This window comes from Curtobacterium sp. MCBA15_016 (genome assembly GCF_001865105.1).
Classification (GTDB): domain Bacteria; phylum Actinomycetota; class Actinomycetes; order Actinomycetales; family Microbacteriaceae; genus Curtobacterium.
This window is the reverse complement of the sequence record NZ_MJGR01000024.1, coordinates 49951-106135: the sequence shown is the minus strand read 5'-3', so window position 1 is coordinate 106135 and position 56185 is coordinate 49951. Positions and strand designations below refer to the sequence as shown.

Below are 56185 nucleotides of genomic sequence, written 5' to 3'. Positions count from 1 at the left end.
GCGTCGGCGTGAACACCCCGACCGCGTACGCCGAGCAGAACGAGGCGCTCCTCGCCGCGCGGGAGAAGACCGGGCGCGACGTCGGCTCGTACGTGCTGTTCATGGTCATCGCCGACGAGACCGACGAGGCCGCGCAGGAGAAGTGGCAGCGCTACAGCGACGGCGTGGACGTCGAGGCCATCGCCTGGATGACCGGGCAGGCGCTCACCGACACGAACGGTGAGGACGGCAACACGGCGAAGCGGATCTCGCTGCCGGAGGGTGCCGTGAACATGAACATGGGCACGCTCGTCGGCTCCTACGAGCACGTCGCGGCGATGCTCGACGAGGCCGCCGACGTCGCGGGCACGAAGGGCATCATGCTCGTGTTCGACGACTTCCTGCAGGGCATGGACGACTTCGGCACCCGCATCCAGCCGCTCATGCGCACCCGCGAGGGCGTCGTGTCGTCGGCGCCCGCCGTCACCCCGAGCGCGGTCACCGCATGACGGCCGGCAGCACGGCGCCGACCCTCGAGGTCGCGGTCGTCCAGGCCGGGCAGATCCCCGCCGACGGCGACGCCGCGCTCGACGGCCTCATCGCGCTGTTCGAGCAGGCCGCCGAGGGCGCCGACCTCGTCGTCTTCCCCGAGCTCACCACGACGCCGTACTTCTGCGGCGTCCGGAACGACAGCCGCAAGGCCTGGGCGCAGCCCGTGCCCGGTCCGGCGACGGCCCGGTTCGCCGAGGCCGCGCGCCGACTCGGCACGGCGGTCGTCTTCGGCCTCTACGAGGACGCCGGCGACGCGCAGTACAACAGCGCGGTGCTCATCGACGCCGACGGCACCCTCGTCCACGGCACCGACGTGCACGGCGACCGCGTGCCGGCGTACCGGAAGACGTCGATCCCGACGAACGCGATCTCCGACGTCGACGAGAAGCACTACTTCGCGCCGGGGTCGGGGCCGGTCGTGTTCGACGCGCTCGGCACCCGCTTCGGCATGCTCATCTGCTACGACCGGAGCTTCCCCGAGTACTGGCTCGCATCGCGTGCGGCCGGCGCCGAGGTGATGCTCGTGCTCGTCTCCTCGATGGGGTTCCGCGAGACGCTCTTCACGCAGGAGCTGCAGGTCCGCGCCCTCGAGACGCAGACCTGGGTCGTCGCCCCGAACCGCGGCGGCGAGGAGACCGTGGACGGCAAGACCGTGAGCTACTTCGGCCGCTCGTCGGTCGTGTCGCCCCGCGGCGAGCTCGTGGTCTCCGCCCCGGCGCACGAGGCCGGCCCGATCGTCCGGGCGACGCTCGACGTCGCCGAGGTGGCCGCGGCACGCGACGACTTCCCACTCGGCCGGGACCGGCAGCCCGGGGTGTTCCGGTACCTCGCGGACGCCCACGCCGCGGCGGTGCCGGCGTGACGGACGTGTTCGCGGTCGTGCGCGGGACGATCGCGCCCCAGCTGGAGCAGGCGCTGCACGACAGCCGTGCGAACCCCCTCCCGGCCGCCCCGTCGTCCCTGCCGGCGGAGCCGAGCCACAGCCACGCACTGTTCGCCCGGCTCCTCGCGGCGGCGGTCGACGCGGCACCGACGCCGGCAGCACCGGTCGCCCCCGGTCCGGCGTCCACGGTGTCCACGGCTGCGACGGCGTCCGACCCCGCAGCGGCGAGCGTCACCGAGCTCCTCGCGGCCTACCGCGACGGTTCCACCACCCCCACCGCCGTCGTCGGAGCCCTCGCCCCGCACTGGACGAGCGACGACGTGTGGTCCGACGCCGTCCTCCGCCTGGTCGACGGTGCCGAGCAGGCAGCGGCCGAGTCGACCCGGCGCTGGGCCGCGGGCGAGGCCCGTGCGCTCGAGGGCGTGCCGTTCGCAGTGAAGGACATCATCGACGTCGCCAGCACGGTCGTCACGAGCGGCTCGCTGCAGACCGGCGACCGCGTGGCCCCCGCCGACGCCACCGTGGTCGCCCGGCTCCGTGCGGCCGGGGCGATCCCGGTGTTCACGGCCGCGACGACCGAGTTCGCCTGCGGCGGCCCGCACAACGCCCGGTACGGCGCCGTGCGGAACCCGTGGGACCCCGAGCGCTGGACGGGCGGGTCGTCGACCGGCTCCGGTTCCGCCCTCGCCGCACGCATCGTCCCGCTCGCGCTCGGGTCGGACACCGGCGGATCGATCCGGGTGCCGTCGGCGCTGTGCGGGACGACCGGCATCAAGCCGACGTACGGCCTCGTCCCGCGCACGGGCGTCGCGAGCCTGTCGTGGACGCTCGACCACGTCGGACCGATGGCCCGCACCGCCGAGGACCTCGCGCTCGTGCTCGCCGTGATCGCCGGTGGCGACGGGCAGGACCCCACGACGCACACCGCGGTCCCGCTCGTCGAGGCGGCACCGGGACGGATCGCGGGGATGCGCATCGGCGTGCCCCGGGTCTGGTTCACCGAGCGGGTGGACCGTGCGGTGCTCGACGCGCACGCGGCCGCGGTCGACCGGTTCGCGGCACTCGGGGCCGAGATCGTGCCGATCGAGTTCGACGACCTCGAGGCGATCGACGCCGAGTGCTGGACCGTCTTCTACGGCGAACTGGCGGCCAACCAGGAGGCCAACGCCGCCACCGCCGACCTGTTCGACGCCGGCACCCGGGCGCGGTTCGACGTCGCGTTCACGCCGACTGCCGCGGACTACCTCCGGTCCCTCCGACGCCGTCCGCTCGTGCAGGCCGCGATGGTCGCACGGATGGACGAGGCCGGGGTCGACGTCGTCCTCACGCCGGGGATCGGTGCCACGGCGCCCCGACTCGACGACCTCACCATGACGGTCGACGGCGTGCCGTACAACCTGCACGACGTGATCCCCCGGAACACCCGGGTCTTCGACTACGTCGGCTTCCCGGCGCTCATGATGCCCGCCGGGACCGCGCCGGACGGTCTGCCGGTCGGCGTGCAGCTCGTCGCACGCCCGTGGGACGACCGACTCGTCCTGTCCGCCGCCGCCGCGTTCCAGGAGGTCACCGACCACCACCACCGGGTGCCGCCGGCATCCGCCACGAGAGGGTCGACCGATCAGTAACCGCACCACGGACGAGGACGGCGCCCGCCGACGCGCGTGGCAGGTGCTCTGCGCGTCGAGCCTGAGCGTCGTCCTCGTCTTCATCTCCTCGAGCGCCCTGCTCGTCGCGCTCCCCGACGTCAGCCGTGACCTCGACGCCTCCGCCCTGCAGTCCAGCTGGGTCCTGCTCAGCTACATGCTCACCACGACGACGCTCATCCTCGTCTTCGGGCGGATCGCGGACCTCGTCGGGCGTCGCCGTCTGTACATCGCCGGCATCCTCGTCTTCCTCCTCGCCTCACTCGCGTGCGGTGCAGCACCGGACGCCGCCGTCCTGCTCGCCGCCCGACTCGTGCAGGGCGTGGGTGCGGCGGCCATCGTCACGAACACCACGGCGCTCCTCACCGACGTGTTCCCGGAGTCGATCCTGTCGCTCGGCCTCGGGCTGAACGCCACCGTCGCCGCCGTCGGACAGGTCATCGGTCCGGTCGTCGGCGGCCTCGTCGCGGAGTCGTTCGGCTGGCGGTGGATCTTCCTCGCCGGGGTCCCGATCTCGCTCGCGGGGCTCGTCTGGTCGCTGCGACTCATCCCCCGCACCGCCCGGCCACGCTCCGGCGAACGCCTCGACGTCCCGGGCTCGGTGCTCTCCGTGGCCGCGGTCGGGCTGCTGGTCGGTGCCGTGTCGGTCGGCGGTTCCGCGGGCTGGGCCGCTGTCCCGGTCGTCGCGATGGCCTCCGGCGCGGTGCTGCTCGGAGCGGTGTTCGTGTGGACCCAGCGCCGGGTCCCGCACCCGCTCGTCGACCCGGCGATCTTCCGCGACCGGGCGACCATCACGCTCTTCTCGGCCGCCGGCCTCTGCGCGCTGTCGAGCTACGCCCTCGTGCTCCTGGCGTCCCTGTCGTTCCAGGCCGTCTCGGGCAAGGACGCCGTCGAGGCCGCGCTCTGGGTGCTCCCCACCCCGATCGGCACGACCGTGGCCGCGGCGAGCGCCGGGGTCCTCGCCCGCCGGGTGCCCGCGCGCACGCTCTCCACCATCGGCATGCTGCTCATCGCGGTCGGGGCAGCGGTCCTCGCGGGGTCGCTCGCCGACGACGGTGCCTACGCCGTGACGGCCGTCGGACTCGGTGCCGTCGGGGTCGGCACCGGGGTGTTCATGACGCCGAGCACCTCGGCCCTGATGACCCGCGTCCCGGAGCACCGCCGGGGCATCGCGAACGCCATCCGGTCGGCGCTGCAGAACGCGGGCTTCCTGTTCTCCACGGCGCTCGGTCTGGCGATCGCCACGAGTGGGCTCTCCGCCGCGCAGCAGGCCGCGGCGTACGACGGCAGCCTGCTCGGCCTGCCGGCGACCGACGTCCAGGCCTTCGTCGACGGCGTGCGCACCGCCGCGCTCACGTTCGCCGGGTGCGCGGTCGTCGGCGCGCTCATCGTCGCGTTCGGCCCGTTCGGTCCCCCGGACCGCCAGGCCCCGCTCCGACCGGACACGTCCGGCCCGGTGCCCGAGCCGGGGACGAGCGCATGACCGCCACGACGGGCACGGACCGCACGCACGGGCCGACCGCCGGCCGACGTGCCGGGGTCGCGCCGCGCCTCCAGGCCCCCACCAACCAGCCCCACGACGGAAGCAGGACCGCATGACCGACGACCACGACGACTACGTCTCGGCCGGCTACACCGGTGCGCTCGAACCGGGCCGACGGGCGGCGCTCGTCGTCGTCGACCCGGTGAACGCCTACGTCGACCCGGCGTGCGGGCTGTACGCCGGCGTCGAGGAACCCGTCGAGCGCATGCGCGAGCTCACGGCCGCGGCCCGGGCGGCCGGTGTGCACGTCGCCGTCACGACCATGGCGCTGTCGGCCGACGGCTCCAACGCGGGGGTGTTCTTCCGGAAGGTGCCGGCCCTCGCGGCGTACCTCCCCGGCACGTCCACCGGCGCGTTCATCGAGGGGCTCGCGCCGGTCGACGGGGACACCCTCGTGCCGAAGCAGTACCCGAGCGCGTTCTTCGGGACCTCGCTGGCCGCCGACCTCGTCGCACGAGGGGTCGACACGCTCTTCATCGCCGGACTCTCGACGAGCGGGTGCATCCGGGCCACCGCGACGGACGCCATGCAGCACGGCTTCGTGCCGATCGTCGTGCGCGAGGCCGTCGGCGACCGACTGCCGAGCGTGCACGAGGCGAACCTGTTCGACATCCAGGCGAAGATCGGCGAGGTGTGGGGCATCGACCGGGTGCTCGCGCTCTGGAGCGCCGCGTGAGCACCGAGGCCCCGGTCCGCGGACGGCCCCGGAACGCCGCGGTCGACGAGGCCGTGTACACGGCGTGCATCGCGATCCTCGCCGAGGGCGACCCCCGGGCGTTCACCATCCGGGCGGTCGCCGACGCCGCCGGGGTGGGGGCGGCGACGATCTACCGGCGCTGGTCCAGCCGCGACGTGCTCCTCACCGAGACCGTCATCCGCCTGATGGAGGAGTCGATCCCGACGATCCTCGACGCCCCGATCGACGAGGGCGTCCTCGGGCTCACCCGCGGCTGGGTGCACGCGCTCGTCGCGACCCCGGTCGGCCGGGCGCTGCCGCTCATCGTGGAGCTCGCCTCGCACGAGCCCCGGGTGGCCGAGGCGGTCGCCGCGTGGCACCTCGACCGACGGGTCCGGGTGAACGCGATGCTCCAGCGGGCGATGGACGCCGGCGACCTGCGGCCCGACGTCGACCTCGGGATCGCCGTCGACCTGCTCGGCGGTCCGACCTTCTACCGCCGGGTGTTCGTGTCCATCGACATCCAGGCACCCGACTACCCGGTGCGCCTCGCCCGGGAGTTCCTCCGGTGGGCCGGGTGGACCGGCGACACCACGACCGTGGGGGTGGTCTCGTGACCGACGTCGCACCGGACGACCGACTGGACGGCACGGCGGGACGTCGTCCGGTCCCGCCGTGGACGGACATGGCCATCGGCGACGTCACGCCCGGGCACTGGATCGGCTTCAACCGACGCTCGGACGCCGCCCGGCAGGTGTCCGACCTCATCCGCGCGGACATCGTCGCCGGTCGGTTCACCGGACCGCTGCCGTACGAGTGGGAGCTCCTCGACCTGTACGGCACGACGCGGAACGTCCTGCGCGCGGCGCTGACGCTCCTCAAGGAACAGCGCCTGCTCACCCGGGCACCGCGGTCGGGCACGTTCGGCGTGCGTCCGGTGGCCTCGGTGAGCCTCGCCCGGACCACCGAGGAGGTCACGATCTACGGCGAGAACACCGGCGGCAGCGTGTTCGACTCCCCGCGGCTGAGCATCGTGCACCTGTGCGTCCAGCTCGTGCCCGCGCCCGAGACCGTCCGCCGGAACCTGGAGATGGACGGCAGCGCCGCGTACTTCGTCGAGAGCCTCATCTCGTTCGACGGGGAGCCGAGCCGGGTGCGGACGAGCTGGGTGCCGCAGCAGCGGTTCCCGGACCTCGTGTCGGAGCCGCTCACCGAGTACGTGCCGGACGTGCTCGTGCGGCGGGTCGGGCAGCGGCCGGTCGCTCGTCGACTGCTGCTCAGCACGGTGAACGCCGATCAGTGGAGCGCGGACCTGCTCGACATCGATCCGGGTCAGGCGATCTTCCACATCGAGCGGCTGATGTGCCTGGCCGACGGGACCCCGGTGGAGTACGGGTTCTCGCGGTACCGGGGCGACCGGGCGGTGATCGACTCCCGCATCGTGTGAGCCCCGACGCCGTCAGAGGAGCCCGAACACCGCCTGCGCGCCGAGGCTCGTCCCCGCCACGAGCACCCACAGCGCGATCCCGAGCAGCATCGGCCGGAACCCCGCCCGCCGGAGTGCGCCGAAGTCCGTCGAGACCCCGATCGCGGCGAGCGCCACCGTGATGAGGAACGTCGCGGCGGTGGAGAACCCCGGGGCCGCTGCGGCCGGCAGGACCCCGAGGGTGCGGAGGAGCACGACCATGAGGAACCCGATCAGGAACCACGGGACCAACCGGAACACGCGGACGCCCCCGGCGCGACCGGACCCGTCGTCGGTGGTGGGCTGCGCGCGGGACGTGCGCCGTGCCTCCAGACCGGCCAGCCCCACGACGATCGGGATGATCATGAGCGTCCGGACCAGCTTCACGACCACCGCCGTGTCGGTCGCCTGGCGACCGTAGACGGTTGCCGTGGCGACCACCGACGAGGTGTCGTTCACCGCGGTGCCGGCGAAGACGCCGAACGCGTGCTGCGAGAGCCCCAGTGCGTGGCCGACCAGGGGGAAGACGAAGACGGCGGCGATGTTGCACAGGAAGATCGTCGACATCGCGTAGGCGACGTCGGCGCTGACCGCGCCGATCACGGGCGTGACGGCCGCGATCGCCGAGGCACCGCAGATCCCCGTCCCGACGCCGATGAGGGTGCGGAGGGCACTCGAGACCCGGAGCAGCCGACCGATCCCCCACGCTGCGACGAGGCACACGACGAGGGTCGTCAGCATCACGGGCAGCGTCTCGCCGCCGATGCGGAGCACCTCGGCGATCGAGAGCTGGGCGCCGAGCAGGACGACGGCGAACTGCAGGACCCGGCTCGAGGCGAACTTCACGCCGGGCTGCAGCAGGCCGAGATCGCCGCCCGAGCCCGCACCGGTGCCCTCGCGGTGTCGTCGTCGGCGGACGAGCCACCCGACCAGGGCGCCGAGCACGACCGCGGGGACCGGGCCACCGACGACCGGGACCTCGCGGCCGACGACGGTGGCGGCGAGCCCGATCACGAGGGCGAGCGCGACACCCGGCCAGGCGGTGCGGAGGAACGGCATGGCGTCCAGCATGGCAGGACACCCGGCGGCCGGCAGCCGGTGTCGCGCCTCAGCCGGCCGGCGGCACCTGCCCCGTCATCACCACGCGCCCGGCAGCGTCGTCCCACCGGAACGTCGCGTCCGTCCGACCGCTCGCGTCCGCCGTCGACTCGTCCGGCTTCGCGTAGCGGTAGGCCACCGCGATCGTCGACGGGTCGGTCCGGCTGATGTCCGGGACGAAGCCGTACTGCTCCTTCGTGGCCGTGCCGAGGTACCGGCCGTCGTGGAAGAGCAGGATCGCGACGGGCGAGCTGCCGGTCGCGAGGTCCAGGCTCACCGTGACCCAGGACAGCGGGGCGCACGCCTCGTACCCGGACGTGTCGGCCCGTGCGGCGTCCCACTTCGCGTCCTCGAGCCCGGCCGGCAGCGGCAGGTCGGCGATCGGCTGGGCGGCGGCATCGGCACCGCTCGACGGGCCGCACGTCGGCGTGGGGGTCGGAGTCGACGTCGGGGTCGGGCTCTCGGCGACCGCAGTCGGCGTGGCGGTCACGGTGCGGGTGGCGGTAGCGGTGGGGCTGGCGGTCGTCCCGCCGCTGCACCCGGTCAGGGCAACGGCCAGGACGGCGGCGAACAGGATCCCCCCGGTGGTGTTCACGGTGCGCATCCGGACAGGTTCCTCCTCGCCCTGCACAGAGTTCTCGGCGTATTCTTGGTTTCGGAAGCAACGACGATTCCGGCCATGCCTCGTCGTGTCGCGTTCCCCGACCTCGACGGGCCCCGACCCGACCAAGAGCCCTCGTGTCTGAACACCTCATCGAGTACGTCGCCCGTGACCGAACGGGCATCACCGCCGTCGTGACGACCACCAGCGTCATCGACGTCGACACCGTGATCAAGCACATCCACGCCGGTCACGCCGGGTACTACGTCGCGGCCGACTCGTGGAAGCGCACGCCGGTGCGGAGCCTGTCGTTCCTCGGCGGCGCGTACCTGTTCGCGAACTGGGACGGCTCGAAGCGGAACATGCTGCACGATCTCGCGCTCCGCGCTCCGACCCGCTCCATCGAGACGAAGCCGGTGGCGCGGCGTCCGCGGTTCTCGCGGGTGCTCGACGCGATCCTCGGCCGGCGGCGGTCCCACCGGCACTGACCGCACCGACTGACGGACGGGAGGCACGGTGCGGGCCCGCCCCGCGCCTCCCGTCCGCCGCCGGTGCGGGAGATCAGTCGTCGTCGCGGCGACGCGACCGCGTCCGCCGGAACCGCTTGCCGGTCTCCTCGTCGACCGCGATGCTGCCCGTCGGCAGGTTCGAGAAGTCGGGCGCGATGACGGTCGGCTCCGGGACGCCACCCGGGCCGTCGAGGACGAGGATGTTGCTCGTACTCGTGAGCGTCCGCCCCCGGAAGAAGTCCGGGGACCGCACCCACCAGACGACCATCAGCACGACACCGATGAGGATCGCGCCGACACCCACCACGGCGACCGCTCCGATGCCGAGGATCGTGACGTCCTTCCCGTCGTCGCCCTGCAGCCAGTCGGGCTGGGCGAACTGCACGAGTCCGTAGACGAACGTCACCGCGAGCGTCAGGCCGCCGAGCAACGGGACGAGCCCCCGCATGACGAAGTTCCGCACGGTGCTGAAGAGCGTCCGTCGGTAGACCCAGACGCACGCGAAGCCGGTCAGCCCGTAGTAGAAAGCGATCATCAGGCCGACGGAACCGATCAGGGCGGTGAGCAGGTTCGTCGAGATGACGGTGAACAGCACGTAGAAGCCGATCGACGCGATGCCCATCCCGATGGTCGACCAGGTCGGCGTGAGGAAGCGCCGGTGGATCCGGGCGAAGTGCGACGGCAGGGCCTTGTAGACCGCCATCGAGAGCGATGTCCGTGCGGTCGGCATGATCGTGGTCTGCGTCGAGGCGGACGCCGAGGTGAGGATCGAGAACGACAGCAGGGCCATCGCCGCGTGCCCGAGGAACGAGTTGCCGAAGAGCGCCGGGCCGATCGCCGAGAACACGTCGTCCGCGTTGCCCTGCGCCCCGAGGCCGATGCCCTTCGTCCCGACGCCGGCGAACGCGATCGCCGCGATCGACACGAGGGCGTAGATGACGAGGAGCAGGACCGTGCTGATGACGGCTGCGCGACCGGGGGTCTTCTCGGGGTCCTTCGTCTCCTCGTTGAGCGAGACGGCGGTGTCCCAGCCCCAGTAGATGAAGATCGCCGTCAGCATGGCGGGGGCGATGACCGAGCCGAAGTCCATGCCGCTCGGCCACAGCCACGACAGCGACGGTGTGATCGAGCCCTCGACGCCGTTGCCGGTGCCGACCCGCACGAGCGCGACGGCAGCGAACATCACGAGCACGAGCACCTCGATGCCGAGCAGGACGTACTGCAGCCGGGCCGACACCTCGACGCCGACGTAGCAGATGAAGGTCATCACGGCGATCCAGGCCACACCGGCGACGGTTGACCAGAGCGTGCTGTTCCCGAGGGCGCTGATCGCCGGGTCGTTCGTGAGGACGCCGACGAAGGAGTACCCGTACGAGCCGGCGATCTGGGCGAGGTTCGCCATCACGATGACGTCCGCGGCGATGATCCCCCACCCGCCGAGCCACCCCGTCACGGAACCGAATGCCCGGGTCGCCCAGGTGAACGTCGTGCCGCAGTCGGGGTCCTCGCGGTTGAGCTCCTGGTAGGCCACCGCGATCATCCACATCGGGATGAACGCGAGCAGCATGATCGCCGGGGCCTTCACCCCGGCGAGGAGCGCTCCCCCACTGGCCACGACCAACCCGAGGCTCGCGGCCAGGCTGTAGGCGGGCGCGGTGGACGAGATGCCCATGACGACGCTGCCGACCAGGCCGATGGCCCCCGGTCGCAGTCCCTTCTCCGTGCCGACGGTCTCGGTCGACACCGTCACGACCCGTTCGTCTCGCATGACCACCACGCTCTCTCGATGGCGAGCGACGGAAACCGTCGCCGTCGCTCCACGACTCTGTGGATACGAGCACTGAAACTAGACCCCAGCAACGATTTCCGCACCTGGCTGTGTCAATCTTGATCCAGTCCCGAGAGGAGCACCAGCATGGAGGACGCCGACGTCGTCGTGATCGGTGCGGGCGTGGCGGGGCTCGTAGCCGCACGGGTGCTCGCCGGGGCCGGGCGCCGGGTCGTCGTGCTCGAGGCCCGGGACCGGATCGGCGGTCGGGTCCACACCGACCGGACCGACGGGCACGTGACGGACCTCGGCGCCTCGTGGATCCACGGCGTCGAGGACAACCCCGTGGCCGACGCCGTCGCCGCGTTCGGCATCCGCACGGTCGAGTTCACCGTCGGCGGGTACCAGGTCGACAGCCGGCCGATCGCGTACCACGGGCCCGACGGTCGTCGGCTCGACGCCGGTGCAGCCGCCCGGTTCGCCGACGACGTGCGAACGGTCGACCGCGCCCTGGCCGACGAGGTCGAGCGATCGGCGCCGCTCGACAGCTACCGCGACGTGGTCGCCCGGGCCGTCGCGGCGCAGGGCTGGGACGCCGAGCGGGCGGAACGGGTCAGCGAGCACCTCGAGCACCGGAGCGAGGAGCAGTACGGGGTCCCGAGCGACGAGCTCGCCGCGCACGGGCTCGACGACGACACGATCGCGGGCGACGAGGTGGTGTTCCCGGACGGCTACGACGCCCTGCCCGCACACCTCGCCGTGGGGCTCGACGTCCGGCTCGGGCATGCCGTCGAGCGCATCGACCACGGGGACGGCGGGGTGGTGGTCACGAGCAGCCGCGGCCCGTTCCACGCCGAGGCCGTCGTCGTCACGGTGCCCGTCGGGGTGCTGCAGGCCGGTGACCTCGTGATCGAGCCACCGCTGCCCGCACGGCACCGGCAGGCACTCGGACGGCTGCGGATGAACGCCTTCGAGAAGGTCGTCCTGCGGTTCCCGGAGCGGTTCTGGGACGCCGACGTCTACGCGGTCCGACAGCTCGGTCCGGCCGGACGGCGGTGGCACTCCTGGTACGACCTGACGCGGCTCGACGGGGTACCGACGCTGCTCACCTTCGCGGCCGGTCCGGCAGCGCAGGCGATCCGGGGCTGGAGCGAGGAGCGGGTCGCGGACTCGGTGCTCGAGCAGCTCCGGCGACTGTACGGCGACGCCGTGGGGACGCCGACGTCGGTGCTCGTGACGGCGTGGCAGGACGACCCGTTCGCCCGGGGCTCGTACGCGCACATGCTCCCGGGGTCGACGACGAGCGACCACGACGACCTCGCGGTGCCGATCGCGGGACGCGTGCACCTGGCGGGCGAGGCGACGTGGACCGACGACCCGGCGACGGTGGCCGGCGCGCTGTACTCGGGGCACCGTGCGGCGGTCGCGGTGCTCGGCCACGACGTTCCGATCGACCGGGTCTGGACGGGTACACCCGCCGGGTGACCTGTGCGAGGATCGTCGAGCACGCCGGCACGAGGGGTCCGGCACGAGGGGGAGAGCATGCTCGCGAGCGATGTGGCGAACGCGAAGTTCGCACCGACGAAGTGGCGCGAAGGGTACGACCAGCGCGAGGTCGACGACTTCCTCGACCGCGTGGTGGTCGCGCTGCGGCAGCACACCACCCGCCGCTGACCGGCCCCGTCAGACGCTGACCGGCCCGGTCAGGCGCTGACCGCGCCCGCGGCCTCCCCGATCCGCAGCCCGGTCGCCACGAGCCGCGCGACCGCCGGCGTCTCCCGCCCGACCGGCCACCCGAGCACCGTCGTCGCGAGGGGCGCGTCGAGCACCGGCACCGCGACGTGCTCGGGCCACTGCCAGGCCCGGCTCGAGCGCGGGATCACGAGCAGCGTCCGACCGAGCGCCACGAGCTGCGCCAGCTGCGACTGCGAGTGCACCTCCGGCCCCGGTCCCGGCGGGTAGGTCCAGTCGGCGAGGGGCCACCGCGCCATCGGCAGGTCGGGGACCGACGACACCTCGGCGATCGTGAGGGACCGGCGGTCGGCGAGCGGGTGGGACGCGGGGACGATCGCGACCTGCGGCTCGGAGTACAGGTCGACCGACTCGATCCCGGCGAAGTCGTCGAACGGCCGGTGCATGACCGCGACGTCCGCCGTGCCGTCGAGGAGGAGTCCCGCCTGCTCACCGATCTCGCAGAGCACCACGTCGACCGGCACGTCCTCGGGGGCCGCGTCGAGCAGTGCCTGCAGGAACTCGTGCGACGACCCGGCCTTCGTCGCGAGGACGAGCCGCTGCTCCGGTGCCCCCGCGTGTCGGGTCCGCCGGACGGCCGCGCGCACGGCGTCGAGGGCGGCCGGGGCTTCGCGGAGGAGCACCGACCCCGCGTCGGTCAGGGTCACGCCGCGACGGTCGCGGTCGAAGAGCCGGACGCCGATCCGCTCCTCGAGCTGCCGGATCGCCCGCGACAACGGCGGCTGCGCCATCCCGAGCCGGAGCGCCGCGCGGCCGAAGTGCAGTTCCTCGGCGACGGCGACGAAGTACCGGAGCTCGCGCGTCTCGACATCGTCCACGACCGGCAGCCTACGCCGACCGATACCCGGCGAGTATCACCACCCACCCGATCGGTGTTGGACGCGGGAACCACCCCGGACCGACGATCGAGCACATGGAGAACGACAAGACGACCGCGCTGGTGACCGGCGCGAACAAGGGCATCGGGTACGCGATCGCCGAGCAGCTGGGTGCGACGGGGATGCGCGTGCTCGTCGGCGCACGGAGCGACACCGGTCGCGAGGAAGCAGTGGAACGACTGCGGGCGAGCGGGGTCGACGCCCACGGGGTCCGGCTCGACGTGACGAGCGACGAGAGCGTGGCGGACGCCGCAGCAGAGGTCGAGGAGCGCTTCGGCCGACTCGACGTCCTCGTGAACAACGCCGGGATCTCGGGACCGTTCGACCCGGTGACGTGGACGCAGGACCCGACGACGCTCGACCTCGACGTCGTCCGGCAGGTCGTCGACGTCAACGTCTACGGCGTCGTCCGCGTGACGAACGCGATGCTGCCGCTGCTGCGCCGCTCCCCCGCACCGCGCATCGTGAACGCGTCGAGCAGCATGGGCTCCCTCGGCCGCCAGCCGGGTCCGGTCATGGCTGCGTACGCTCCGTCGAAGACGTTCCTCAACGGGATCACGACCCAGTACGCGAGGGCGTTCGCGGACACCCCGGTCATCGTCAACGCTGCATGCCCGGGGCTCGTCGCGACGGACTTCAACGGCTTCAGCGGCGACCGCACGGCCGCGCAGGGCGCGGCGACCGCGGTGCGGCTCGCGACGCTGCCGGACGACGGCCCGCGCGGTGGCTTCTTCGAGGACGCGGGCGTCGTTCCCTGGTGACCACGGACACGACGGGAGGCCCTGCTCACGTTCCGCACGAGGCGGACGTGAGCAGGGCCTCCTGTCTGGTGCCCCGGTTGTCAGACCGCAGCCGGCGCCGTCTCCAGCGTGGCAGCGAACGGGTCGAAGTCCTCCGGCAGGGACGCGATCGCCCCGACGGTGGACTCGACCTCGACGAACGACCGCCGCTCGATGGACTCCTCCACCGAGACCATCGCGTCGAGCACGTGGTACCCGACGGCACCGGTCGCGATGTGCGAACCGCCGCCGCGGATGGCCCGCGCCATGTCGAGCACGCCGACGCCCCGGCCGACCGTCGGCTCCTCGTCGAGGAGCGTCTCCCACTCCTGTTCGAACGGCCACGAGGCGCCGACGGGGATCGGTCGGGCGATCCGGATCGGGTGGCCGCCGCCGAAGGTGTTCGGGTCGGGCAGGACGATCGTGCCCTCGGTGCCGTTGACCTCGAAGACGCCGTGCCGGAAGAGCGGGGTGTCGAACGACAGCAGCGACTGCGCGTTGCCGCCCTGCTCGAACGACGACAGGACGGACACGTGGGTGGGCACCTCGACGGGGAACGACTGGCCCGCGTTCGGCCCGACGACGAGTTCCCGGGTCTCGCGGGACCGCGACCCGGTCGCGACGACGGAGTCGATCGGCCCGAGCAGGTGCACGAGCGCCGTGAAGTAGTACGGGCCGATGTCGAACAGCGGGCCGGCGCCCTTGGCGTAGAGGAACGACGCGTTCGGGTGGAACACGTCCGGCCCCTGCCACTGCATGCTCGTGACCGCGGTGAGCGGCGTGCCGATCGCGCCGGCCTCGATCGCCCGCTTGGCGGTCTGCCACCCCGGGCCGAGCACGGTGTCGGGCGCGATGCCGAGCTTGAGCCCGAGCTCGTCGGCGAGGGCGACCAGGCCGGCCGCGGACTCGCGGTCGACCCCGATCGGCTTCTCGCTCCACACGTGCTTGCCCGCGCGGAGGGCGTCCGTGGACACCGCCACGTGCGTGGCCGGCAGCGTCAGGTTGATGACGATCTCGACGTCGGGGTCGGCGAGGACCGACGCGCCGTCACCGGAGGCCGCGACGCCCCACTTCGCCGCGGACGCCGCCGCCCGCTCCGTGTCGATGTCGCCGATCCGGACGACCTCGACGTCGGGGAAGGTCGTGAGGTTCGCCAGGTACTGCTCGCTGATCATGCCGGCGCCGATGAAGCCGATGCCGACCTTGCCCGTGCGGGTCATGCGGACACCGCCGATCCGCTCGGCGCGAGCTGCGCGGCGAGCCACTCGTACGACTGGGCGACCCCGTCGAAGACGTCCCCCGCGAAGCCGTCGAACTCGATCACGGCGTACTCGAGAGCCGTCGCGGCACGCAGCGCATCGGCGAGCCGGACGTCGCCCTGGCCGGCCGGGGTCTGGTCGGTGGGGATCGTCGCGGTGGAGATGTCGTCGCGCATCGGGCCGTCCTTGACGTGCACGGCGACGATGCGGTCACCGAGCTCCTCGATGAACGGCACGAGGTCGATGCCCGCGGCGGAGGCCCAGTACAGGTCGAGCTCGAGCACCACGCCCGGGTCGAGCAGCGAGGCGAGCACCTGCAGTGCGGGCTGGCCGTCGATCTGCGGTCGGAGCTCGTGGTCGTGGTTGTGGTAGCCGACACGGAGGCCGTGCTCGGCCGCCTCGGCAGCGGCGGCGTTGAGTCGGGCCGCGACCCGCTCGACGCCCTCGCGGGTGGTCCAGTGGTCGGGGCCGACGAACGGGTCGATGACGATCTCGAGGCCGAGCTCCTTCGCTGCGGCGAACGTGTCGGCGTGGGACGGAGCGGTCATCACGGTGCCGTCGGGCAGCGGGATGGTCTCCTCGACGAGGAAGGCGTGGCCGGTCTTCGCGGTGATGCCGTGGGCGTCGAACGCTTCCTTGAGCTGCGCTGCTCGGTCGACGAACGCGAACGCCTCGACGGTGTCGAAGCCGATGTCGGCGAGGCGGCGGACGCCGCCGTCGAGGTCGGGCTCCAGCGCGGCGTTCACCGTGTAGAGCTGCAGGGAGATGGCGGGTGCCATGGCTGGTCCTTTCAGGGAGGCTTGCGGTGTGTGCGGTGACCGCCTGGAGGCGCGACTCGCCTTCGTGAGTCGGGTCGCGCCTCCAGGACCGTGCGCTGGTGCGCCGTCTACCGGACCGACTTGATGGGGAAGATCACGAGTGCGCCGAGGATCACCGCGACACCCGCGCCCCAGAGCATGAGCGTGTAGTTCTGACCGCCCCCGACGCCGAGGAGGAAGAGGCCGACGGCCGGGGCGAGCGACTGCGGCAGCGCGTTCGCGATGTTGATCACGCCGAGGTCCTTGCCGGGGCGCTCCGGGTCGGGCAGCACGTCGACGATGAGGGCGGTGTCGATGGCGGAGTAGATGCCGAAGGCGAAGCCCATCACGATCTCGGCGAAGTAGAACCCGCCGACCGTGTCCACGTGCGCCAGGATCACCAGGCCGACGGCGGTGAGGGCCGTGGAGCTCCACACGAAGACCTTGCGGCGGCCGACGCGGTCGGACACCCACCCGGAGAGCGCGGCGCTGACCAGCAGGGCGACGGTGTAGAGGAGCACACCGAACGCGACGATGCCGACGGCCTCCTTCTGCGGGAGGCCGATGCGGTCCTCCATGTACAGCAGGCGGTAGGTCGTGAACATGAACGTGCCGAAGGTGATGAGGAAGCGCCCCCACCAGGCGAGCCCGAAGTCGCGGTGCTTGATCGGGTTGGTCCAGAACGACGAGATGAGGTTGACCCAGCTGAACGGCTTGATCGGCGTCGTCGGCAGCTCGTCGCGGGCCACGAACGAGTAGACGAGGATCGCGATGATCGCGATGATGCCCGGGACGATGAAGAGCATCGGCAGGTTGCCGACCAGGTAGACGGCCAGGTACAGACCGGCGAGGATCGCGGTGTTCTGCGCGAGCGCGATGACGCTCGAGGCCTTGCCGCGCTGGAACTCCGGCACGTTGTCGGCGAAGCTCGCGGTCAGGGTGGCGAGGACCGCGTTGGCGGTGACCTGCGCGAGGACCCACGCCAGGGTGAGCTGCAGGACGTTCGGCGAGAACGCGAGCCAGGCGAGCGCACCGACGAAGACGATGACGCCGCCGACCATCCACGGCCGACGACGACCCCAGCGGGTACGGGTGCGGTCCGAGATCGCGCCGAAGAGCGGGTTCGCGAGCAGGGCACCGATCGCGCCGAACGGCAGGACCGAACCGACGATCGTCTCGGGGTTCGACGGGTTGAGCTCGGTCGCCTTGATCGACATGCTCACGAAGACCGGCGTGAGCAGGGCGACGAAGAGGCCGAACTGGGCGAAGCTGAGGCCCCAGAGGTAGCCGCGGCCGACCCGCATCGTGCTGACGGACTGCGTGATGCCCTCGACCGAGAACGCTCGGGACGCTGCGGCGTCCGTGGCGGTGGCGCCGGCGGCTGCGGTGACCGCGGGGGATGCGGTTCCGGCGATGCCGCGTGTGGGTTCTTCCTTCGACGTCGGTGTCGACATGACTCCTCCTCGAGTCATAGGGGGCTTCGGGGCCCGCTGAATCCCTAGTGCTACTAGGTGATCGGGACAGTAGCACCCAAAACCTCCGACCGGAAGTTTTTGTTTCGGTACTTTGCGGGAGCGCTTCGGCGACTCATGGCTGCCGGTAGGTTGGTCCGAGTGACCTCCAACGATGGAACCGGCAGCCGCGGGCCCTACGCCAAGGGCGTGCAGCGCCGGCAGGAGATCCTCGACCAGACGCTCGAGGTCGTCGCCTCCCGCGGCATCGACGGGACCTCGCTCCGGGCCATCGGCGAGGCGATCGGCATCTCGCACGCCGCACTCCGGCACTACTTCTCGTCGCGCGAGGCCCTGCTCGTCGAGGTGCTGCGGGAGCGTGACGACGCGTCGAACCGGGCGTTGGGCGACACCGGCGGCGTGTTCCCCCGGCTCGAGTTCGTCGCCCACCGGAACGTCAGCGAGCCGGCCTTGGTGACGCTCTACACGACGCTGCTCGGCGCCTCGGTGGAGGCGGGGAACGAGACCGCGCGGTCGTACTTCGCGGCGCGGTTCGCCACGGCGCGCGCTGATCTGGCGCAGCAGCTGCGCGACGAGCTCGTCGCCACCGGTCGGCACAGCGACGCCGACCTCGACCAGGTCGCGTCGCTCATCATCGCGGCGTTCGACGGGTTGCAGGTGCAGTGGTTGCTCGACCGCGACGTGGACATCGCGGGGACGCTGCGGTTGTTGGAGCGGGTGCTCTAGCCTCCGAGTTCACCGTCCGTGCGCCCGGGCCTCGGGCCGTCAGTCGAGGCGAACCTCGGCGACACCGCTCCCCCGGCACTGCAGGGGTGCGCCGAAGCCGTAGTCCGTCCAGGCCAGTTCGACCCCGCGCTCGTCGAGCCGCGCACCGTCGACGCCGAAGAGCGCCACACGGCCGCGTTCGTCCTGCGTCTGCTCGATCGGGACCGTCCAGGTCGCGCCCTCGACCTCGGACGTCGCCGACTCCTGCTCGGGCGTGCAGTCGGTCCCGATGCACACCGCGACCGACTCGACGGCGTCCGCGAGGTGCCCGGGCACGACGACGTTCACCGCGTTGCCCTGCCCGTAGTCGGCGCAGGCGGAGCCGGGCGACGAGCACCCGGCGAGCGCCAGGGCCAGCCCGACCCCGATCGTGGCGGTGACGAGCGTCCTCACTCCGTGCCGTCGTCCTCCTCGGGGTTGAAGTGCGAGTCGTCGCCGGCGTGTCCGGCGGCGAGGCCGTCGGGCTCGTTGGGGATCGTGCCGTCCTCGCCGAGGCCGTCCGGCTTCGGGGTGCCCTCGGGGTCGTTCTTCGGTGCGGTTCCGTCAGTGTCGCTCATGGTCTGCTCCCGTGCAGTGTCGGTGCGGGACCGCCGTGGTCCCGGTGGTGCTGACTCGGAACGTACGTGCCGTGCCTCGGAGATCCCCCGGGGGCGCACCTTCCGGATGTTCCGCCTCGGAGCGCAGCACCTAGGCTGACGACGTGAACCCGGCGCGTCAGCAGCTCTCCGCGCTCGTCGGTCCCGGTGCCGCCGCGCTCGTCACGGGCATGCCGGTGGCCAGTGCCTCCCGCAACGCGGCCGTCCTCATCCTGTTCGGCGAACTCGACGACGTCCCGAGCGACCGCCCGGCCGCCGGCACCGACGTCTCGCGGGACCTCGACGTCCTGCTCCTCGCACGGGCCACCACGCTCCGCGCCCACCCCGGCGAGATCGCGTTCCCCGGCGGCCGGGTCGACCCCGGTGACACGGACGCGACCGCAGCGGCACTCCGGGAAGCCCGCGAGGAGACCGGCATCGACACCGCGGGCGTGGACGTCCTCGGCACGATCGCCCCGGTGCCGCTCGCGTTCTCGCGGCACCTCGTCACGCCGGTGCTCGGGTGGTGGCGCGAGTCCTCGCCCGTCCGGGTCGTCGACGAGGCCGAGTCCGCCGCGGTGTTCCGGGCGCCGGTGGCCGACCTGCTCGACCCCGCCCACCGCGGCGTGACGGTGATCCGCCGCGGCGGCCAGGAGTGGCGCGGCCCGGCGTTCACGATCGACTCCGGCCCCGAGCAGCACGTCCTCTGGGGCTTCACCGCGATGCTCCTCGACGCCCTGTTCGACCGCCTCGGCTGGGCCGAGCCGTGGGACGACCGCCACGAGATCCCCCTGCCGGGCTCGCGCCCCTGAACGTCGCCGTCCCGTACTGTTCGACTGTGCGTACCGGTCCAGCTGATTGGTTCCTCTCCCGCGACGAGCGAGGCAACCTGGCCACCGGCGTGCACGCGGGACGCCCCGACGACGACACGGACCGGAACCGGCCCGACGCCGAGGGGGACACCGGCGCCGACGCGGCACCGTGGTCTGAGGGCAACCACGTCCGGCCGCTCGTGCACGGCGCCGCCTACTTCGACCGCATCCACGCGGAACTGACCGCCCTCCGCCCCGGTGACCGCGTCTGGTTCACCGACTGGCGCGGCGACGCCGACGAGCGGTTGCTGCCGGACGGCCCGACGATCGGGGATCTGCTGGCCGACCGCGCACGAGCGGGCGTCGAGGTGCGCGGGCTCATCTGGCGGTCCCACGGCGAGCGCGTCTCGGCCTCGATCAGCGCCCGGTCGAACGAGCTGCTCGGCCGGAAGATCAACGACGCCGGCGGCCAGGTGCTGCTCGACCAGCGCGTCCGGGTGTTCGGCTCGCACCACCAGAAGTTCTTCGTCATCCAGCACCGCGACGACCCCTCGCGCGACGTCGCGTTCGTCGGCGGCATCGACCTCTGCCACAGCCGTCGCGACGACGCCGCGCACGAGGGCGACCCGCAGCCCGTCTCGATCGACGCCCGCTACGGGGAGCGCCCGGCCTGGCACGACGCGTCGATGGAGCTCCGCGGGCCGGTCGTCGCGGACGTGCTCGCCGTGTTCGCCGAGCGCTGGGACGACCCGCTCCCCCTCGACCGCAGCCTGCCGTACCGGATGCTGCTGCAACGCCTCGTCCACATGCCGCGCCGCCCCGAGCCCCTGCCCGAACGCACGGCGCCACCACCAGCGGCCGGGCACCACGCCGTGCAGCTCCTCCGCACGTACGGGGTGAAGCGCCCGCCGTTCCCGTTCGCGCCCCTGGGTGAGCGCAGCATCGCCCGCGCGTACGGCAAGGCCTTCGCCCGAGCGCGATCGCTGCTCTACATCGAGGACCAGTACCTCTGGTCGCGCGAGGTCGCGACCGGCATCGCCGAGGCCCTCGAACGCAACCGGGAGCTCCGTGTCGTCGTCCTCGTGCCGCGGTACCCGAACTCGGACGGGCCGCTGGGCGGTCCCCCGAGCCGGTTCGGCCAGATCGAGGCGCTCCGGACGCTCCGCCGCACCGCACCCGACCGTGTCGGCGCCTTCGACCTCGAGCACGAGGACGGCCGCCCGATCTACATCCACGCCAAGGTCTGCATCGTCGACGACGAGTGGTTCACGATCGGCTCGGACAACTTCAACCGCCGCTCGTGGACGTCCGACAGCGAACTCACGTGCGCCGTCGTGGACACCTCGGACGACGACCGGTCCCTCGCCCGTGACCTCCGCCACGAGCTCTGGGCGGAGCACCTCGCGACGACACCCGACGACGAGCGGTTCACCGGGTCCGGCGCGGATCTGCTCGCCCTCTGGCGCTCCACGGCACGTGCGCTCGACCACTGGCACGAGGACGGGCAGCCCGGCCCGCGACCCCCTGGGCGCATCCGTCAGCACGAGCCGGAACCGGTCTCGGCGCTGCAGCGTCTGTGGGCGCGTCCCGCCGCGCGCCTCGCCGTGGACCCCGACGGCCGGCCGCGCCGGTTGCGCGGCTCGACCCGCTTCTGACGGGAGGCGCGGTGCGGGCCCGACCCGCGCCTCCCGTCCGCCGTCCACTCGCGTCCACCGCCCCCACCTACGCTGGGTGCATGGGGGCACGCGAGGACTGGTGGGACGATCCCGGCGACGACCTGGTGCTGCACCCACCGCGAGCCGAGCAGGCGCCGCCACCGCGCGACCCCGGCTCGGTCGACCTCGTCGCCACCGTCCTGCTCCTCGGCGCGGCCGTCCTGGTGAGCCCGGCGGCGTGGTTCGGCGTCCTCATCGGCCAGCTCGCGTTCGCCGGGTGCGCGCAACCGTCGCCGGGGTGCAGCAGCGCTGACGACCCCGGCGCGGCCGTACGCAACTGGCACCTCGTCCTCACGCTCGTCGTCCTCGTCGCGGGGGTCGTCGGTTCGATCGCGCGCCGTGCCCGACGCCGGACGGGGTGGCCCGTCGCACTCGCGACACTGGTCGGCGTGCTCGTGGTCTTCGCCGGAGCCCTCGTCGCGATCCAGGTCGCCAGCGGGGGCAACTTGTTCTAGCGACCCCGGCGTCGACGCGCCGCCCAGCCGTCCGGTGGCCCGCTGCGGCGCGACCGCTCAGGCGAGGATCGCGTCGAGCGGGTACGCCGCGAGTGTCCGGATGCGCTCGGGTGAGGCCCCCGCGTCCCGGAGCACGATCTCCCAACTCGTCTGCACGCTCTGGTCGACCGGCGTGCCGGAAAGTCGGAAGAGGTTCGCCGCGTGCGCGCCGAGCGCGCCGGTCAGCAGCCGACGTGCCAGCACGCCCGCGTCGACCGTCGCCGGGACGTCGCCGTCCTCGATCGCGGCCCGCACGTTCCGCCGCACGAAGTCCAGGGCGTGCTCGACCCGGCTCGGCCGCTGCTCGCCGCTCTGTTCGATCATGAGCCGCAGGGCTCCGCTCGCGATCGGACTCGTACGGTCCAGGTGCAGGCCTGCGCGCATCGCGATGAGCAGTGCGTCGAGACCGGGGCGCATCGTGCGCTCGACCCGGCCGAGCAGGGCCTCGAGCCGATCGAGGTGCTGTTCGACCACCGCGTTCGCGAGGGCCTGCTTCGAGGGGAACGCCTCGTACCCGATCGAGGACTTGGGCTTCCCCATCGACGCCGCGATCGACGAGAAGGACGTCCCTGCGTAGCCGTTCCGGGCGAACTCCTGCGCCGCGGCCTCGATGATCCGCTGCCGGGTCCGAGCTCGCTGTTCCTGGCGCTGGTTCACCCGACGATCCTAGGTGGGCGCCGGGCCACCCGCCCGTCGATCACTCCACGGGCACACCCCGTTCCGTGCGGTGGTCGCGCCCGAACCCGCAGTCGCAGAGCACGCGGATGGGTTCGCCCTCGCGGAGCGTGAGGAACGTCTCGAGGTGGAGCTGCACCGGGGCGTCGAGGCTCGGGATCTGGTCAGTGAGGGACATGCGGGGTTCCTTCCAGTGGAGTCGGAGCGGTCGTCGAGCGGCGGCGCCGGAGCGCGAGGGCCGTCACCGTCGCCGAGGCGAGGACGAGCAGGACGAGCAGGACGGGGACGAGCCCCACGGACGGATGGGAGCCGGACGTCGGGTCGACGCGCGTGGCGGCACTCGGCGAGGCGCTCGGCAGGGCGATGCTCGCCGCGGTCCGTTCGGTGGTGACGCCGTCGGTGACGGCGATCCGTGCGAGCCAGGTGCCGGGCGACACCGCGGCCGGGACCGTGAAGGTCAACGCGGCCCGCTGACCCGGCGCGAGGGTCCGCGGCCGGTCCCCGGTGATCGACGGGAGCACGGCCCCTGCTGGTCCGTCCGCGAGCACGAGCGTGCCGGTGAGGTCGACCGCGCGCTCGCCGGTGTTGCGGACGTCCGCGAGCACGGTCCGCTCGTCCCCACTCGGTCCGACGCGCGGCTCCGACACCCGGAACGCCGTGCGGAGGGCGGCCGGCCCGCTGACGGCCACGTACGCCCGCACCCCGACCCGGCTGACCATCCGGAGGCCGGTCCCGTCCGGCCGCTCGGAGGCGGTGGCGGCCCAGACGACCGCGTACCGCTCTCCGCCGGTCGCGTCCGGAGGGACGGCGACGCGGACCCGGACCAGGGCGGACGACCTCGCCGGAACGTCGACGGGCGCCGGGTCCAGCCCGATCCACTCGGTGAGCTCGCTCCGCGGTGCGGTGTCGATCCGGAACGCTCCGTCCGTGATCCCGGCCGCGGTCGTGGTCATCCACACCGCCCGCTCCGTGTCCGAAGCGTTGGTCACACGGATCATCCGCTCGACCGTCTGCCCGGGCCGCAGCGCGTCCCGGATGTACCGACTGGTGGGTGACCGGTCCGTGGCCTCGGCCCCGGGGAGCAGTTGCACGCCGATCCCCGGTTCCGGGCTCGATCCCGTCCCCGCTGCGGCGACCCCGGCCGGGGTCACGAGGACGGACCACACGATGCTCGCCGCGACGACGAGGAGGAGGCTGTGCGCAGCTCGTCGAGTCACGCCACCGAGTGTGTGATCGTCGCCGTGTAGTCATCGGCGGCCAGGGCGTCCGCGGGCACGGCGAGACCGACCGTCGCGTCCCAGGTCGCGGTGTTGTTCCCCGAGACGGCAGCCGCGGTCTGCACCGCCGCGGCCGTCGTGCTGCCGGTGACCGTCGACGGCGTCAGGGTGGCCGTCCCCGTCACGACGGCCTGTCCGGGAGCGTAGGTCAGCGCGGACGCCGGCAGCTGGCGGTCCACGCTGGCCGACGAGAAGTCGGTCACCGTCACGGATGCGACCCACCCGTCGGTCCCGGCGCGATCGTCGGTCACGACGACGCCCTCGAGGGTCGCGGAACCCGTCGTCCCCGGTGCCGCCGACCCGAGGGTGAGCGCGGTGGGCGCCGAGATCGACAGTGCTCCGGCTTCGACCGCGGCGACCGCCGTGGTCTGGCTGTCGGCGGCGGCAGGGGTCGCGACGCTGATCATGGCCGCGATGGCGAGGCCAGCGACGGCGGTGCTGGCGAGGGCGGTACGTGTCCGGTACATGGGGCTCCTTCGATCGGCGCGCAGGTGATCTGCACTCAGTAGACGATCGTATTTTGAGCAACACGTGACGTCTACCCCTCGGATGCGGGTGTCGTGGCCGGCACCGGGACCATCGATCACCGATGTCAACCGCTGGACTGACGAACCACCCGCCGCGCCCTCCTATCGTTGGACCGCCGCGCAGCGCATCCCTGCGCCGCGGCGGACGAGGGGAGAACGACGTGCTCGAGAACCTGGGCGGCGCACACGTGCTGGTCCTGCTGGTCGTGCTGGCGCTGGACGTACTGGCGCTGGTGCAGGTGTGGCGGGACCGACGTCGGAGCGACCTCGTGAAGATCGTCTGGACCGTCGTGATCGTCGCGGTGCCGGTCATCGGCGTGGTCGGGTGGGCCGTGAACTGGCTCCTCGGGCGTGCGGCCGACCGGTTGAACCGGACGAGCGGCCCGAGCGCCTGACGCGCAGCGTGGTCGAGACGACAGGACCCGGCGGTGTGTCCGGGTGCTGAGCGAGCGACATGCCGAACTGATCGCCGAACTCGAAGCGGCGGCGTCGGACGAGTGGGGTCCGCGGGCACTCCTCGCCTGCCTGCGGAAGCTCCGCGACGGCGGCCCGACCGAAGCGGAGTCCGTGGTCGTCCACGATGCCTGGGCGACCGAGGACGGCTTCCGCGTGGTCTACGACGCTCCGTGGGGCGGCCCGCGCGTCGGCATCGTCCGCGAGCGCTCGACGACGATCGACTGGCTGGACGCCTACACGACCGGCGAGGAAGCCACACCCGAGGAGTTCGGCTGGGAAGTCGCCGATTTCAACATCGGCGAGCCGCTCGGCCGGTGGCTCGACCACCTCGACGTGGACGCCGACGGCCTCGGTTGGTGGGGCCACGTCCCGATGCGCCGCGCGGGGCGGCGGCGCTGACCCAGCCGGGTCCGGTCGTCGGCCCGGCAGCCGTGGACGCGACCACGGCTCGACCAGGAGGCGCGGTGCGGCGCCGCCCCGCGCCTCCCGACCCACGGTCGCTGCGGTTCAGAGCCGCTTCGCGTACCACCGGTCCGAGTAGGGGTCGTCGGTGAAGGCGGGTACGCGCTCGAACCCGAGCCGCTCGTAGAGCGCACAGGCCTCGGCGAGTTCGGCACGGGTGTCCAGCCGGAGCACGCCGATCCCGCGGCGACGGCACGCCGCCTCGAGCTCGCGCACGAGTCGGGCCGCCGTGCCCCGCCCACGTGCCTCGGGCAGGGTGAAGACCTTCGTGAGTTCGGCGACACCGAGACCGACACCGGCACCGAACCGCGCTCCGGCGCACGCGATCGCCCGCCCCTGCTCGACGGCGACGAGGAACACCCCGGACGCACCCTGCAGGTCGTCGTACGGCTCGTCGCGCAGCGCCTGGTCGACCTCGGCCTCGGTCGCCGGGCGTCCGTACCAGCGCGACGCGACCTCGGCGAGGTACGTCCGCACGATCCCGTCGGCCACCGGGTCACCGGGGTGGACGACCTCGACGTCGACGCTCGACCCGTCGCTGATCCGTTCGTCCACGGTCCTCCCTGAAGCTCACTGCGACCGTACCGGTGGAGCGATGTCGAGCGCAGTCCAGCCCCGCAACGGAGGAACCTTGCGCGGTGCGATCAGTTCGGAGCGCGGGGCCGCCGGACGCGCACGTTTCCGCCGCAGATGGGCAACTTTGCGCCCCCCGATCTTCCCTAGGCTCGATGCACGCACCCGCAGCCAGCCCAACGACGGGAGGTACGACATGTCGCAGTTCGTCCAGGAGTTCTCGAAGGACGCCATCGTCGGAGAACCCGAGGTCGTCGAGGATCGCCTGTCCGTGCGCGAGGTCGCCGCCCACCCGGCGTGGCTCCGGCTGCAGGACGCCGTCACCGCGCTGCAGACCGTCCAGGCGCAGGACGGCTCCGTGCCCGAGCCGGGCGCCCACCGTGCCGCGACCGAGCACGTCGCGACGATCGTCCCGGCCATCGCCGAGCTCGCACCGCACTTCCCGCACGACGCGGCCTTCCTCGAGGCCGTGCAGCACGACTTCACCCGGTGGCGCGACGAGGGGTTCGACGTCCCCGACTTCCTCGACTCCCTGAACGCGTTCCAGCCGCAGCAGCACCGCGTCGACGGGCTCGGCCACCTCGTCGTGTTCCCGATGGTGACGCAGAACGGCAGCTCCTCGCGGTTCGTCGAGGCCGTCCTGGTCGAGGTCATCTGGCCCGAGTTCATCGCCGAGCTCGAGGCCGGGGACTACGGCAACGCGCTCTTCGTCGCGCTGCGGTTCGTCGACTTCACCCCCGGGTACGACACGAACTCCGCCGTGCTCTTCCCCGAGACCGTCGCGATGCGCGAGCTGCCGACGTTCACGTGGGGCGCGATCTTCCAGGACCGCGAGGCCGCCCGCTACCGCCGGGTCGTCCGCGCAGCCGCCGAGATCACCAAGCTCGACCTCCCTGACGACGCACGCGCGATGCTCGACGACCAGGAGCTCACCGAGCAGGTCTTCGTGATGTGGGACATCATCCACGACCGCTCGCACATGCGCGGAGACCTGCCGTTCGACCCGTTCATGATCAAGCAGCGGATGCCGTTCTTCCTCTACTCGCTCGAGGAGCTGCGCTGCGACCTCACCGCGTTCCGTGAGTCCGTGCGTCTGGAACGCACCCTCTCGGCGCTGCCGGATGCGAGCCTCCAGGACGCGCAGCGGGCCATCCGTGACCACGCGCGCCTCGTGCAGTACGCCGTCGTGTTCGACCGCATCTTCCGCTTCGCGATCACCGGCAGCCGCGTCCGCAACTACGACGGCCTCGGCGGCCAGCTGCTCTTCGCGTGGATGCACCAGCACGACGTCCTGCACTGGACGGACACGCAGCTCACCATCGACTGGGAGGCCGTCCCGGACGTCATCATCGCCCTCAGCGACGAGATCAACGAGCTGTACCGGCGCTCGATCGACCGGCCGAAGGCGGCGCACTGGCTCGCCGCGTACGAGATGCTCACCCGGACGCTCACGCCGCACCCGGCCTCGGCCTGGGCGCGCGGACTCCCGACCGAGACGCTCGCCGGACCGCCGAAGGGCTACACCGACGCGGTCATGGACGACGAGTTCCCGCTGTCGATGTTCTACGAGGCGCTCAACAAGAAGATGGCGCCGGTCATCGCGTCGACGGCCGGGATCACCGGGACGACGGAGGTCGCCGCGTGAGCGATCGGTCGCTCGCCGGTCGCGTGGTGCTGGTCGCGGGCGCGACCAGCACCAGCGGCGAGGCCGTCGCTCGGTCGCTGGTCACCGCCGGTGCGACGGTGGTCGCGGTCGGCACGAGGGCGGCAGGCCTGGAGGCGCTCAGCACCGCCGTCCCGGGCGTCACCACCCACACGTGCGACCTCTCGTCGCGTGCGGACGTCGCCGCGCTGGCTTCGCGGATCCACGCGGACCTCGGGCCGATCGACGGACTCGTCCACCTGGTCGGTGGCTGGCGTGGCGGTGGCAGCATCGCCGGCCAGTCGGACGACGACTGGGACTTCTTCGACCGGGCCTTCCGGACGCTCCGGAACACGACGCGGGAGTTCTTCGCCGACCTCGTCGCCTCGCCCGCCGGACGCCTGGCCTTCGTCTCCTCCACCACCGTCGACTCGCCCACCGCCGGCGCCGCGAACTACGCCGCCGCGAAGGCCGCCTCGGACGCCTGGGTCCGCGCCGTCGCCCAGGGCTTCGGCACGGACGCGCCGGACACCGCTGCCGCTGTCGTGTTCGTCGTGCGCGCACTCGCCGGCCTCGAGGCGCGACTCGGCGACGAGGTCGTGCGGCTCTGGTCGGCCGACCCCGCGGCCGTGAACGGCACCCGCGTCCCGCTCTCGGCGGGCGACGCCCCGAACCTAGGATGAACGCGTGACCCTTCGACTCCACGACCTGGACCTGCGGGGCTTCGCCTCGGACAACTACGCCGGCATCCACCCCGAGATCCTCGCGGCGATCACCGCGGCCAACGACGGCCACCAGATCGCCTACGGCGAAGACGTGTACACCGCACGCCTCAACGAGGTCGTCGGGGAGCACTTCGGGTCGCAGGCGCAGGCGTTCCCGGTGTTCAACGGCACCGGCGCGAACGTCGTCGGACTGCAGTCGATGCTCCCCCGCTGGGGCGCCGTCGTGTGCACCTCGACCGCGCACATCCACACCGACGAGGCCGGTGCCCCCGAGCGCGTCGGCGGGATCAAGCTCCTGCCCGTCGAGACGCCGGACGGCAAGCTCACCCCCGAGCTCATCGACAAGGAGGCCTGGGGCTGGGGCGACGAGCACCGCGCCCAGCCGCTCGTCGTCTCGATCACCCAGACCACCGAGCTCGGCACCGCCTACTCGGTGGACGAGGTCCGCGCGATCGCCGACCACATCCACCCGCTCGGCATGACGCTGCACATGGACGGCGCCCGCATCTCGAACGCGGCCGCGAGCCTCGGGCTCCCCCTGCGCGACTTCACCACCGACGCCGGCGTCGACGTGCTGAGCTTCGGTGGGACGAAGAACGGGATGCTCTACGGCGAGGCGATCGTCGTCCTGAACCCCGATGCATCGGAGGGCCTGCACTACCTCCGCAAGCTCAACATGCAGCTCTCGTCGAAGATGCGCTTCGTCTCGGCACAGCTCATCGCGCTGCTCAGCGACGACCTCTACCTCCGGTCGGCCGGGCACGCCAACGCCATGGCGCAGCGACTCCGCGGCGCTCTCGAGGCGGGGATCGCCGACGGCAGCATCCGCGGCGTCGGATTCAGCCAGGAGACCCAGGCGAACGGGGTCTTCGCGACGCTGCCGGCCGGCGTGGCCGATCGGCTGCGCGAGCACTTCCGGTTCTACGACTGGGACGCCAGCCGGAACGAGGTGCGGTGGATGTGCTCGTTCGACACCTCGGAGCAGGACATCGACGCGTTCGTGGCGGCGCTGACGCGGGAGCTCGCCGCAGTGTGAGCCACTGACATTTGCGCATTTCACCGGCTACCGGCAGAGTGGAGCCACCGGCAAGGGGTGCCGGACCGGAGGGAACGCACATGCAGTCATCCACCTCGTCACCGTCGAAGATCGCCGTCGCCGTCGTGCTCGCGGCCGGACTCTGCACACCGCTGTTGTCAGCGCCGCCGGCGTCCGCGACGCAGGATCCGATCGCGGTCGACACGGCGACGGTCGCCATGGAACTCGAATTCCAGGCCGCCGACATCGCCGGTGGTCTCGAGCTGATCGAACGAGTGCCCGGGCGCGTCCTGCTCGAAGGGCAGGCGGCGTACGACGCGTGGATCGCCGCGAACCAGCACGTCCTGGCAGCGGCGCGCGCGAGTGTCCTCGAATGCTCCGGCGCGATCGCGCTCCTGATCGCGTCCACCGCGTTCCCCGTCGCCAAGATCCTGAAGATCAAGCGCCTGATCAACTCGCTCGGTGGCGTCACGAAGGCCGTCCGCGTCATGTGGGGTGCGTCCTTCAGCTGGGAGAAGATCCGCGCGCTCGGCGGGGCTGCCGCAGCGCTCGGGGCCGAGCTGCTCGGCGTCGCCGCCGTCAAGCGGGGGTGCTTCCGATGAGACGCTGGGGCCCGGCACTGATCGTCTGCGGCGGGCTCGCTGCCACCGCTGGCGCCTGGTACGCGCTCGATCTCGTCTACGCCTGCGTGGCGGCCTTGGGGACGCTCACCTACGCCGCGTTCGCGTCGCCGGTGATCGGCTCGACAGCAGTGCCGCCTGGGAGCACACCGGACCCGACGGAGGTCCGGCGTTGGCGGGAGCAACACCCCGGTTCGACGGTGAGCGAGGCCATCGCGGCAGTGTCTGCGCGGTGATCGCGGTCTGGACCGCGGCCGACGCACCACAGCGACGGACGGGAGGCGCGGGGCGGGGCCGCACCGCGCCTCCCGTCCGTCAGCCGATCACGTGACGGTCCGCACCAACTCGACCAGGCGCAGCGACGGGGCGTCCCGCCCCTGCCCCAGCAGTCGGAAGTCGCGGGAGCGACCGCTCGCCCGGAACCCGCGACGTTCGTAGAAGCGACCGGCCGGCACCGCCTGCTCGTACACCTCGAGACGGAGCCGCTCCCCGTGCCCCGCTGCCCACCCGACCACGTGGTCGAGCAGCGCATCCGCGACGCCGTTCGCCCGGCCACGGGACGACGGCGTGACGTACACGCCGGTGAGCACGGGGTCGTTGCCGTACGCGTCACCGACCTGGCCGCTCATCATCCCGATCCAGCGACCCGTCCGGTCGACCGCCACCACGCTCGTCGTCTCGGTCCCCTCGCCACGCCTCGCGCGGAGCCGCCAGTCGTCCTCGGTCATCGCGAGCGTGTACTCGAGCGTTGCGCCGTAGGAGATCGGGTCGTCCGTGGCGTTCTCGATGCGGAGGGCGCGCACCTGCTCCCAGTCGCGCTCGGTCGTGGTTCGGATCGTGAAGTCCCCCGGCATGTCCGCAGCGTACCGGCGGCGGGGTGCTCAGCCCGTGAGACCGAACAGCCGGCGGGCGTTCCCCGACGCGAAGGCTTCGCGGGCCTGCTGATCGGGCAGTGCCGTGAGGAAGGCGGCGATCTCCTCGCGGGTGGGCTGCTGGAACGGGTGGTCGGTCGAGAACAGGAGCCGGTCCGGCGTCGTGATGCTCAGGGCGTGCCGCAGCATCGCCGGGTCGAGCACGCCGGAGGCCGTGATCCAGACGTTCTCGCGCAGGTACTCCGTGATCGACCGTTCGAGGCCGGCCGCACGTGCGAGTCCGTCGGCGCGGTCGTGCCAGAACAGCAGGAGCTCGCCCCAGTGCCCGAGCACGAGCTGCAGCGACGGGTGGCGATCCAGCACGCCGCGCGCCATGAGCCGGAGCGCCGCCGTTCCCGCTTCGAGGTGCCAACCCCACGAGAAGGTCGCCAGCGCGAGGTCGGGCAGGCCGCCGAGCCCGGTGTAGGAGGCGTCCCGGACGGCCCGCGGCGGGATCTGCGGGTGGATGAACACCGGCTGCCGGAGCTGCTCCGCGACGGTCCAGAGCTCCTCGAAGCGCGGGTCGTCGATCAGGACGTCCCCGGTCCGGCCGTGCAGCATGACGCCGACGAGGCCGAGTGCCGCGGCGCGCTCCAGTTCGACGGCGGCGGCGTGCGGGTCGGCGAGCGGCAGGGTCGCGAAGGCCCGGAAGCGGTCCGGGTGTGCGGCGACCGCGGCAGCGACCTCGTCGTTCGCGTCGCGGCTCAGCGCGACCGCCTCGGCGGCGTCGAGCCCCTGCGTGCCCGGAGGGGCGAGGGACAGGACTTGCATGTCGACGCCCTGTGCGTCCATCGCGGCGAGGCGCTCGCTCCCGACGTCGCCGAGGCGCCGCGCGGCATCGCCGTGGTCGTTGAGGACGAGGCTGTCGTCGCGCCGGTCAGCCGGCAACGCGCGCTGCGCACGGTCGATCCCCTCGTGCACCCAGTGCTCCTCGATCCCGATCAGCAGATCCGCCACGACGTCACCCTTTCGCTCATCAACTGTTGAGTGAACCGTAGCACCTCCGCTCACCGTCTGTAGAGTGAACTCGTGCCCGAGTCACTCTCCCGCAAGGACCGCCGAGCCGCCACCGCTGCCCGGATCCTCGAGGCCGCGCAGACCGAGTTCGGTGTGCACGGCACCCGTGCGACGATCCGCGGCATCGCGCAGCGCGCCGGAGTCGACCCCTCGCTCGTGCTGCAGCACTACGGGTCGAAGGACAACCTGTTCACGCTCGCCGTCCAGCCCGTCGCCTCCGTGAGCGCGGACGACGTCGACGACCACTTGCGGACGGTCCTCGACGCGCGGCTCCTCGAACTCCCCCCGGCCACCCGCGCGCTGATCCGCTCGATGTTCACGTCCGAGCAGGCAGCGCAGCTCATGCGCAGCTACCTGCAGGAACGGGTCGAGGCACTCGCGCACGCCAGCGGTACCGAGGACGCCGAACTCCGGGCGACCGTCGTCGTGTCGAGCATCCTCGGGCTGACGATCGCCCGGCACTTCATCGGGCTGCCGGGCCTCGACCCTGGAGCGGCCGGCTCCCGCACGCCCGATCAGGTCGCGGACGTCGTCGAACCCTGGCTCGCGGCACTGCTCGGCGGCACCGAGGACGACTGAGCAACCGATCAGTCAGCTCCAGGCGCCGCCCTCCGCACTGAGGTGCTGTTCACCGAGCGGCGTGATCGGGACCACGGCGAGACTGGTGAGACCGACGCGCAGGAGCTCCGCACGCGACACTCCCACCCGCCCGATGGCACCCATCCCCTCGATGACCGCGCAGAAGTAGGTGGCGAGCGCCTCGGCGTCCGCATCCGCCTCGATCTCACCGGCCACCTGGGCGTCGACGATGCAGGCCGCGTAGTCGGCACGGATCGCGTCGAAGGCCTTCGTGACGGTCGCGGCGACCTCCGGATCGCGAGCGGCGAGCTCCACCGACGCGCGCACGAGCAGCGACGGTGCTGCCTGCGCGGCGCCGTGTTCGACCGCCGCCGAGACGAGTTGCGTGCGGATGCGGGCGATGGGGTGCTCGGCGCCCTGCAGCACGGTCTTCACCGCGTCGACAGCACCGTCGGTGTCGCTGAGGAAGGCCCGCATGAAGAGTTCCTTCTTGCCGCCGAACGCGTTGTAGAGGCTCTGCCGCCCGAGCCCCGTGGCCTCGAGCAGGTCGTCGAGCGACGTGCCCTCGAACCCGGTCTCGGCGAACGTGCGCCGCGCCCGCTCGATCACGTCCGCCTCGTCGAACTTGCGTGGTCGTGGCACCGGGGCTCCTCCGGGTCTCGTTGTTGACTGATCCGTCCATTATGACGTACCGTTCTGGATCAATCAGTCAACAACTCACATCGGAGGGCTTCGTGACCGGAGCACTGCAGGACAAGACAGCACTCGTCTCGGGCGGGACGTCGGGGATCGGACTCGCGGTCGTGCGCCGTTTCGTCGCCGAGGGCGCCCACGTCGTCGTCACGGGGAGGCGCCAGGAAGCACTCGACGCGATCCAGGCGGAACTCGGCGACGCCGTCACCACGGTCCGCGCCGACGCCACGCGTCCGGACGGCATCGCGGCGGTCTTCCACGCGGTCGCCGAGCGGGGGACCGGGCTCGACGTCGTGCACGCGAACGCCGGAGTCGGCGAGTTCGGGGCCCTCGAGTCCGCGACGGCCGACGACTTCGAGACGACCTTCGGCACGAACGTCCGGGGAACGCTCCTCACCGTGCAGGGTGCGCTGCCGTTCCTGCACGACGGGTCGACGATCGTCGTCACGGGATCGACGTCGGCCGCGGGCACCGAACCGATGCTCGGGCTGTACGGGGCCTCGAAGGCAGCGGTCGCGGCGCTGACCCGCACGTGGGCCAGGGAACTCGCTCCCCGCGGCGTCCGGATCAACACCGTCGTTCCGGGTCCGACCGAGACACCGGGGTTCGTGGGACTCGCCCCCGGCGACTCGGACGCGTGGCTGGACCAGGTCGCCAGCGGACTCCCCTTCGGACGGCTCCTGCGCCCTGAGGAGGTCGCCGCCACCGTCCTCTTCCTCGCGTCCGACCAGAGCGCCGGCATGACGGGCAGCGAACTGCTCGTCGACGGCGGCAGCACGATCGTCTGACCACCGCCGCCCGCCGACGACACCAGTAGGCTGCCGCCGTGACCCTGGTGCAGCTGCGCGTCTTCGTCGCCGTCGCCCACCTCGGCTCGTTCACGGCGGCCGCGGCGGCCCTGCTCCGCTCGCAGTCGTCGGTCTCCGAGTTCGTCCGCCGGCTCGAGGGCGCGTACGACACCGCGCTGTTCGTCCGGGGCCGGCGGCGCCTGACCCTGACGGACGCCGGCGCGGTCCTGCTGCCGATGGCGGAGCGGATCATCGCCGAGGCCGACTCGGCGGACCGGGCGCTCCGCGCGGTGACGTCACTGGTCGGCGGGACGGCGTCGTTCGGACTGCTCCGCAACGCGAAGTACTACGCGCTCGACGAGCTCCTCACCCGGTTCCACGCCGCCCACCCGGCCGTGCGGCTCCGGGTCATCGGGCTGAACTCGGTCGAGGTCGCGAACGAGGTGGCCTCGGGCGGTCTCGAAGCAGGGCTCGTCGTCCTGCCGATCGACACCGACGGGCTCCGGGTGACGCCGCTCCGCCGTGACGAGGTCGTCTTCGTCAGCCGGGACCCGTCGGTCGCCGAGCAGCCGATGACGATCGAGGCCATGGCTGCTCGTCGCCTCGTCCTGTACGACGCGCACTACGGCTGGCGCGACCCCACCAGACGGCAGTTCGCCGAACGTGCCCGCCTCGCCGGGGTGTCCCTCGAGCCGCACGTCGAGGTCGAGCAGGTCGAGACCGCGCTCGCCCTCGTCGCGTCGGGAGTGGGCGACACGTTCATCGCCCGGGCGGTCGCCGAGGTGTCCGCCGCGGGTCTCGGGCTGCACTGGACGCCGTTCGCCGAGCCGGTCCACGACACCGTCGCGCTCGTCGAACGGGACGGGTCGATCCTGTCGGCGGCCACCGCGGAGCTCGCCCGTCTGGCCCGCGAGCTCCTCACCGAGGGGTGACCGGCGTCGTCACCGGCCGGTGAGCGGTCCGTAGAGGTCCGGCCGTCGGTCACCGAACAGGTCCGCGCGCGGTGTGAGGGTCTTGTCCCGGGTGGCGACGAGGTCGAGGTCGACAATCACCGTGCCGGGGCCCGGTCCCGTCGCGGCGCGCACCCATCCGTCGGCATCGACGATCGAGGTCCCCTCGTTCCAGTCGACCCCGCGCTCGGTGCCACACCGGTCGGCGCACACGATCGCCATCCGGTTCACCCGCGCGGCGGCCATGGCGATCTGCACCTCGGGGGCACGCTCCCCCGCGGGGCGCTCGACGTACGGCCAGTTCGTCGGCACCGCGAGCACGTCCGCACCGTCGAGCGCCGCGAGCCTGGTCCACTCCGGGAACTCCATGTCGAAGCAGATGGCCACGCCGATGCGCCCGTGCCGGGTGTCCACGACGAGCGGCGGCTGGGACCCCGGCGTGAAGCACTCCTTCTCGCCGTCCCACAGGTGGACCTTCCGGTAGACGCCGATCACCCCGGACGGGTCGACGACCGCGGCGGAGTTGTACACGACACCGTCGTCGCCGAGTTCGGCGAAGCCGCCCACGACGACGCCACCGGCGCCGCCGGAGAGCCGGGAGGCAGTGGTCGCCCAGTCCGTCACGGTCGCGTCCGACGCGGGGACGGCTGCAGAGCGGGCCTCCGCGGCATCGCGGAACACGTAGCCGCTCGTCGCGAGTTCCGGCAGGACCACGACGTCCACGTCGTCCGGGACGGCGGCGAGCGCCGCCCCGACCGTCGCGGCGTTCGCCGCGAGGTCACCGACGACGGGCGCGAGCTGCACCGCGGCGACGCGGGTCACGCGACCACGTCCTCGTCGTCACGGGACGCGGGTCGCTGCGGCGGTGCGGTTCCGTTGTCGACTGCGGGAGGTGCCTCCCGGCCGTCATCGGTCGACGCTGCCAGGGCGACCCGAACCCGTTCGACCAGCCCCGTCCGGAACGTGATCGCGAGCCCGACGAGGAGCCACGCCGCGACGATGTACGGGAACCAGCTGTACGGCGCCTCGAGCCCGACGGCGTTCTTGTAGATCGTGTAGAGCACCAGGGCGAGCGCCAGGACCGGCACGACGATCTGCCACCTCGGGGTGTCGGTCCGGCGCGAGAAGAAGAGGAACCGGACGGCCCCGACGGTGGCGAGGACGTAGGCGACGAGCAGTGCGATGGTCCCGACGGTGAGTGCCCAGTACGTCGCGTCGAGCACCGCTGCGCCGGAGAGCCGTTCCCCGACCACGACGAGCAGGACGACGACCGCGACGACGCTCAGGGCGTTGACCGGCGATCCCTGCGGCGACAGCTTCGCGACCGGCCGGGCGATGCCGGTGTCGCGGGACAGGGCGAAGAGGACGCGCGACGCTCCGGACAGGGTGCCGAGGAAGATGGCGAACAGGCTGACCACGGCGGCGAGGGTGAGCAGGTCCGCGAGCCAGCTGCCGACGTACGTGCGGGCCAGGTCGCCGTAGGGGGCCGCCGAGCCGGCGAACTGCTTCACCCCGGCTGCCGAGGTGCCGTAGCCGAGCGACTGCGCGACGATCGACAGCAGGTAGAACGCTCCGACGACGACGATCGCGATCTTCAGGGCCTTCGGGATGTCCCGCTTCGGGTTGCTCGTCTCCTCGCCCAGGGTCGCCGCGCCCTCGAAGCCGGCGAACGCGAGGAACCCGAACACCGCGGCGCCCGCGATCAGACCGACGTCGGTGCCGCTCGGCAGGGCGAGGAAGTCCCAGCTGAGGTGCCGACCGGCGGGCGCCGCACCGACCCCGAGCCGGACGAGCACGACGACGTTGAGGACGGTGACGAGCACGGCACCGATCAGCTCGGCGTAGAGCAACGACCGCGTGATGACGTGGACCGGGCGGCGTCCGAGCAGCACGACGACGGCGAGCGCCACGATCGTCACCCAGATCCAGTCCGGCGCGACGTCCAGCCCGACGTCGTTCAGCAGCTGCGTGACGAACAGGCTGATCTCGATGCCGGACCCGGCGCCGATCGTCACGTAGCCGAAGAACAGCGCCCAGCCGGCGACGAACCCTGCTCGCGCGCCGAGTGTGAGGCCCACCGTGGCGTAGACGGAGCCCGTGTGCGCGATGTGCCGCGACAGCTTCACGAACCCGTACGCGACGAGGGACACCGCGACGAGCGCGAACACGAAGGCCCAGGTGGCGCCGCGGCCGAGGATGCCCGCGGCACCCGCCCCGAGGAGCGCCATGACCCCGACGGGTCCGATGAGACCGACGGAGAACGCCGCGGCGTCGGCGACCTTGAGCTCCCGTTTCAGGCCGGGGCCGGCGGCGCCGGGGCTCGAGGGGACTGGGCTGGAGTGGTGCTCGGTGGTCATCGCTGGCTCCGATGCGGTCGGTGTTCGGGTCGGGTGGGGTGGGAGGTACGGGGGTGGTGCAGGGGTCAGTCGTTGCTCGCTGCGACGGGTGCGTACGTGCCGAGACGCATGGTGGCGGTGGCGCGGTGCGCGCTCATGCCCTCGCTCGCCGAGATGACGTCGACGGCGTGCGCGACCGACGGGGTGGCCTCGCGGGCGATGCGCTGGTAGGTGAGCGGCTTGAGGTAGCGCGACACCGAGAGTCCCGCGCTGTGCTTCGCTCCCCCGGCGGTCGGCAGGGTGTGGTTCGTGCCGGCCATGCCCTTGTCCGAGTAGGCGACGGTGCTCCAGTGCCCGAGGAACAGCGAGCCGTAGTTGGTGAGGTGGTCGTGGTACCACTCGTCGTCGGTGGTCTGGACCTCGAGGTGTTCCGGAGCCAGCTCGTCCATCACGAGCACGGCGTCCTCGCGCGTCGGGACGAGCACGACCGAACCGTGGTCGCGCCAGGCGGGCCCGCAGATCGCGTTCGTGGACAGCGTGGGGAGCTGCCGCTCGACGGCGGCCACGACCTCGTGCGCGAGCCGCTCGGACGTCGTGACGAGGGTCGCCGGGGAGTTCGGCCCGTGTTCGGCCTGCCCGAGCAGGTCCGCGGCGACGATCTCCGCGTCCGCCGAGTCGTCCGCGATGACCGCCACCTCGCTGGGACCGGCGAGCAGGTCGATCGCGACCGTCCCGAAGAGCTGGCGCTTCGCCTCGGCCACGTACGCGTTGCCTGCGCCGACGAGCATGTCGACCGGGTCGAGGTCCGTGTCGAGCAGACCGAACGCCATCGCCGCGAGCGCCTGCACCCCACCGAGGACGAACAGCCGGTCGACTCCGGACAGGTGCGCCGCGTACGTGACCGCGTCGTTCGCGCCACCGTCCGGCTGCGGAGGCGTGCACGCGACGACCGACGGGACACCAGCGACCTTGGCCACCCCGACCGTCATGAACGCGCTCGCGGTCAGCGGGAAGCGCCCGGCGGGCAGGTACGCGCCGACGCTGCCGACCGGGACGTAGCGCTGGCCGACGACGAGGCCGTCGGCGAGCTCCGCCTCGAAGTCCGTGAGGTGCTCCCGCTGCATCGCCGCGAACTGCTTGGTCCGCGCCGAGCCGAGCTCGATCGCCTCACGCAGGTCCGGCGCGAGGCGATCACCGCTCGCCGCGATCTCGGCAGCGGACAGCTCGAGGGGTGCGTCCTGCCGGTCGAGTTCCCGGGCGTACCGGGCGATCGCGTCCATGCCACCGCGTTCGATCTCCGAGAGCATGCGGCTCACCGTCTCGATGACCGCGGGGTCGCGCTGCGCGGGCGGGGTGTCGAGGCCGGGTGCCTTGACGAAGCGGAAGCGGTCGGCGTTGCGGGTGGTGAAGCGGGAGGAGAGCTGCATGGGTCCACCCTGGCCACGGGTGGGGCGGGGAGGTAGCCCGAATGGCAGCCGAGGTCCATCGGGAAACACGATGGGGCACGCGACGCGGTCGCGCCTCGTGCTGTCGGTCCCTGCTGATCCGCGTCCGACGGTCACGAGACCGACCTCTTCCCCTTCGCGGACCGGCTGGCACCCGACGACGCGAAGATCGCGCTCCACGTCACCCTCCCGGTGCACCACGGGATCACCGCCCTCGACGAGGACGCCATCCGGCGCTGGTCGGGCGGCCCGGCACCAGGCCCGGTCCCCCGCGATCTGGGGTAAGCACCCCGACCCTCTCGGCGTGACCCGATTCCGAATCCCCGGGACGCATCCACCCGAGGATCGGAGCCCACCGTGCTCATGCGCGCCCCCACCGCAGCACCACCGCACCCCGCGGACTTCGCATCGATCGTGCGACGGCACACGCCGCTCGTGCACGCCACCGCCATGCGCGTCCTGCACTCCCACGCGGACGCCGACGACGTCGTGCAGGAGACGTTCCTCGCGGCGTGGACGCACCTGGGGGCGATCGTCGACGCAGCGGCGATCGGCGGCTGGCTCGTGACCACCGCTCGGCGCCGGAGCTACGACCGGTTCAGCGGGGCCGCGGCGCGGGTCACCGGACGGCTCGACGAGTCGACGCCCGCAGCGGACGACCACGCCCCGACCGGTGTCACCGAGCGTGCGTCCCTCGCGCAGGCTGCGACGGCGGTGCTCACGACCATGCCCGCGACGCAGCGCCGGTGCTGGGAGCTGCGCCACGTCGAGCAGCTGTCCTACCGGGAGGTCGCCGCTGCGCTCGGCCTGCCGGTCTCGACGGTGCGCGGGATGCTGGTCCGGGCGCGGGCGACGCTCTCGCGTGAGCTGGCGGCGTGGCGGTGACCTGACGGCGGACGGGAGGCGCGGTGCCAGCTGGCACCGCGCCTCCCGTCCCGCAGTGGTCGCCTACCGGACGGCCAGCACCCGCACGTCCCACGCCCCGAGCGACAGCTCGGACCCGGCGGCGAGCGCCGTGCCGTCGACGACGTCCTCCGCCGCGACCGGCACCTGGAAGGTGCTCGGCGTCCACGACCAGTTGTGGACCACGTGCACGGTCTCCCCGCGTCCGTTGACCGAACTCTGCACCGACTGCGTGTCGGCCTGGGGACGCCAGCCGGGTGCTCCGTCCGCCCGCGGAGCCGCCCAGTCGACGAGCGCCGCGGCGAGCGCCGGGTCCGGGACGGTCCCGACGTAGGTCACCCGTCCGGCACCGTGCGCACGGGTGGTGACCGCGGCGAACCGGCCGTGGTGCGGGTGGTCGTACCCGACGAGCACGTCGGCGTCGTCGACGAGCAGGCCGTCCGCCCACCGGGTCGCCGTGGCCCCGACCGGCACGGAGAACCCGTGGTCCGTCGCGGCGGCCCCGGCGGACACCGGGATGCGGCGACCGAGGTTGCTGAACTCGTCGTAGTGGACGCCCGCCGCGACGTCGAGGAAGGCAGGCTTGCGCTCGAGCCGGGCACGCGCCTCCTCGTCCTCGTAGCCGGTGCGGATGCCGACCACGAGGTGGCCGCCGGCCTCGGCGTAGGCGGCGAGCCACTGCAGCTGCGCGTCGGTGGCGATGGTGAACGCCGCGGCGACGAGGACCGGGCGCTCGGCGGCGAAGGACCCCGGGTCGCGGTCGAACACCTGCGACGGGTGCACCGTGTTCGCCTGGAGCCCGGCGTCGAACACGCCGCGGGCGAAGGCGTCGTAGACCGTCTGCCACGATCGGCGGTCGGGCTCCATGCCGTCGCCGAGCGCCGGGTGTTCGTTCAACGCCCACTTCGACTCGTTCGAGAAGAGCAGCGCGACGTCGGCGTGCGGCCGGAGTCCGGCGACCCGGTCCCCGGCGCGCGCGAACTCGGCACCGATCCGGGCGATCTCCTCGTACGTCCGCCCAGGCTGCTGGGAGTGCGGGAGCACCCCGCCCCAGTACGTCTCCACCCCGTAGTGCAGCGTGTGCCAGTGCCAGTACTCGATCATCGAGGCGCCACGGGACACGAGCGCCCACGCGGCCTGGCGCCACTGCCCCTCGTACGCCGGCTCGTTCATCCACGAGAAGCCGATGGCCTGCGCGTTCGTCTCGGTGACGAGGAACGGCGCCTGCTTCGACCCGTACATCCGGTCGCCCGACGCGACGATCGACCAGGCGCCGGACGACGTCCAGAACTGGGCCGGCTCGTCGGTGCTCGGGAGCTCGAGCGCGTCCTGCATCCGGTAGTAGGGGTTGCCGGCCGTGACGTCGAGGGAACGGGTGAGCACCTCGTCCTCGACGGTGGGCCGCTCGTAGGCGATGCACGTCGTGACGAACTGGTCCGCACGGGAGTACTCCCGCACGACCGATGCCTGCCAGGCGATGAAGTCCGTCGTGATCGAGGCCTGGAACCGACGCCACGCGAGGTCGTACTGCGGCTGCGCGTTGCCGTCCGGGGTCCACAGGTCCGCCCAGGTCGAGAGCCGGTGCGACCAGTAGGTCAGCCCCCACTCCTCGTTGAGCCGCTCGACGCTCCCGTAGGTGTGCCGCAGGTGGTCGACGAACCGCTGGAACACCTCGGGGTTCGCGATGAGCTCGTTGCCCGGCTCGTTGTCGACCTGGTAGCCGATCACGGCCGGATGGTCGGCGTACCGGGCGACGATCTTCCGGATGACCCGCTCGGCGTGGAACAAGAACGCCGGGTGGGCGTAGTCGATCTCCTGGCGAGCCCCCCAGCCCATCGCCTCGCCGCCGGTCCGTCGCCGGACGTTGATCTCCGGCACGATGCGGGCGAGCCACATCGGCACCGCGTAGGTCGGCGTGCCGAGGACCACCCGGATGCCGTGCTCGTGCGCGGCATCCAGCACCGGGGCGAGCCACTCGAGGTCGAACCGGCCGTTCTCCGGCTCCCAGGTGCTCCAGACGGACTCGCCGACGCGGATGACCGAGAACCCGGCCTCCTGCATGAGGCGCATGTCCTCGTCGAGCCGCGGTGTGGGCTGGTACTCGTGGTAGTAAGCGGCGCCGAAGAGGACGCGGTCGTGCTGCATGGTGCGGGGTACTCCGTTCGAGGGTGCTTGGTCGCGAGTCATGTCTCAGCCCTTCACGGCGCCGGCCGTCAGGCCGTCGAGCAGCTGCTTGCGGAGGAGCAGGAACACGAGGATGGTCGGCACGCTCGCGAGCACGGCGCCGGCGAGCACGAGGTCGTACGAGCGGTTCTCCGAGGCGAAGATCGCGTTGAGGCCGAGCGGCAGGGTGTACTGGTTCGAGTCGGACAACAGGACCAGCGGCCACTGGAACGAGTTGTAGCTCTGCAGGAAGCTCCACACGGCGAGTGCGCCGAGGGACGGCCGGAGCAACGGGAGCACGACACGACGGAACGTGCCGAACTCCGAGTTGCCGTCGATGCGGGCGGCCTCGATGATCTCGTCCGGGATCGCCTGGACGATGAACTGCTGCATCATGAAGATGCCGAACGCCGGGGCCACCCACGGCACGACGAGCGAGAACCACGGGTTCGTGAGCCCCGACTTCACCACCAGGATGAAGAGCGGCACGAGGATCACCGCGAACGGCACGGACAGCGACGAGAACATCACCGCGAACAGCACCCGCTTGCCCCGGAACCGGAACTTCGCGAACCCGTAGCCCGCCATCGCGCAGACGAAGACGGACACGACGGTGGCGATGAGCGCGGTCCCGACACTGATGCCGAACCACGCCCAGAACGGCTGGGTCGACAGCAGGTTGGAGTAGTTCTCGCCGGTCGCCGGGTTCGGGATCAGCGACGGCGGTGTCGCGAAGATGTCGCCGCGTCGCTTGAACGAGCCGGACAGGGCCCAGAGCAGCGGGAAGACGAACACGAGCAGCAGGGCGATGAGGGTCGCGTAGAGCAGCCCACGGCGGGCGACCCACCCGCGCGTGCGGGGCGGGCCGGAGCGGGGAGCCCGACCTCCGGCGGTGGTGACGGCCCGGGTGGTCGGGCGGTCGGTGGTGGCGGTCATGCGTCCCTCCCGATGGCGAGTGCGCGGTTGAGGATCTGGCTGACGCCGAAGACGATGACGAACAGCACGACCCCGGCCGCGGCCGCGTACCCGAACTGCTGTCGCTCGAACGCGGCGCGGTAGATGAACATGGCGACGGACAGGGTCGCTTCGCCCGGGCCGCCCTTCGTCAGCAGGTACGGCTCGTCGAAGAGCTGCGCGGCGCTGATGAACGACGTGACGACGACGAAGCTCGTGACCGGTCGGATCTCCGGCAGGGTCACGTTCGTGAACTTCCGGAACGTGCCGGCACCGTCGAGCGACGCGGCCTCGTACTGCTCCGGCGACACGTTCTGGAGCGCCGCGAGGAAGAAGATCGTCAGGTACCCGACCGTGCGCCAGAGGAGCACGAACCCGATCGCGACCTTCGCGAGCGTCGGGTCCCCGAGCCAGTCGGTGTTCGGCAGCCCGAACAGCGCCTTGAGCGAGGCGTTGAGCAGCCCGTAGTTCGTGTCGAACACCAGGCTGTAGATGAGCGCGATGACGATCGGCGACAGCACCATCGGGATGAAGAACGTTACGCGGAACAGGTCACGGGCGCGCAGCCCCTTGGCGTTCAGCGCCTGCGCGACGAGCAGGGAGACCGGCACGATGACGAACACGGCGATGAGCGTGTAGATCAGCGAGTTCACCAGGGCGGTGCCGAAGCTGGTGTCGCGGAACAGGTTCGCGTAGTTCGACAGCCCGATCCAGTTCGGGGTGCCGAGACCGACCCACTCCGTGAGCGACAGGTACACGGCGGCGAGCACCGGCACGATCATGAACAGGCCGTACAGCACGTAGAACGGCGCGATGAACAGGTACGGCGCGCTGCCGCCGTTCGTGTTGAGCCGTCGTCGTCGGGCCGGCGGATCGGCCGTGGTGGCGGACACCGGGATGCCGGTGGCGGTGGATGTGGACAACGTCGTCCTCCTCAGGCGCGGGTCTGGCCGCGGAAGTCGGCCGCAGCGGCGTCGAGCGCCTGCTTCGGGGAGATCTGGCCCTTGTAGGCCTTGATGATGTAGCCGCTCAGGACGGTCTGCAGGATCGCTGCGTCGGCGCTCTGGTGCTGCGACGGGACGTCGTCGACGACGGACTTGTAGACGCCGAACAGCTGCTGCCCGCCGAAGTACGGGTCGCTCATCGCGGCGAGGCGCGGGTCGTCGTAGACCGAGCGCAGGGTCGGCAGGTACCCGAGGTCCTGGTACCGCTTCACCTGCTGGTCCGGGTCGAGGTACGCCGCGAGCACGAGGTCGATCCCCGCCTTCGTGAGGGGCTTGTCGCGGAGCACCGCGAACCCGGTCCCGCCGCCGACGCTCGTCGTGCTGCCGCCACCGGCGAACCGGGGCAGGTTCCGGACGCGCCACTTCCCCTTCTGCTCGGGGACGTTCGGTTTGATGCCGTAGCTGGCGTACCAGGAGGGCATGTCGACCGCCAGGATCGTGCCGCCCTTCAGCCCGGACTGCAGGCTCGGCCCGTACATGTCCGCGACCGTGGCGATCGCTCCGGACTGCACGCCGTCGACGAGGAACTGCAGGGTGCGCTCGGCCTCCGGGGTCTGGATGGCGATGCCGCCGTCCTCGTCGTACAGGTCGCCGCCGCGCTGGAGCAGCAGGATCTGGTAGCTCTGCAGCGTGCCGCCCGGGTCGGTGACCGCGACCGCGTGCAGCGAGACGCCCTTGCTCTTGTTGAGCTTCGCCCCGAGGTCCATGTACTCCTCCCACGTCGTCAGGTCGTCGGGGATGCCGAGGGCCTCGAACCGGTCGGCACGGTGGTAGTACACGCAGAGCGGGGTGTCCGAGTCGAGCGCGTAGAGGTGTCCGTCCTTCGAGAACGGCGTCAGTCGTGCGGCGATCAGGTCGTCCTGCTGCGCGGCCACCGACGGCGACAGGTCGCTCAGCAGCTCCTTCGCGATGTCGCCGCGGAGCATCCGGCAGAACGCTCCGATCTCGAGTCCCGCGACGTCCGGTGTGCCCGTGCCCGCGACCGCCTGGGCGATGAGCTTCGTCGGGATGTCGGCCGCCGCGATCGTGGTGATGTCGAGCGCGAACCGGAAGTCGGACTTCCGGTCGGCGACCGGCAGCGCCTGGGTGAAGAACTTCTCGTAGCCGGGGTCGTGCGTCCAGAACGCCAGGTCGGCGCGTCCGGAGCGGACGGCTGCGGTCGACTGCGGTGAGCAAGCGGCCAGCAGGCCGCTGAGCGCGAAGGCTCCGCCAGCAGCGGCGCCCCATCGGAGCAGGTCGCGTCGGCTGGGTCCCGGGCTCGCGTTCCGGTCGGGAGGCGCGGCTGCGGCGGTCGTGCCGGGTCGCGGTGGTACTGGGGTCACGTGTCGTCTCCTGACGTCGTCGTCGAGGTGGGTGCGGGTGTGGAGGCGAGCGCGCGTGAGCGCTCACTCACGGGACGGCGGCAAGCCGCGCCTCCCGTCCGGTGTTCAGTCGGCGGGGCGGAGGTGACGCCGCTCCGGTGACGGCGGCGCGCTGGTGGCGCGCGTGATGAGCTGGCCGGGGAGCATCCGGTGCCGCTCGGCCGGCGGGTGGCCGTCGAGCGTCCGGAACAGGCGGTGCATCGCGAGACGGGTGGCCTCGTCGAAGTCCTGGCGGATGGTGGTGAGGGGCACCGGCAGGAACGCCGCGATCGGCATGTCGTCGAAGCCGACGATGCTGATGTCGCGCGGGACGGACAGACCCGCCTGCTGGATCGCGGACATCGCGCCGATCGCCATCTGGTCGTTCGCCACGAACACCGCGGTCACGTCGGGTCGGGTGAGGAGCGCGCGCATCGCGTCGTGGCCGCTCTGCGGCGACCAGTCCCCCTCGACCGGTTCGTGCTCGGCGACGCCCGCATCCTGCAGGGCCGCGCGCCAACCGGTCTCCCGGCGCTGGCTCGAGGTCCAGTTCCCGGGGCCGGCGATGTGCCACACGGTCTCGTGACCGAGGGCCAGCAGGTGGTCGGTCGCAGCGAAGGCGGCACCGGTCTCGTCGAGGCCGACCGCGAGGGTGTTCTCACGGTCGGCGACGTCGGGCGGCCCGAGCGTCAGGACGGTCACGCCCGAGGGCATGCGGAGCTGGTCCATCTGGTTGTCGACCGGCTCGGAGAAGACGATCGCCTCGACGTCCTGGCCGATGAGGGAGTCCACCGCGGGTTGGAGCTCCTCGGCGGTCGCGGTCACCGTTCGGACCACGGCGAGGCTGTAGCCGTTCGTGCGGCAGGCCTGCTCGACGCCGGTGAGCATCGCCGTCGGGCCGTACAGGTTCGTGCCGATGGTGATGAGGCCGACGCGGCGGGAGCGCTGGGACTTCAGGGAGCGGGCGGCGGCGTTCGGGCGGAAACCGAGCTCGGCGATCGCGGCCTCGACCTTGGCGCGCACGGCCTCGGTGACGTGGGGCTCGTCGTTCACCACGCGGGAGACGGTCTTCTGGGAGACACCGGCGAGGGCGGCGACGTCGGTCATCGAGGCGGGGCGCAGGCGGCGGACGGGGGCGGTGTCGCTCATGTGCCAGCTCCTTCGCTGCAGCCTCGGGCCCGAGGGGGATCGGGTGTGGGAGACAGGTAACCACGGGGTTGTCTACGTAGTCAAGGGTCATCTTCCTCGTACCGCTCGCACCCGTGAGGTTGTACCGTTCGCTGATGTGCAGCATTCTGGGCTTCGTCGCCGTGCCCGTGGCGATGATTCGGGGAGGATGAACATGAGCACTGACGAGCGGTGATCACTGACTGCGCACCGGGGAACCGGCGACTCTGCGCAACCGATCGACGGTAGCGAGCGATGAGCGGGTCGCGAACGAGACCATCCGTCGCCCTCGCCGTCGGCGCCTGCTGCGCGGCGTTGCTCGCGATCGACAACCTGCTGGGCTTCACCGGGCACCACGTCCTCGGTGCGATCGCCGTGCCCGTCCTGGCCGCGACGTCGGTGGCAGCAGGGTCGATGGCTGCCGCTGGTGGAGCGTTCACCCGCGATGCCGTGCGCATCTTCGTCGCCGCTGGCGTCGTCGGCTTCGTGGCGACGCTGTCCCCGGCGACCAGCAGTCAGCTGTGGTTCCCCATCGCGCTCGTCCTGCAGGCACTCGTCCCGCTCGCCTTCGTCGCAGCTGGGGCCCTCTCCGCGCGGCGGCCCGTGGAACCCCGTGCCGTCCGCGTGCTCGGGATGCTGCTCCTGGTGCCGGCCACCGCGTGGATCGTCACCGCGTTCGCGTCGGTTGCGCTCGTGGTGTTCCTGATCGCGCAGACCTGCACGCTGCTCGTCGCGGCAGCCACGGAACTGCGTCCGGTCCTCCGCCGGGCGTGGGGACTCGCGCGCGGGCTCTGGTCGAGCGCTGATGTCCGTTGAGGCGTTCGTGCATCAGACGCTTCGACCGCGGATCGCGTGGTCGGGGAACTCACGCGCTCCGCGGAGTGGCGCGGGGCATCACTGCTGAGTCTCATGGGTGACAGCCGTCGCCGCTGACGCCCGCTCCCCCGACTCGCTCGCTGACGACGGGTGCGTCAGCGCATCACGGATGATCCGGCGCGGGTCGTACCGACGCGGGTCGAGCTCGGACCAGTCGATCTCGACGCCGATCTCCTCCTCGACCTGGGCCTTCGTGGATTCCGCCCAGTGACGGAGCTGTCGGACGAACCCGGCCAGCTGCTGCGCGAGACCGACGAGGCGGTGCGGTCCGACGAAGACCGCGGCGACGATCCCGATGACGATCAGCTTATCGGCGTCCACGGTGCGCTCCGCTCAGCCCGAGGCGGTGTCGTCACTCGGCGGGCGTCGTCGGGGTCGACGTCGCGGCGGGAGCAGAGTCGCCGGTCGGGGTGCCGTGCGGCTCAGTGTCGCGGACCTCGCGGCGGAAGATCGTGAGCGACTGCCCGAGACCCTTCGCCAGGGCGGGGAGCTTGGTGGCGCCGAAGAGCAGGATGACGATGCCGAGGATGACGAGCAGGTGGATGCCGGTGAGGTTGCCGAGCACGGTGTTCTCCTTCGAGGGTTCGGGTCGTGGACGAGGGTCGGTGGGTCCGCACGGTCGACGCGGTCACCGGACGGCCTTCGGGCCGGAGGCCAGACGGACGTCGTCGATGGTCGGCAGGTCGGCCCCGCGCCGTCCGACCGTGATCGCCGCGGCGATGGAGCACGTCCGACCCAGCTCCTCCAGCGCGGTGCCGTCGAGGTGCCCCAGCGACGAGCCACTGCCCGTCGACGACGAGTCCGCCGGCCACGGCCGCGAGCAGGTCAACTGCCAGAGGAGCGCCGCGGTGTAGGTGTCCCCCGCGCCCACCGTGTCGATGACGGCCGCGCGCTCCCCCGGCACCGTCACCCGCTCCGAGGCCGTGGACAGGATGGATCCCGACGCCCCGGCGGTGACGACGGCGAGCTCCGCCCCGAGCGCGATGATCGCGTCGAGCACCGCGTCGGTGTCACGCCCGGGCCAGAGCCATGCCGCGTCCTCGTCGGAGAGCTTCACCACGGTCGCCAGGGCCGCCAGCTCCTCGAACCGGGCGCGTGCTGCGGACCGGGTGCCGAGCAGGGCGGGGCGGACGTTCGGGTCGAACGAGACGATCCCACCGGCGGCCGTGGTCCGTTCGGCCGCAGCGAGCACCTTCTCTGCCCCCGGCTGGAGGAACGCGGCGATCGATCCGACGTGCAACCACGCCGGTGTCCGCTGGAGGCGCGGGAGGTCCCACTCGATGTCGAACGCGTAGCTGGGCTGCCCGTCCGCACCGAGCAGCACCGTCGCGGATGACGTCCGGGCAGCGCCGAAGCCCCCGGCGACGAGCTGGACGCCCGAGGCCTCGAGGTGCTGCGCGATGCGCCGTCCTCGCTCGTCCGCACCGAGCCAGGTCGCGAACTCGACCTCGGCGCCGAGCCGCCCCAGGCCGAGCGCAACGTTCGCGGGCCCGCCGCCGGGGACCTCGCGGCCCTGACCGACGACGTCGACCAGCGCTTCGCCGGCGACGGTGATCATCGACACGTCCGTGTCCTTCCCGGACCGGCGACGGGGCCGTACCGCAGCGACATCAGGCAGTCCCGGCCCCGGCGACGACCGCTCGCGGAGCGGACGCCACCGAGGTGACCGCGCACTCGAGCGGCCACCACGACGCGCCCTCCGGGGCCTCGACTGTCCACGGCGGTGCCTGCACCGGGTAGACCCGCGTCGTGACGGAGCGTCCGGCGCTGGTGAAGACCTCGACCACGGAGCCGTCGAGCAGCACGCGCACCGCGGGCCGGTCCGCCGCGGCGTCGAACGGACGACGGATCTCGGCGGGGCGCCGGTCCGCGCGCTGGTCAGTGCTGGCGCAGGACCGGTCGACGGTGAGCGTGTCCGCCTCGGTGTCGACGACGATGTCGAGGAACTCGGCGTCGGAGAACCGGACCCGGATGCGGCCGGTGACCGGGTCCTGGAGCACGATCTCGGCCTGGGCGCCGATCGTCTCCGCGCGGCCGTCCGTCGCCGAACCGACGCGCAGCGCATCGAGGGCCGGGTGGGGCTCGGTCAGGAGCCGTCCGTCCGCGACCCAGGCGCGGCGCGGCAGGGAGATCGCACCCGACCAGCCGGCCTGCTCGGTCCACTCCTGGGTCCGGCCCTCGGTGATCCACCCGAACAGCACCGGGCCCCACGACCCCGTCCGCATCACCGAGGCCGCGTAGAAGTGCTGCCCGTCGTCGATCCGGGAGGGCCTCGGGGCACCGGTCAGGGGCACCGCGAGCACGTCGCCGGGCCCCTCCGCGTGGGACCAGGACGCGACGATCGCCACGTCGGCGCCGTCGATCGTGATGATCTGCGGGCACTCCCAGCCCTCGCCGGTGTCGATGCCGTGCACCGTCGCGCGCGGCATGGCGACGAGGTCGCCGACGAACGCCCAGGCGACACCGTCGGTCGAGCGGTAGTGCCGGACGGACGCCACCTGGTCGGCGTCCGCGGCGCCGACGGCCATCGACCACCCGTCTCCGTCGGACCACACGAACGGGTCGCGGAACATCGTGATCGATTCCTCGGCTCCGGGGTCCGCGACGACCTGCACGGGGGCTCCGAAGGTGGCTCCGCCGTCGGTGGACTCGGCGAGCAGCACCGACTGGAAGGGGCTGTGGTCGACCTTGCCGGAGTAGTAGGCGCGGACGACCCCGTCGTGCAGGACGGTGTTGCCCGACCAGGCACCACCGGAGTCGGCACCGCCCGGGACCGGCACGATCGCCGGACGGTGGAGCGTCCAGTGCACGAGGTCGTGGCTCGTCACGTGTCCCCACTCCACCGGGACGTCGAGGTCGACGCGCGGCCGGGACTGGAAGTACAGGTGGGCCTGCCCGCCGATGTCGATCGGGCCGTTCGGGTCGTTGACGTACCCGCGGGGCAGGCGGACGTGGAACTGCGGGAGGTGGTGGTCGGCTGGTGCGATCACGGTCGGTGCTGCTTCCTGGGACGGGGTGGGGACGGCGCGGGCGTCGGCCGGCGGGGCCACTGCCGAAGGCGCCTCGGTCACGGGGGTGTCGGTCATCGTGACGACCCCGCCGTGACGCCCTCGATGAAGTACCGCTGGGCGACGATGAACAGCAGCACGCTCGGGATCATCGTCAGGACCACGCCGGCGAGCACGACCGAGATCGAGCCGGTGCCGAGGTTGCCCTGCAGGCCGACGAGGCCGAGCGGGAGCGTGAACGTGTCCTGCTGGTTCAGGAAGATCAGCGGCCGGTAGTACTCGGCCCAGAACCCGGAGAAGTTCAGGATCGCGAGCGTCGCGATCGCCGGGCTGGCCATCCGCGAGTACACGTGCCAGAAGACGCCGAACTGCGTCGCTCCGTCGATGCGCGCCGCCTCACCGAGCTCCTTCGGCATCTGCATGAAGTACTGCCGCATCAGGAAGGTGCCGAACGCGCTGCCGAGGGCCGGGACGATGAGCGAGGCGATGGAGCCGGTCAGTCCCATGTCCTTCAGGATGACGAACACCGGGATGATGATCGTCTGGATCGGCACCATCATGGTGGCGAGGAAGATCCCGAAGATCGTGTTCTTCCCCGGGAAGCTGATCATCGCGAACGCGTAGCCCGAGAGCGTGCAGGTGATGGTCTGGCCGACCACGATGAGCAGTGTGACGAGCACGCTGTTCACGAAGAACTGGCCGATCGGGATCTGGTTGAACACGGCCGCGTAGTTGCTGAAGTCCCACGAGAGCGGGATCCACTGCGGCGGGTTGTCGAACGACTCGGCCGGGGTGCGGAGCGAGGTGGTCAGGGTCCAGAGCAGCGGCCCGAGCGCGAACACCGCGGCGATGATCAGGATGACCAGCCCGATGACGCTGCCGACCTTCGCCACCGGTCGGCGGCGACGGACGATGTGGGCGACGCTCGGCTGCGCGACGGTCTCCGGCGCGTGGAGCGGGTTGATGACGTCGGTGGTCGTCATTGGTAGAACACCAGCTTTCGTGCGGCGATGAACTGGATCCCGGTGATGATGCCGATGATGACGAGCAACAGGATCGCGATGGCGGAGGCGAACCCGAACTGCAGGTTCTGGAAGCCGGCCTGGTAGAGGGAGATGGTCGCGGTCGTCGTCGCGGTGCCCGGCCCGCCCTTCGTCATGATGAACGGCTGGTCGAACAGTTGCATCGCGTTGATCATCGCGATCACGGTGGCGAAGAGGATCGTCGGGCTGATCAACGGGATCTTGATCCGGAAGAGGGTGCGCCACGGCCCGGCTCCGTCGATCGCTGCGGCCTCCTGGACGTCGACCGGCACGGACATCAGGGCGGCCACGAACAGGACGAACGTGAACCCCACCTGCTGCCAGACCACCACGAGCACGACCGTGACCTTCGCCCAGAACGGGTCGTTGAGCCAGTGCGCGCCCGGGAGCCCGATCTCGTTCAGGTAGTAGTTGATGAGCCCGAACTTGGTGTCGAAGATGTAGCCCATGAAGATCGACACCGCCGCGGACGACGCGAGCAGCGGCAGGTAGAACGACGTCCGGAAGAACACGCGCGTGGCGTTGCGCTTCCGGTTGTTCGCCAGCACCGCCAACAGCATGCCGAGCGAGATCTGCAAGGCGACGATGCAGACCGCGAGCACGACGGTCACCCCGAACGAGGCCAGGACCGGACCGTCGGTGAACAGCCGCACGTAGTTGTCCAGGCCGACGAACTTCGGGCTGCTGATCACGTCCCACGACGTGAAGGAGAGCCCGAGCGACGCGAGGATCGGGATGAAGGTGAAGACGGCGACGAAGACCACCGCCAGTCCGATCATCGCGTAGCCGAACGAGGCTTCACGGCGCCGGACGCGCTTGGCCGCCGGGCGGCGGGCTGCGACCTCGGCAGCCCGCCGGGAGCGGAATCCTGTCGTCGCGGTCATCACGACGCCTGCGCGGCGGCCTTCTCGATGTCGGCCTGCAGACCGTCGAGCGCCTTCTTCGCGTTGCCGGACGAGATCGCCTGGGTGGTGCGCTGGTTGAGGGCCGTCGCGAGCGCGTTGTAGTAGGGCGGTGCGGAGATCGGCACCGAGTTGTCGAGCTGGTCGTAGAACACCGACCAGTGCTCCGGCCCCGTGGTCTCGTACCGATCGGCCGTCAGCAGCGACTTCTGCGCCGGTGTCGTGACGTTGCCGGGCCAGAGCGCGTCGAAGCTCTCCGGCTGCACCATGAGCTTGATGACCTCGAACGCCAGGTCCTTCTGCTTCGACGAGTCGAAGATGCCGTACCCGCCGGCACCGAAGAGCGACTTGTTGCTCTTCCACGTCGGGAACTCCACGACGTCGAAGCTGCCGTCCTTCATGCCCGCGTTGTGGAGACCACCCGCCCAGAACCCACCACCGATCGTCATGCCGATGCGCCCGGACGCGAAGAGGCCCTGCAGCGTGCCGCCACCACCGACGTCGGGCGACGGGGACGCCCCCGACTTCTGCAGGTCGATCACGTACTGCAGCGCCTCGACCGCGGCGTCGGAGTTCGCCGTGGGGTCGCCCCACTTCCAGCCACCCTTGCGGCCACTCACGCCCACGGCGTTGCCGTCGAACGCCTTGCTGCCCCAGAGCCAGTCGCCGCCGGAGTAGCGACCCTCCTCGAGGAGGTTGCCGTCGTTCGCGTAGAGGAACGAGGTCCAGCTGCCCCAGAGCCGCACGACCCAGTCGAACGCGTAGGTGCTGCCGCCGACCTTGGCCAGGCTCTCCGCCGACGAGTGGAAGTCGTCCATCGACCAGTTCGCGGCCGGACGCGAGAGCCCCGCCTTGTCGAACAGCGACGTCGAGTAGAACATGCTGCCGGCGTTGAAGCTGTCGGGCAGCGTGTAGAGGTGCCCCTGGTACATCGTCGACTCGACCAGCGAGGGGTGGATGCCCTTGAAGTACGTCGACAGCCCGGACAAGTTCTTGGTGACGAGGTCGTCGAGCGGCGTCAGCAGGTTCTTCGAGGCGAGCAGCTGCTGCCCCTCGGTCGCGACACTGACGATGTCGGGCACGTCCCCGGAAGCGATCTGCGTGAGCACCTTCGCCAGGAAGTCGTTCCAGTCGGTGCCGTTGATCGCCGTGACCTGCAGCTTCGCCGTCTTGTCGAGCTGCCGGATCTTCGGCTCGATGGCCTTCTGGAGTGCGGTCGCCGCGCTCTGCTCCCCGAAGTAGAGCATCTTGATCGTGCCCGTCGCGCCACCGCCACTGCCGGAGGTGGAGCACGCCGCGAGCGATCCGATGCCGGCCAGTGCGAGTCCGGCACCACCGAACTTGAACAGCGTGCGTCGGTCGATCGGAGTGCTGAATCCGTTCGCCATGGGTCGCTCCTCTCTGAGCGATCGTGGCCCCGTCGAGTCGGAGCCAATACGTATTTGCTCGCTGACTGTACACACGTCGTCCAGATGAGGCAATACGTATTTGCTTCTGCCATGATGAGCATGTCGAAGGAGGACAGATGGCGAGCCGAAAGCAGACGGAACCGTCGCACCGCGTCACGATGAAGGACGTCGCGCGGCATGCCGGCGTCTCGCAGCCGACGGTCTCGTTCGTGCTGAACGACCGGCGCGACGTCTCGATCGCCGCGGACACCCGGGCCCGCGTGCTCGAGTCGGCGAAGGCGCTCAACTTCCAGCCGAACCGTGCCGCGCAGTCCCTCCGGTCGAACCGGTCCTACACGGTCGGGGTCATCGCGGACCGGCTCGTCTCCCAGCCCTACGCCGGTCACATCGTGCTGGGTGTGCAGCAGGCCGTGCAGGAAGCCGGGTACGTCTGCTTCGTCGTCGAGACCGCGCAGACGTCCGACGGCGGCACGGCGGCCGTCGCGAACCTCGTGCAGCAGGGCGTCGCCGGCCTGATCTACGCCGCCCCCGGCCCCGAGGACGTCACGCCGGTGTCGGGCGTCGAGGGCGTGCCGACGGTCTTCGTGAACTGCTTCCCGCCGGACGGCGCCCCGGCCGTCACCGTGCTGGCCGACGAGTTCCAGGGTGGCCACGACGTCGCCGCTGCCGTGTTCGCCGCCGGGCACACCGACGTCGCGTTCCTCGGCGGTCCGGAGGACGACTACGCCTGCCGCGAGCGCAAGCGCGGGTTCGACGAGGCCGCGGCCGAAGCCGGTCTCCGAGCAGACGCCGTCCCCGTCCGGTACGGCACCTACCAGGTGGGCTCCGGCTACGACCTCGCGATGGAGTTCCTCGCCGACGACCCGCCGACCGCCCTCGTGTGCGGGAACGACCGCATGGCCGTCGGCGCACTGATGGCGGCGCAGTCCCTCGGGCTCCGCTGCCCGGAAGACGTCAGCATCGTCGGCTTCGACGACCAGCCCGACCTCGCCGACCAGATGCACCCGCCGCTGACCACGGTCGCGCTCCCCCACCAGCAGATGGGCTTCGACGCCGGCACGCTCCTGCTCGCCGAGACGCACGATCCCGGGCGCCACCTCGTCCCCTGCGAGTACGTCCCGCGAAGCTCCCTCGCAACGCCACGGGACGCCCCAGCCCCCGCACCCGATCCGCAGGAGTCCGAGTGACCGCCGAACCGAGCACCCACTTCCGCCCGCCGAACGGCTTCATGGGCGACGTCATCCCGTTCGCGGCCGACGACCGGGCGTGGCTGTACTACCTGCTCGACGAACGGCCGGACGCGGCACCCGTCGACCGTGCGACGGGCATGCCCTGGGGCGCGGTCTCGACGACGGACTTCGTGACCTTCGAGGACCACGGCGTCGTGCTCCCCTCGGGCGGACCCGACGCCAGCGACTTCGACTGCTACACGGGCAGCGTCGTCCGCGACGACTCCGGGCTCCTGCACCTGTTCTCCACCGGCCACAACCCGCGCATCACCACCGACACCGACCTCGGCCGGAAGGACGTCCAGGTCGTCTGCCACGCAACCTCCGACGGGGACCTCACGCGCTGGACGAAGCACCCCGAGTGGGACCTGCCAGCACTCTCCGGCTACGCGCCCGAGGACTGGCGCGACCCGTTCGTCTTCCGCCCGTCGCCCGAGCGCCCCTGGCAGATGCTCCTCGCGACCCGCCGCCCGGACGAGCCCTACCGCCGCTCCGGTCTCGTCGCCCGCCTCGAGTCGGACGACCTCGTCACCTGGCGCGACGCCGACCCGATCTGGGCGCCGCACCGGTTCATCGCCCACGAGTGCCCGGACGTCTTCCGGTGGGGCGACTGGTGGTACCTCGTGTACTCCGAGTTCTCCGACGCGTTCTGCACGCGCTACCGCGTCGCGACGTCGCCCGACGGACCGTGGCTCGCGCCCGCCGACGACACCGTCGACGGCCGCGCGTTCTACGCTGCGAAGACCGTCGCCCTCGGCGAGGACCGCTTCTTCGTCGGGTGGATCGCCACGAAGGAGGGTGAGCGCGACGCCGGGGCGTGGCAGTGGGCCGGCACCATGGCGACCCTCCAGGCGCACCAGCGACCGGACGGATCGTTGGGCTTCGACCTCCCCCGGACGCTCCGAGCGGCGTACGCGAACGAGGTCGACGTCACCGATGTCTTCACACCCGTGAACGGCGCAGCACCGGTCGTCGGAGACGGCGCATCGAGCCGCTTCGCATCCTGGACCGGGCCGGAACTCCCCGCCGAGGCGCTCGTCACGATCGAGCTCGACGTCGCCCCGGACACCCGGTCGTTCGGCGTGCTCCTGCGCACCAGCGACGACGCGGAAGCCGGCTACGCGCTCCGCCTCGAACCGGACCGCTCCCGACTCGTCCTCGATCGGTGGCCGCGCGGTACGACCGGCGGTGAGCAGTGGCAGATCCTCGGTGACGTCCCGCACGCGGTCGAGCTCGAGCGCCCGGTCCCCCTCGCTCCCGGCCCGCACCGCATCGACGTGCACCTCGACGGCGACCTCTGCGTCGCCGTCGTCGACGGTTCCGTCGCGTTGAGCACGCGCCTCTACGATCGCCCGTCCGGGCGTCTCGCGCTCTTCGCGCAGGACGGCGCGTTCGCGCTGACCCGGGTCACCGTCAGCACTCGCTGACGGGCTCCGCACTGACGGACGGGAGGCGCG

59 protein-coding genes and 1 pseudogene (1 of these 60 cut by a window edge) are annotated in these 56185 nt (G+C 71.7%); 28 read left to right on the top strand and 32 right to left on the bottom strand.

What is annotated here, in order from left to right:
- From rutA to BIV03_RS10980, 7 genes are all read left to right on the top strand, one after another.
- Positions 1-488, top strand: the 3' end of a protein-coding gene (rutA, locus tag BIV03_RS11010; protein ID WP_071295727.1) for a pyrimidine utilization protein A. 625 nt of this gene lie to the left of the window's left edge; 488 of the gene's 1113 nt are visible here — the last part of the coding sequence; the start codon falls outside the window, past its left edge; its stop codon occupies positions 486-488.
- Positions 485-1393 (top strand): carbon-nitrogen hydrolase family protein, encoded by a 909-nt coding sequence (locus BIV03_RS11005; protein WP_071295726.1) that lies wholly within the window; start codon positions 485-487, stop codon positions 1391-1393. The genes rutA and BIV03_RS11005 overlap by 4 nt, the downstream gene beginning before the upstream one ends.
- Positions 1390-3042 (top strand): amidase, encoded by a 1653-nt coding sequence (locus BIV03_RS11000; RefSeq protein WP_071295725.1) that lies wholly within the window; start codon positions 1390-1392, stop codon positions 3040-3042. The genes BIV03_RS11005 and BIV03_RS11000 overlap by 4 nt, the downstream gene beginning before the upstream one ends.
- A 43-nt stretch (positions 3043-3085) precedes the next feature.
- Positions 3086-4543 carry an MFS transporter gene (locus tag BIV03_RS10995; protein ID WP_070418014.1) on the top strand — a complete coding sequence of 486 codons (1458 nt, stop codon included), beginning with the start codon at positions 3086-3088 and terminating at the stop codon, positions 4541-4543.
- Positions 4544-4655: 112 nt separating this feature from the next.
- Complete coding sequence (locus tag BIV03_RS10990; protein ID WP_071295724.1) at positions 4656-5279, top strand: isochorismatase family protein; 624 nt, start codon at positions 4656-4658, stop codon at positions 5277-5279.
- Complete coding sequence (locus BIV03_RS10985; protein ID WP_070418012.1) at positions 5276-5896, top strand: TetR-like C-terminal domain-containing protein; 621 nt, start codon at positions 5276-5278, stop codon at positions 5894-5896. Before BIV03_RS10990 ends, BIV03_RS10985 begins: the two co-directional genes overlap by 4 nt.
- Positions 5893-6726: a GntR family transcriptional regulator gene (locus BIV03_RS10980; protein WP_071295723.1), complete on the top strand. Its 834-nt coding sequence runs from the start codon at positions 5893-5895 to the stop codon at positions 6724-6726. Before BIV03_RS10985 ends, BIV03_RS10980 begins: the two co-directional genes overlap by 4 nt.
- Before the next feature lie 12 nt (positions 6727-6738).
- On the opposite strand, the gene BIV03_RS10975 is transcribed toward BIV03_RS10980, so the two are convergent.
- Both BIV03_RS10975 and BIV03_RS10970 read right to left on the bottom strand, forming a co-directional pair.
- A complete protein-coding gene (locus BIV03_RS10975; protein WP_071295722.1) occupies positions 6739-7803 on the bottom strand; it encodes a YeiH family protein in 1065 nt (354 codons plus the stop codon).
- A gap of 49 nt (positions 7804-7852) precedes the next feature.
- Positions 7853-8437 (bottom strand): LppP/LprE family lipoprotein, encoded by a 585-nt coding sequence (locus BIV03_RS10970; RefSeq protein WP_139201943.1) that lies wholly within the window; start codon positions 8435-8437, stop codon positions 7853-7855.
- A gap of 143 nt (positions 8438-8580) precedes the next feature.
- Here BIV03_RS10970 and BIV03_RS10965 point away from each other — a divergent pair, with 143 nt between their 5' ends.
- On the top strand, positions 8581-8931 hold the full coding sequence (locus BIV03_RS10965) for a hypothetical protein (protein WP_071295720.1): 351 nt from the start codon (positions 8581-8583) through the stop codon (positions 8929-8931).
- Between the two features lie 73 nt (positions 8932-9004).
- Here BIV03_RS10965 and BIV03_RS10960 read toward each other — a convergent pair whose 3' ends face one another.
- The gene (locus BIV03_RS10960) at positions 9005-10720 is read right to left on the bottom strand and encodes an APC family permease (protein ID WP_083403373.1); all 1716 of its coding nucleotides are present in this window, start codon (positions 10718-10720) and stop codon (positions 9005-9007) included.
- A gap of 147 nt (positions 10721-10867) precedes the next feature.
- Here BIV03_RS10960 and BIV03_RS10955 point away from each other — a divergent pair, with 147 nt between their 5' ends.
- Together BIV03_RS10955 and BIV03_RS18795 are read left to right on the top strand one after the other, a co-directional pair.
- The gene (locus BIV03_RS10955; protein ID WP_071295719.1) at positions 10868-12205 is read left to right on the top strand and encodes an NAD(P)/FAD-dependent oxidoreductase; all 1338 of its coding nucleotides are present in this window, start codon (positions 10868-10870) and stop codon (positions 12203-12205) included.
- 57 nt (positions 12206-12262) lie between these two features.
- Positions 12263-12376 (top strand): annotated as a pseudogene (locus BIV03_RS18795) (DivIVA domain-containing protein); the annotation flags it as partial.
- A 47-nt stretch (positions 12377-12423) separates the two neighbouring features.
- Here BIV03_RS18795 and BIV03_RS10950 read toward each other — a convergent pair.
- Positions 12424-13290, bottom strand: coding sequence for a LysR family transcriptional regulator (locus BIV03_RS10950; protein WP_071295718.1), 867 nt, complete (start codon positions 13288-13290; stop codon positions 12424-12426).
- A gap of 95 nt (positions 13291-13385) precedes the next feature.
- Between BIV03_RS10950 and BIV03_RS10945 the strand changes: the two genes are divergently transcribed.
- Positions 13386-14111: an SDR family NAD(P)-dependent oxidoreductase gene (locus BIV03_RS10945; RefSeq protein WP_071295717.1), complete on the top strand. Its 726-nt coding sequence runs from the start codon at positions 13386-13388 to the stop codon at positions 14109-14111.
- Positions 14112-14191: 80 nt separating this feature from the next.
- Here BIV03_RS10945 and BIV03_RS10940 read toward each other — a convergent pair whose 3' ends face one another.
- The 3 genes from BIV03_RS10940 to BIV03_RS10930 all read right to left on the bottom strand — a co-directional run bounded on the left by BIV03_RS10940 (position 14192) and on the right by BIV03_RS10930 (position 17639).
- Complete coding sequence (locus tag BIV03_RS10940) at positions 14192-15349, bottom strand: Gfo/Idh/MocA family protein (protein WP_071295753.1); 1158 nt, start codon at positions 15347-15349, stop codon at positions 14192-14194.
- Positions 15346-16167, bottom strand: a complete 822-nt coding sequence (locus BIV03_RS10935) for a sugar phosphate isomerase/epimerase (protein ID WP_071295716.1) — start codon at positions 16165-16167, stop codon at positions 15346-15348. The genes BIV03_RS10940 and BIV03_RS10935 overlap by 4 nt, the downstream gene beginning before the upstream one ends.
- Positions 16168-16274: 107 nt before the next feature.
- The gene (locus BIV03_RS10930) at positions 16275-17639 is read right to left on the bottom strand and encodes an MFS transporter (protein ID WP_071295715.1); all 1365 of its coding nucleotides are present in this window, start codon (positions 17637-17639) and stop codon (positions 16275-16277) included.
- A 159-nt stretch (positions 17640-17798) separates the two neighbouring features.
- Here BIV03_RS10930 and BIV03_RS10925 point away from each other — a divergent pair, with 159 nt between their 5' ends.
- Positions 17799-18383 carry a TetR/AcrR family transcriptional regulator gene (locus BIV03_RS10925; protein ID WP_254790859.1) on the top strand — a complete coding sequence of 195 codons (585 nt, stop codon included), beginning with the start codon at positions 17799-17801 and terminating at the stop codon, positions 18381-18383.
- A 39-nt stretch (positions 18384-18422) separates the two neighbouring features.
- On the opposite strand, the gene BIV03_RS10920 is transcribed toward BIV03_RS10925, so the two are convergent.
- The gene (locus BIV03_RS10920; RefSeq protein WP_071295714.1) at positions 18423-18815 is read right to left on the bottom strand and encodes a hypothetical protein; all 393 of its coding nucleotides are present in this window, start codon (positions 18813-18815) and stop codon (positions 18423-18425) included.
- Complete coding sequence (locus BIV03_RS19625) at positions 18812-18979, bottom strand: hypothetical protein (RefSeq protein WP_022906506.1); 168 nt, start codon at positions 18977-18979, stop codon at positions 18812-18814. The genes BIV03_RS10920 and BIV03_RS19625 overlap by 4 nt, the downstream gene beginning before the upstream one ends.
- 209 nt (positions 18980-19188) lie before the next feature.
- Between BIV03_RS19625 and BIV03_RS10915 the strand changes: the two genes are divergently transcribed.
- From BIV03_RS10915 to BIV03_RS10905, 3 genes are all read left to right on the top strand, one after another.
- Positions 19189-19809, top strand: coding sequence for a CoA pyrophosphatase (locus BIV03_RS10915; RefSeq protein ID WP_083403372.1), 621 nt, complete (start codon positions 19189-19191; stop codon positions 19807-19809).
- Between the two features lie 26 nt (positions 19810-19835).
- A complete protein-coding gene (locus tag BIV03_RS10910; RefSeq protein WP_139201942.1) occupies positions 19836-21464 on the top strand; it encodes a phospholipase D-like domain-containing protein in 1629 nt (542 codons plus the stop codon).
- A gap of 80 nt (positions 21465-21544) precedes the next feature.
- Positions 21545-21979 (top strand): hypothetical protein, encoded by a 435-nt coding sequence (locus BIV03_RS10905; RefSeq protein WP_071295712.1) that lies wholly within the window; start codon positions 21545-21547, stop codon positions 21977-21979.
- A gap of 57 nt (positions 21980-22036) precedes the next feature.
- On the opposite strand, the gene BIV03_RS10900 is transcribed toward BIV03_RS10905, so the two are convergent.
- Genes BIV03_RS10900 through BIV03_RS10890 form a run of 4 tightly spaced genes read right to left on the bottom strand, consistent with a single transcriptional unit; the run spans position 22037 to position 24437 of the window.
- Positions 22037-22675: a TetR/AcrR family transcriptional regulator gene (locus BIV03_RS10900; protein ID WP_071295711.1), complete on the bottom strand. Its 639-nt coding sequence runs from the start codon at positions 22673-22675 to the stop codon at positions 22037-22039.
- Between the two features lie 40 nt (positions 22676-22715).
- Complete coding sequence (locus BIV03_RS19620) at positions 22716-22871, bottom strand: hypothetical protein (protein WP_175473709.1); 156 nt, start codon at positions 22869-22871, stop codon at positions 22716-22718.
- Positions 22858-23910, bottom strand: coding sequence for a hypothetical protein (locus tag BIV03_RS10895; RefSeq protein WP_071295710.1), 1053 nt, complete (start codon positions 23908-23910; stop codon positions 22858-22860). The genes BIV03_RS19620 and BIV03_RS10895 overlap by 14 nt, the downstream gene beginning before the upstream one ends.
- Positions 23907-24437: a WxL domain-containing protein gene (locus tag BIV03_RS10890; protein WP_071295709.1), complete on the bottom strand. Its 531-nt coding sequence runs from the start codon at positions 24435-24437 to the stop codon at positions 23907-23909. Before BIV03_RS10890 ends, BIV03_RS10895 begins: the two co-directional genes overlap by 4 nt.
- Before the next feature lie 221 nt (positions 24438-24658).
- Here BIV03_RS10890 and BIV03_RS10885 point away from each other — a divergent pair, with 221 nt between their 5' ends.
- Positions 24659-24892 carry a PLDc N-terminal domain-containing protein gene (locus BIV03_RS10885; RefSeq protein ID WP_022907408.1) on the top strand — a complete coding sequence of 78 codons (234 nt, stop codon included), beginning with the start codon at positions 24659-24661 and terminating at the stop codon, positions 24890-24892.
- A 43-nt stretch (positions 24893-24935) separates the two neighbouring features.
- On the top strand, positions 24936-25352 hold the full coding sequence (locus BIV03_RS10880) for a hypothetical protein (protein WP_071295708.1): 417 nt from the start codon (positions 24936-24938) through the stop codon (positions 25350-25352).
- 108 nt (positions 25353-25460) lie between these two features.
- On the opposite strand, the gene BIV03_RS10875 is transcribed toward BIV03_RS10880, so the two are convergent.
- Positions 25461-25970 carry a GNAT family N-acetyltransferase gene (locus BIV03_RS10875; RefSeq protein WP_217637377.1) on the bottom strand — a complete coding sequence of 170 codons (510 nt, stop codon included), beginning with the start codon at positions 25968-25970 and terminating at the stop codon, positions 25461-25463.
- A gap of 214 nt (positions 25971-26184) precedes the next feature.
- On the opposite strand from BIV03_RS10875, the gene BIV03_RS10870 reads away from it, so the two are divergent.
- The 4 genes from BIV03_RS10870 to BIV03_RS10855 all read left to right on the top strand — a co-directional run bounded on the left by BIV03_RS10870 (position 26185) and on the right by BIV03_RS10855 (position 29993).
- Positions 26185-27633, top strand: a complete 1449-nt coding sequence (locus BIV03_RS10870; RefSeq protein ID WP_071295707.1) for a DUF6421 family protein — start codon at positions 26185-26187, stop codon at positions 27631-27633.
- The gene (locus BIV03_RS10865; RefSeq protein ID WP_071295706.1) at positions 27630-28313 is read left to right on the top strand and encodes an SDR family oxidoreductase; all 684 of its coding nucleotides are present in this window, start codon (positions 27630-27632) and stop codon (positions 28311-28313) included. Before BIV03_RS10870 ends, BIV03_RS10865 begins: the two co-directional genes overlap by 4 nt.
- A 4-nt stretch (positions 28314-28317) precedes the next feature.
- Complete coding sequence (locus tag BIV03_RS10860; protein ID WP_071295705.1) at positions 28318-29391, top strand: low specificity L-threonine aldolase; 1074 nt, start codon at positions 28318-28320, stop codon at positions 29389-29391.
- An 80-nt stretch (positions 29392-29471) separates the two neighbouring features.
- Positions 29472-29993, top strand: a complete 522-nt coding sequence (locus BIV03_RS10855; RefSeq protein ID WP_071295704.1) for a hypothetical protein — start codon at positions 29472-29474, stop codon at positions 29991-29993.
- Positions 29994-30334: 341 nt separating this feature from the next.
- Here the strand turns inward: BIV03_RS10855 and BIV03_RS10845 are convergent, their stop codons facing one another.
- Positions 30335-30865 carry a GNAT family N-acetyltransferase gene (locus BIV03_RS10845; protein ID WP_071295702.1) on the bottom strand — a complete coding sequence of 177 codons (531 nt, stop codon included), beginning with the start codon at positions 30863-30865 and terminating at the stop codon, positions 30335-30337.
- A 27-nt stretch (positions 30866-30892) separates the two neighbouring features.
- Positions 30893-31879: an amidohydrolase family protein gene (locus tag BIV03_RS10840; RefSeq protein WP_071295701.1), complete on the bottom strand. Its 987-nt coding sequence runs from the start codon at positions 31877-31879 to the stop codon at positions 30893-30895.
- A 72-nt stretch (positions 31880-31951) separates the two neighbouring features.
- On the opposite strand from BIV03_RS10840, the gene BIV03_RS10835 reads away from it, so the two are divergent.
- On the top strand, positions 31952-32518 hold the full coding sequence (locus BIV03_RS10835; protein WP_071295700.1) for a TetR family transcriptional regulator: 567 nt from the start codon (positions 31952-31954) through the stop codon (positions 32516-32518).
- A gap of 12 nt (positions 32519-32530) precedes the next feature.
- On the opposite strand, the gene BIV03_RS10830 is transcribed toward BIV03_RS10835, so the two are convergent.
- Positions 32531-33160 carry a TetR/AcrR family transcriptional regulator gene (locus tag BIV03_RS10830; RefSeq protein WP_071295699.1) on the bottom strand — a complete coding sequence of 210 codons (630 nt, stop codon included), beginning with the start codon at positions 33158-33160 and terminating at the stop codon, positions 32531-32533.
- 92 nt (positions 33161-33252) lie between these two features.
- Here BIV03_RS10830 and BIV03_RS10825 point away from each other — a divergent pair, with 92 nt between their 5' ends.
- Positions 33253-33999: an SDR family oxidoreductase gene (locus tag BIV03_RS10825; protein WP_254790857.1), complete on the top strand. Its 747-nt coding sequence runs from the start codon at positions 33253-33255 to the stop codon at positions 33997-33999.
- A gap of 38 nt (positions 34000-34037) precedes the next feature.
- The gene (locus BIV03_RS19155; RefSeq protein ID WP_070417990.1) at positions 34038-34931 is read left to right on the top strand and encodes a LysR family transcriptional regulator; all 894 of its coding nucleotides are present in this window, start codon (positions 34038-34040) and stop codon (positions 34929-34931) included.
- Positions 34932-34940: 9 nt separating this feature from the next.
- On the opposite strand, the gene BIV03_RS19150 is transcribed toward BIV03_RS19155, so the two are convergent.
- From BIV03_RS19150 to hisD, 3 genes are all read right to left on the bottom strand, one after another.
- Complete coding sequence (locus BIV03_RS19150; protein ID WP_071295697.1) at positions 34941-35771, bottom strand: nitrilase-related carbon-nitrogen hydrolase; 831 nt, start codon at positions 35769-35771, stop codon at positions 34941-34943.
- Positions 35768-37306 (bottom strand): APC family permease, encoded by a 1539-nt coding sequence (locus tag BIV03_RS10810; protein WP_071295696.1) that lies wholly within the window; start codon positions 37304-37306, stop codon positions 35768-35770. Before BIV03_RS10810 ends, BIV03_RS19150 begins: the two co-directional genes overlap by 4 nt.
- Before the next feature lie 65 nt (positions 37307-37371).
- The gene (gene hisD, locus BIV03_RS10805; RefSeq protein WP_071295695.1) at positions 37372-38712 is read right to left on the bottom strand and encodes a histidinol dehydrogenase; all 1341 of its coding nucleotides are present in this window, start codon (positions 38710-38712) and stop codon (positions 37372-37374) included.
- A 381-nt stretch (positions 38713-39093) separates the two neighbouring features.
- Between hisD and BIV03_RS10800 the strand changes: the two genes are divergently transcribed.
- Positions 39094-39615 carry an RNA polymerase sigma factor gene (locus tag BIV03_RS10800; protein ID WP_071295750.1) on the top strand — a complete coding sequence of 174 codons (522 nt, stop codon included), beginning with the start codon at positions 39094-39096 and terminating at the stop codon, positions 39613-39615.
- 63 nt (positions 39616-39678) lie between these two features.
- Here the strand turns inward: BIV03_RS10800 and BIV03_RS10795 are convergent, their stop codons facing one another.
- From BIV03_RS10795 to BIV03_RS10775, 5 genes are all read right to left on the bottom strand, one after another.
- Positions 39679-41778: a beta-galactosidase gene (locus BIV03_RS10795; RefSeq protein WP_071295694.1), complete on the bottom strand. Its 2100-nt coding sequence runs from the start codon at positions 41776-41778 to the stop codon at positions 39679-39681.
- A gap of 45 nt (positions 41779-41823) precedes the next feature.
- Entirely contained in the window at positions 41824-42732 is a 909-nt protein-coding gene (locus tag BIV03_RS10790; protein WP_070417984.1) for a carbohydrate ABC transporter permease, read from the bottom strand.
- Positions 42729-43673: a carbohydrate ABC transporter permease gene (locus BIV03_RS10785; protein WP_254790855.1), complete on the bottom strand. Its 945-nt coding sequence runs from the start codon at positions 43671-43673 to the stop codon at positions 42729-42731. Before BIV03_RS10785 ends, BIV03_RS10790 begins: the two co-directional genes overlap by 4 nt.
- An 11-nt stretch (positions 43674-43684) precedes the next feature.
- A complete protein-coding gene (locus tag BIV03_RS10780; protein ID WP_217637376.1) occupies positions 43685-45076 on the bottom strand; it encodes an ABC transporter substrate-binding protein in 1392 nt (463 codons plus the stop codon).
- A 105-nt stretch (positions 45077-45181) separates the two neighbouring features.
- Positions 45182-46243 (bottom strand): LacI family DNA-binding transcriptional regulator, encoded by a 1062-nt coding sequence (locus BIV03_RS10775; RefSeq protein WP_071295693.1) that lies wholly within the window; start codon positions 46241-46243, stop codon positions 45182-45184.
- Positions 46244-46516: 273 nt separating this feature from the next.
- Between BIV03_RS10775 and BIV03_RS10770 the strand changes: the two genes are divergently transcribed.
- A complete protein-coding gene (locus BIV03_RS10770) occupies positions 46517-47077 on the top strand; it encodes a hypothetical protein (RefSeq protein ID WP_139201941.1) in 561 nt (186 codons plus the stop codon).
- Positions 47078-47155: 78 nt separating this feature from the next.
- Here BIV03_RS10770 and BIV03_RS10765 read toward each other — a convergent pair whose 3' ends face one another.
- From BIV03_RS10765 to BIV03_RS10735, 7 genes are all read right to left on the bottom strand, one after another.
- The gene (locus BIV03_RS10765; protein WP_071295691.1) at positions 47156-47458 is read right to left on the bottom strand and encodes a hypothetical protein; all 303 of its coding nucleotides are present in this window, start codon (positions 47456-47458) and stop codon (positions 47156-47158) included.
- Positions 47459-47489: 31 nt separating this feature from the next.
- On the bottom strand, positions 47490-47702 hold the full coding sequence (gene tatA / locus BIV03_RS10760; RefSeq protein WP_071295690.1) for a twin-arginine translocase TatA/TatE family subunit: 213 nt from the start codon (positions 47700-47702) through the stop codon (positions 47490-47492).
- A gap of 63 nt (positions 47703-47765) precedes the next feature.
- Positions 47766-48695 carry a carbohydrate kinase gene (locus BIV03_RS10755; protein WP_071295747.1) on the bottom strand — a complete coding sequence of 310 codons (930 nt, stop codon included), beginning with the start codon at positions 48693-48695 and terminating at the stop codon, positions 47766-47768.
- Positions 48696-48747: 52 nt separating this feature from the next.
- Positions 48748-50223 carry a glycoside hydrolase family 32 protein gene (locus BIV03_RS10750; protein ID WP_083403361.1) on the bottom strand — a complete coding sequence of 492 codons (1476 nt, stop codon included), beginning with the start codon at positions 50221-50223 and terminating at the stop codon, positions 48748-48750.
- Positions 50220-51128 (bottom strand): carbohydrate ABC transporter permease, encoded by a 909-nt coding sequence (locus BIV03_RS10745; RefSeq protein ID WP_083295207.1) that lies wholly within the window; start codon positions 51126-51128, stop codon positions 50220-50222. Before BIV03_RS10745 ends, BIV03_RS10750 begins: the two co-directional genes overlap by 4 nt.
- On the bottom strand, positions 51125-52072 hold the full coding sequence (locus BIV03_RS10740; protein ID WP_070417979.1) for a carbohydrate ABC transporter permease: 948 nt from the start codon (positions 52070-52072) through the stop codon (positions 51125-51127). Before BIV03_RS10740 ends, BIV03_RS10745 begins: the two co-directional genes overlap by 4 nt.
- Positions 52072-53478 carry a sugar ABC transporter substrate-binding protein gene (locus BIV03_RS10735; protein WP_071295688.1) on the bottom strand — a complete coding sequence of 469 codons (1407 nt, stop codon included), beginning with the start codon at positions 53476-53478 and terminating at the stop codon, positions 52072-52074. The genes BIV03_RS10740 and BIV03_RS10735 overlap by 1 nt, the downstream gene beginning before the upstream one ends.
- Positions 53479-53615: 137 nt before the next feature.
- Between BIV03_RS10735 and BIV03_RS10730 the strand changes: the two genes are divergently transcribed.
- Together BIV03_RS10730 and BIV03_RS10725 are read left to right on the top strand one after the other, a co-directional pair.
- The gene (locus BIV03_RS10730; protein ID WP_071295687.1) at positions 53616-54686 is read left to right on the top strand and encodes a LacI family DNA-binding transcriptional regulator; all 1071 of its coding nucleotides are present in this window, start codon (positions 53616-53618) and stop codon (positions 54684-54686) included.
- On the top strand, positions 54683-56155 hold the full coding sequence (locus BIV03_RS10725; protein ID WP_083403360.1) for a glycoside hydrolase family 32 protein: 1473 nt from the start codon (positions 54683-54685) through the stop codon (positions 56153-56155). Before BIV03_RS10730 ends, BIV03_RS10725 begins: the two co-directional genes overlap by 4 nt.
- Positions 56156-56185 lie beyond the last annotated feature (30 nt).

What these genes read in the sequence shown, in the direction of transcription:
- BIV03_RS11005 (WP_071295726.1), top strand. Translation starts at nt 485, where the DNA reads ATGACGGCCGGCAGCACGGCGCCGACCCTCGAGGTCGCGGTCGTCCAG.
- BIV03_RS10990 (WP_071295724.1), top strand. Translation starts at nt 4,656, where the DNA reads ATGACCGACGACCACGACGACTACGTCTCGGCCGGCTACACCGGTGCG.
- BIV03_RS10975 (WP_071295722.1), bottom strand. Translation starts at nt 7,803, where the DNA reads ATGCCGTTCCTCCGCACCGCCTGGCCGGGTGTCGCGCTCGCCCTCGTG.
- BIV03_RS10960 (WP_083403373.1), bottom strand. Translation starts at nt 10,720, where the DNA reads ATGCGAGACGAACGGGTCGTGACGGTGTCGACCGAGACCGTCGGCACG.
- BIV03_RS10955 (WP_071295719.1), top strand. Translation starts at nt 10,868, where the DNA reads ATGGAGGACGCCGACGTCGTCGTGATCGGTGCGGGCGTGGCGGGGCTC.
- BIV03_RS10945 (WP_071295717.1), top strand. Translation starts at nt 13,386, where the DNA reads ATGGAGAACGACAAGACGACCGCGCTGGTGACCGGCGCGAACAAGGGC.
- BIV03_RS10940 (WP_071295753.1), bottom strand. Translation starts at nt 15,349, where the DNA reads ATGACCCGCACGGGCAAGGTCGGCATCGGCTTCATCGGCGCCGGCATG.
- BIV03_RS10935 (WP_071295716.1), bottom strand. Translation starts at nt 16,167, where the DNA reads ATGGCACCCGCCATCTCCCTGCAGCTCTACACGGTGAACGCCGCGCTG.
- BIV03_RS10930 (WP_071295715.1), bottom strand. Translation starts at nt 17,639, where the DNA reads ATGTCGACACCGACGTCGAAGGAAGAACCCACACGCGGCATCGCCGGA.
- BIV03_RS19625 (WP_022906506.1), bottom strand. Translation starts at nt 18,979, where the DNA reads ATGAGCGACACTGACGGAACCGCACCGAAGAACGACCCCGAGGGCACC.
- BIV03_RS10915 (WP_083403372.1), top strand. Translation starts at nt 19,189, where the DNA reads ATGCCGGTGGCCAGTGCCTCCCGCAACGCGGCCGTCCTCATCCTGTTC.
- BIV03_RS10905 (WP_071295712.1), top strand. Translation starts at nt 21,545, where the DNA reads ATGGGGGCACGCGAGGACTGGTGGGACGATCCCGGCGACGACCTGGTG.
- BIV03_RS19620 (WP_175473709.1), bottom strand. Translation starts at nt 22,871, where the DNA reads ATGTCCCTCACTGACCAGATCCCGAGCCTCGACGCCCCGGTGCAGCTC.
- BIV03_RS10890 (WP_071295709.1), bottom strand. Translation starts at nt 24,437, where the DNA reads ATGTACCGGACACGTACCGCCCTCGCCAGCACCGCCGTCGCTGGCCTC.
- BIV03_RS10870 (WP_071295707.1), top strand. Translation starts at nt 26,185, where the DNA reads ATGTCGCAGTTCGTCCAGGAGTTCTCGAAGGACGCCATCGTCGGAGAA.
- BIV03_RS10855 (WP_071295704.1), top strand. Translation starts at nt 29,472, where the DNA reads ATGCAGTCATCCACCTCGTCACCGTCGAAGATCGCCGTCGCCGTCGTG.
- BIV03_RS10845 (WP_071295702.1), bottom strand. Translation starts at nt 30,865, where the DNA reads ATGCCGGGGGACTTCACGATCCGAACCACGACCGAGCGCGACTGGGAG.
- BIV03_RS10810 (WP_071295696.1), bottom strand. Translation starts at nt 37,306, where the DNA reads ATGACCACCGAGCACCACTCCAGCCCAGTCCCCTCGAGCCCCGGCGCC.
- hisD (WP_071295695.1), bottom strand. Translation starts at nt 38,712, where the DNA reads ATGCAGCTCTCCTCCCGCTTCACCACCCGCAACGCCGACCGCTTCCGC.
- BIV03_RS10800 (WP_071295750.1), top strand. Translation starts at nt 39,094, where the DNA reads ATGCGCGCCCCCACCGCAGCACCACCGCACCCCGCGGACTTCGCATCG.
- BIV03_RS10795 (WP_071295694.1), bottom strand. Translation starts at nt 41,778, where the DNA reads ATGCAGCACGACCGCGTCCTCTTCGGCGCCGCTTACTACCACGAGTAC.
- BIV03_RS10790 (WP_070417984.1), bottom strand. Translation starts at nt 42,732, where the DNA reads ATGACCGCCACCACCGACCGCCCGACCACCCGGGCCGTCACCACCGCC.
- BIV03_RS10775 (WP_071295693.1), bottom strand. Translation starts at nt 46,243, where the DNA reads ATGAGCGACACCGCCCCCGTCCGCCGCCTGCGCCCCGCCTCGATGACC.
- BIV03_RS10770 (WP_139201941.1), top strand. Translation starts at nt 46,517, where the DNA reads ATGAGCGGGTCGCGAACGAGACCATCCGTCGCCCTCGCCGTCGGCGCC.
- BIV03_RS10755 (WP_071295747.1), bottom strand. Translation starts at nt 48,695, where the DNA reads ATGATCACCGTCGCCGGCGAAGCGCTGGTCGACGTCGTCGGTCAGGGC.
- BIV03_RS10750 (WP_083403361.1), bottom strand. Translation starts at nt 50,223, where the DNA reads ATGACCGACACCCCCGTGACCGAGGCGCCTTCGGCAGTGGCCCCGCCG.
- BIV03_RS10745 (WP_083295207.1), bottom strand. Translation starts at nt 51,128, where the DNA reads ATGACGACCACCGACGTCATCAACCCGCTCCACGCGCCGGAGACCGTC.
- BIV03_RS10740 (WP_070417979.1), bottom strand. Translation starts at nt 52,072, where the DNA reads ATGACCGCGACGACAGGATTCCGCTCCCGGCGGGCTGCCGAGGTCGCA.
- BIV03_RS10735 (WP_071295688.1), bottom strand. Translation starts at nt 53,478, where the DNA reads ATGGCGAACGGATTCAGCACTCCGATCGACCGACGCACGCTGTTCAAG.
- BIV03_RS10730 (WP_071295687.1), top strand. Translation starts at nt 53,616, where the DNA reads ATGGCGAGCCGAAAGCAGACGGAACCGTCGCACCGCGTCACGATGAAG.